We start from the raw sequence: 56,013 nt of genomic DNA, 5'->3' as shown, positions 1-56,013 counted from the left end.
GAGGTCGCGATCGACGGTACGACGATCTTCGGAACGCTGTCCCCGTCATCGGCCTGGGCGACCCATAGTGAGGAGTCCGGGACCCACAGGTCGGGCCGGTTGTCGCTGCCCTTGGCGACGTCCTGGGCGACCTTCGCCGAGGGAGCCGCGGTGATGGTGAACTGCAGACACGGAGTACCGTCCTGACCGCCCTTGCTCGCCAGCGACTTGGCCGCTGCTTCGAGCGAGGACTGCATCTCGGGCGTGGTGCTCAACTGGATCTGCGTCGGGTCGTCACACGACTTGCTGCCGCCGAGGAAACCGTCGGCTCCCGACTCGGATCCGAAGGAGCGAACCACAAACACGGCGCCCAACGACAGCACCAGTAGCCCGACCGCGGTGATGTACACCGAACGGCGGTTGTTGTTACTTCGCGTCACCGCAGAGGAATGTTTTCCCATCGCGGCAGGTCCCTCCCTCCCAGAGGCTGACTGCGCGCGCAGATTACCCGCTTTCGGCTGGTCACGGCGAAGGTCGCGACGGTTCTTGACACACCGTGGGCTGGACGCCGGTCGTCCGGGGAGTACCGCTCTTTCACAGGAACGCTGTAAAACTCACGGACGGTAGCGTCTCGGCTCCGGACTGGTGAGATCTCGGTGTGATCCAAATCACATCAAGACTTTTGGTCAAACGACCGTTCCATGGACCAGCCACGTGAAACGGTCGAAGGTTTCCCTCCACGGCAGGTCCTGGCAAGGCTGTCTTTCACTGCCTCCGGCTCAGAGGCCGAGGTCCCGCCGGAGCTTGGCGACGTGCCCGGTGGCCTTCACGTTGTACTGCGCCAGCGCGATCTTGCCCTCGGGGTCCACGACGAAGGTGGACCGGATCACGCCGGTGACCTTCTTGCCGTACATCGTCTTCTCGCCGAACGCGCCGTACGCGGTCAGGACATCCTTGTCCGGGTCGCTCAGCAGCGGGAACGTGACGCCGTCCCGCTCGCGGAACTTGGCCAGCTTGGCCGGCTTGTCCGGGGAGATCCCGAGGACGGCGTACCCGGCGGCCTGCAGCGAGTCGAGCGAGTCGCGGAAGTCGCAGGCCTGCTTGGTGCAGCCCGGCGTCATCGCGGCCGGGTAGAAGTAGACGATCACGTTCTTCCCGCGCAGATCCTTCAGCGCCACCTCGTTGCCGTCGGCATCGGGAAGGGTGAAGTCGGGTGCGGTGTCGCCGGCCGACAGACGTTCGGACATCAGGCCCTCCACGGGGGATCGGATCAACTGCCCGCAATGGTACGTGCGGCGCCCCCGCTAGCCTGAGCGCATGCGGGCCATGACAGTCACGCCGGGGAAAGCCGACTCGGCCAGGGTAGGAGCAATAGGGGAGCCGCCCGCCGGTGATGGAGCGGTCCTCGTGGAGGGGCTGTTCACTGGCATCTGCGGGACCGACATCGAACTGGTGTCCGGAGCGTTCGGCAGCGGCAGGCCGAGCTCCGACCACCTCGTCATCGGCCACGAGTCGCTGGGGCGAGTGCTGGAGGCACCGGAGGGCTCCGGCTTCAACGCGGGAGACCTGGTCGCCGGTGTGGTCCGCAGGCCCGACCCGGAGCCCTGTCCGGCCTGTGCGCGCGGCGAGTGGGACTTCTGCCGCAACGGGTTGTACACCGAGCGCGGCATCAAAGAGATGGACGGGTACGGCGCTGAGCGATGGCGCGTGGACCCGTACTTCGCCGTACCCGTCCCCAGTGAGCTCGGGCACCTCGGCGTACTCGTGGAGCCGGCCAGCATCCTCACCAAGGCCTGGGAGCAGGTGGACCAGGTCGGCGCGCGGTCGTGGTTCGGGCCGAAGCATGTGCTCGTCACCGGCGCCGGACCGATCGGGTTGCTGGCCGCACTGATCGCAACGCAACGCGGATACGACGTACATGTCCTGGACCGGGTCGTGGACGGGCCGAAACCGGAGCTGGTGCGGGCACTCGGTGGGACGTATCTGACCGACCTGAACGACCTGACCGTCGTACCCGACGTGGTGATCGAGGCGACCGGGGCAGGGCGGGTCGTGTTCGACTGCGCGAAGCTGCTCGGGTGGGCCGGGGTCATGTGCCTCACCGGGATCGCGCCCGGTCCGGCATCGATCGACGTACAACTCGATGCGCTGATCCGGCAGTTGGTGGTTCGCAACGCGGTGCTGGTGGGGTCGGTGAATGCGGCCAAGCGCCACTACGCGGACGCCGTGGACGTGCTGGTCGCGGCCGACCGGTCCTGGCTCGAGCGGCTGATCACGCGGACCGTGCCGCTGTCGGACTGGCCGTCGGCGCTGGTCCGTGAGCCGGACGACATCAAGGTGGTCGTGGACTTGCGGCGATGACCTGCGAGGATGGGACTACGCAGGGCAGCCCCGGCCATCCCGGGGCAGGCCCGGACGAAAGAAGGGAGCGCCGACAAGTGTCGGACACGAAGGCTGGGACCGCGAAGGCTCGGACCGCCGAGCAGATCGAGGCGGATATCGCCGCCACCCGGGCGCGCTTGGCCTCGACCGTGGACGAGCTGGTCGACCGCGCGAACCCGAAGAATGTCGCCCTGCGGCAGGTCGAGCAGGCCAAGGCCCAGGTGTTCGACGAGAGCGGCCGGCTGCGCACCCAGAAGATCGTCGCGGTCGGCGGCGCCGCGGTCGGCGTGCTCGCCGTCCTGCTGCTGATCCGCCGGCTGGTGGGTCGCCGGTGACTTCTCGCAAGCGGCTCTCCGACGACAAGCTGCCGATCCGGATGCTGCACGACCGGGTGCTGGTCTCGCTCGAGGCCGAAGGTGAGCGCAAGTCGTCGGCCGGCATCCTGATCCCGGCCACCGCACAGATGGGCCGCCGGCTCGCCTGGGCGAAGGTGGTCGCGATCGGTGCCAACGTTCGCACCGTCGAGGTCGACGACCGGGTCCTGTTCGACCCGGAGGACCGGGCCGAGGTCGAGGTCCGCGGCGACGACTACATCCTGCTCCGCGAGCGTGACCTGCACGCCGTCGCGGCCGGCCGCCTCGAGGACGGCCAGACCGGCCTTTACCTCTAGTCCAGCTGGTAGAGCCGCCGGGCGTTGTCCCGGCCCCACAGCGCGGCAACCCGTACGGCGTCCTCGGCGGACCAGTCGCCTTGGTCGACGAAGCCGCCGAGCACCGACGCCACCGCACGTCGCCACAGCGTGGCTCCGAGGAAGTGCAGCTCGGCCGGACCCCACGCGTCGGAGGAATAGAGCAGCTTGGCGTACGGCGCCAGCTCCAGACCCTCCGCGAGTACGGCGGCCGCGCGGGCTCCGACGTACATGGTGGTGAGGCCGAGGTCGAAGCTCACGTGTGGGAAGGCGTGTGCGAGGTAGCCCGCCTCGCGGTGGAACGGATAGCAGTGCAGCAGCACGACCTGTGTCCCCAGTGGCTCGACCAGGCGGAGCCACTCGGTCAGGAGCAGCGGAGTGGTCTTGTGCAGGTTCAGGTCCGGGTCTCCGAAGCCGACGTGCAGTTGGAGCGGCAGACCGCGGCGTGCGCCGGTCCAGAGCAGCCAGCGGAGGAGCACCGGGTCGCTGACTCGCGCCGGCCCATCGGCGTACCAGCGCTCCAAAGCGGTGGCGACTTCTGCAGCAGCGGGCTCGGCTGGATCAAAGTCGAAGCCATGGCGGTAGGCCACGATGCTCTTCAGCCCAACCGCATCGGCAGTCCGCTCTTCCAGCCGTCGCGCCAGCGCATCCGGTACGGCGGCCACGGTGGACTCGTGTGCGGCAACGTACTCGAGCTCTGACTCCAGCCGGACCACCTCGTGCGCGCGGGCCCCACTCAGCTTGGCCAGCTCGTCCACACCGGTCACAGCGTCGCCGAGGTAGCCGGTGTCGACCAGGTAGTCGCTAACGCCGGCTGCGCTGAGGAAGAGCCGGCTCAGTGAGGCCTCGTCGTGCTGCGTGCGTGCGGCCAGATAGTCGTCGGCCGACGCGTGCTGCTCGAGTCCGAGCAGAGGAGCGCAGTGCTTACGGATCGCGAAGCCCAGTTGGGAATCGAACGTCGAAATCCACGGCGGGACCGGACGGTCCGACTCGGTGATCAGCTGCTCGAAACCGGCCCGGTCGAGCGGACCCTTCGCCACGCCGTGCACGTGGTGGTCCACCAACGGCAGGCTCGCCAGGTGGTCAGCGAGCAGCATGGCCGGCCAACCGGAACCGCGACGGAACCGTGCCCTCGCCCAGCACCAGATCGCGGACGAACGCGCCGATCAGCGGCACGAACTTGAAGCCCTGACCGCAGAACCCGACCGCGACCGTGATGGGACCGGCCCGGTCGATGACGAAGTTGTCCGACGGTGTGTTGTCGTACAGACAGCTGATCGCCGTCGACTTCCCCGCATCCAGACCCGGGAACCAGTCCTCGACGTACCGCAGCAGCTCGGCATCCCGCACCGGCTCCACCGCGAAGTCACGGGTGTCCGGATCGACTACTGGGCCGGTGGCGTGCAATCCGACCTTCACACCAGAGTCCGGCTCGTACAGCCCGTAGCTGAAAGGACCGGAGTGCACGAAGCTCGGCCACTCCAGGTTGTCCGACACCGGTGCGAAGAAACGCGGTTGCTCCTGCGTCACAGTGAACGCCGGCAACGGCACCAGCCCGTTCAGCAGCTTCGGAGCCCACGAGCCAGCCGTCACCACCACCTGTCGCGCCCGCACCGCACCACCCGGTACGTCGAGCTCCACCAGCTCGTCGTGGACCCGCAACGCCCGCACCGGCGACTGCACTCGGAACTCAGCGCCCAGCCGTGTCGCCACCGACTGCAGTGCCTTGACGGTGCGATCGGCGTACAATCGTCCCGAACCGGGCTGATACAGCACCGGTGTCTCGAACCGGAACCCTGACCAGCGCTCCGCCGCCGCTGCCGGCGTGAGCACCTCGCCGGTTGCCGCATGCAACGATCGGAACGCCTCGACCGTCGCGTCGTCCACACCATGGTCGATCCCACCGGTCACCTCGAAGAGCGTCTCGCCCGAGTCCGCCTCCAGTTCGCGCCACAGCGGCCGCGCCTGCTGGGTGAGCCGTGCGACCTCCGCGTTGTCGGCGGCCGGCCGGAAGAGGCGCGTCCCACCGTGTGATCCACCGCGGTCGTGCCCGAGCGTGTACTGCTCCAGTACGACGACCTCACGCCCGGCCGCCGCCAAAGCACGAGCCGCGGCCGACCCCATCGCGCCGGCGCCCACCACAGCCACGTCGTACGTCATCGCTCACCCCTTCGCGCGCCCCTCGCTGTCGTACCGGGCGTGCATCAAGCTTTCCACCACCTGGTGGTCAGTGCGCGCCGACCGTGCTGACCCACTGCATGTTCGGGTTCGCCAGCAGCTTGCGCCGGCTCTGGGTCAGCCTGGTCGCGCCGGCGGCGAGGAAGAAGGCGGCCAGGATCCCGGCGACGATCCACAGAAAGATGTTCATGTCCTACTCTCGGTCACCGGTTGATGCGTCAACCCAAAGGTAGACGGGTTGACCAGATCCTCGCCAAGGTCGACCCCGGCAGGCCCTGCTGATTTCTCGCTGATTTCTCACGGAGTTCTCGCGGTGTGAGCGCCCGGCGTCGGTGCGGCCGGCGGGCGAGGGAGAATGTCGGGGTGATCTTCGAGACCTCCAGCCGGTTGCCCGACTTCCCATGGGACAAGCTCGCCCCCTACAAGCAGAAGGCGGCCGAGCATCCCGACGGCATCGTCGATCTGTCCATCGGCAGTCCGGTGGACCCGGTGCCGGACCTGGTGAAGAAGGCCCTGGCCGACGCGGCCGACGCCCCGTCGTACCCGACCACCCTCGGTACGGCGTCCGCCCGGCAGGCGGCCGTGGACTGGATGGCGCGGCGTCTCGACGTCACCGGAGTGGACCCGCAGACCGGCGTACTGCCGGTGATCGGCACCAAGGAGCTGATCATGCTGCTGCCGACGCTGCTCGGCATCGGCGCCGGCGACACGGTCCTCATCCCGGACCTGGCGTACCCGACGTACGAGGCCGGTGCCGCGCTGGCTCGCGCTCACAGCGTGCCCGTTGCGGACCCGACGACGTACGACGGCCGAGTCCGGGTGGCCTACCTGAACTCCCCGCGCAACCCGTCAGGTGAGATCACCTCTGCCGACGATCTGCGTCGTGCGGTCGAGTGGGCGCGGGCGAACGATGTACTGCTGGTCAGCGACGAGTGCTACACCGAGTTCGGCTGGGACGAGCGGCCGGTGTCCGTGCTGCATCCGGACGTGTGCGGCCCCAGCTTCGACAACCTGCTCGCGGTGCACTCGCTGTCCAAGCGGTCCAACCTCGCTGGGTACCGGGGTGGGTTTGTTGCCGGTGACACCACGGTTGTTGCCGAGCTGCTCGCCGTACGCAAGCACGCCGGACTGATGGTGCCGTCGCCGATCCAGGCCGCCATGGCAGCCGCCTTCGCGGACGACGTACATGTGGAGGAGCAGCGGGCTCGCTACCTGCGCCGCCGCTCGGTCCTCCGCGAGGCGCTGACCGACGCCGGCTGGGACATCACCCTCTCCAACGGCGGTCTGTACTTGTGGGCCTCGCATCCGTCGTATGACGCCTATGGCTCGGTGGGGGCGCTGGCCGACCTCGGCATCCTCGTCGCCCCCGGAGCCTTCTACGGGACCGCCGGCGCCCGCCACATCCGCGTTGCCCTCACCGGCACCGACGAACGCATCGATGCAGCGGTGAAACGACTGCAGGAGTGACAGAACTTCCCCGGTGGGTGTGACGTCTTCTTGTGTGACTGCCTCTTATGTGGGTAGGTGAACCCAAGGAGGGGGAGACATGCATATGAGGTCGCGTTCCATCGGGGTGGTTGCGGTACTGCTGCTGGGGGTTGTGGTGCCGGTCGGCTCCGCGCAGGCGGCTGATGATCCGTCTGTGACGCCGGGAGTCGCCGAGGCGACGACTCCGGCTGCCGAGCCCACCACTCCGGCCGTCGAGCCGACCACTCCGGCTGTCGAGCCGACCGCGACACCGCCTGCTGAGGTTGTGACGCCGTCGCCTCCTCCGGTTGAGGAGCCAACGCCCACACCAACACCAACGCCAACACCAACTGCGGCGTGGTCCATCACGCTGAACCAGCCGGCTGCCTCCTGGGAGGACAAGCCGACGGTGTTCACCGGGAAGATCAGCCAGCCGATCACCGGCTCGTACATCACGCTGTGGCAGCGCGTCCCGGGCGCGTGGGTGCTGCGCGGGTCGACCCGCACCACCGCCGGTGGCGTCTACAAGTTCACCTACACCGCGGCGTACACCGGGACCTGGGCGTTCCGGACCATGATCGGGGTGAAGGACACGACGGCGCTCGCGATCTCGGCGTACCGGACCGTCCCGATCCAGGACCGCAAGATCGTGATCAACACCCCGGCGGCCTGGTACGCGACCCTGACCGGTGTGTCGGTCACCGGCCGGATGACGCCGGCCGAGCCGGGCAAGGAGCTCGCGCTGCAGGACTACCTCGGCAGCGGCAAGTGGCGCCTGCTGAGCATCGCCAAGATGGATGCGGCGGGCAACTTCCGGCTCCGGGTCCCGGACGACGTCCCGTCCACCCGAACCGTGCGCGTGCTGACCCGCTACGTCAGCCAGCCCGCGATGGAGTACTCCGGCCTCGCCAAGATCGTGATCAAGGCCGCACTGAACCCCAAGGTGTACGCCGTCTCGGCCACAATGGTGCCGAATACGTACCGGGCCGGGTGCCCCGTCAAGCCGTCGTCACTGCGGTTGCTCCAGCTGAACTACTGGGGCTTCGACGGGAAGGTGCACCGTGGTGAGCTGATCCTGCGAGACGCCGCGGTGTCGAAGATGATCACGGTGTGGACCTCGACGTTCGCATCCAAGTTCCCGATCCGGCAGATGCGGCGGGTGGACGTGTTCGGGGGCAGTGACGTCAAGTCGATGGCGGCCGACAACACCTCCGCGTTCAACTGCCGCCGGGTCACGGGTGATCCGTATTCGCTCTCGCCGCACTCCTATGGCTGGGCGATCGACATCAACACCGTGGAGAACCCGTACCTGGCCGCGAACGGGGTCTGGTACCCGTCGAACGGGCTCGCGTACCGTAACCGCTCGGTGTCGCGTCCCGGCATGCTCTTCGCGAGCAGTGTCGCGACCAAGGCTCTGGTTGCCCAGGGCTACTTCTGGGGCGCCGGCTGGGCCAAGCCCGACTACCAGCACTTCGAGCCGAAGTGAAGACTGCCGTAGTTGCTGGGCTGTCGGCGCTGTTGCTGGCGGGCTGCAGCTCTGGGTCACCTCAGGCTGCTCCTACCGCAGCCACTCCGATTCCGAGCACTGTAGGCGGGACGGTGCCAGTGCCCACCAACACGTTGAGCACTGTGAAGCCGACCGACGCCGCGGTGCCGCCTGAGCTTCCAGAGCAAGCAACCGCACCACCGCCGGCCACTGCCGGACCGCTGAGTGCCCGCAACCTCCCGGCGCCCGAGAAGCTCGGCGCCGGCTGGAAGACGTACGCCGATCCGGGCGGCGCCGAGGCGGGATTCCTGGGCAACAACACCTGGACCCGCAAACGCGACCCCCACCAGGCCGCCTTCGAAGCCCTACCCTCCGGTTGCTCCGGCGCGCCGGTGACCGGCTCTCTCCCAGTCCCGCAGTACGCCCTGGCCGGCACCTACCGCACCGCCGACGCCCTGCCCGCCACGGCCCTGCTGCTCCGCTTCGCCAACTCCACCAACGCCAAGACCTACTACGACGGCTACCACGCCCGCATGACCGCCTGCGGCACCGGCGGCGACCTCTCCGTCAAGCAGCTCTGGTCCGACAACACCGCCACCGCCGCGACCCGCACCTACGCCGGCGCCGAGTCCTACGTAGACATCTCCACCCTCCAAGGCGCCACCGTCGCCCTCCTGGCTACCACCTCCCCCCACCCCGAATCCCAATCCCCCTGGGCCCAATCCGTCATCCCCACCCTCAAAGCCACCATCGACACTCCATAACGAGCCCCGGCTTACACCACCTCTGGCTCCGGACGCGCCGTGCTCTGTCAACTCGAGCTAGAAGCTGTATTACCTTTCAGTATTGTTTGTCCTACACTCCGGTTATGGGTGACTTCGACCGGTATGCCCGCCTGACCGCGGACCTCGACGCGCCGTACGCGGTGATCGACCTCGCTGCCTTCCGCCGCAACGCTGACGATCTGGTCCGCCGTGCCGCCGGTACGCCGATCCGCGTCGCGTCCAAGTCAGTCCGCTGCCGCGCCCTGATCGCCGCCGCACTCGAGCGCCCCGGCTTCCACGGTGTGATGAGCTACGCCCTCCCGGAAGCCCTCTGGCTCGCCCACAACGGCGTCGACGACATCCTCCTCGGCTACCCGACCACCCACCGCACCGCCCTGCGCGCTCTCGCCGAGGACCCCGAGGCGGCCGCCCGCATCACACTCATGATCGACTCACCCGACCACCTGGCGTTCATCAAGTCGGTCACCGCCGGCGGCGCGCGCATCCAGGTCTGCCTCGACGTCGACGCGTCCCTCCGCGTCTTCGGCCAGCACCTCGGCGTACGCCGCTCACCCCTCCGAACCCCCGTGGACGTCGCCGGACTCGCCCGCACAGTCGCCGCCGACGACGCGTTCGAACTGGCCGGCGTGATGTTCTACGAGGCCCAGATCGCCGGCCTCGCCGACACCTCACCCGCCGTCCGCTGGGTGAAGCGCCGCTCCGCCGCCGAACTCGCCGACCGCCGCGGCGCGGTCGTCGACGCGGTCAAGCAGTACGCGCCGCTCCGGCTCGTCAACGGCGGCGGCACCGGCAGCCTCGAGGTCAGCAGCGCCGACCCGGTAGTCACCGAAGTCACCGCCGGCTCGGGCCTCTACGGCCCCACCCTGTTCGACAAGTACGACGTCTTCCAGCCGGAACACGCAGTCGCCTACGCACTGGACGTCGTACGGCGTCCTGCCCCACGGATCGCCACACTCTTCGGCGGTGGCTACGTCGCCTCCGGCCCAGCCAAGAAGTCACGCCTGCCATCGCCGGCCTGGCCGTCCGGATTGAAGCTATTGGGCACAGAAGGTGCCGGAGAAGTGCAGACTCCGGTCCTTGGGAGTTCCGCCGATGCACTGCATCTTGGAGACAGAGTTTGGATGCGCTATGCAAAGGCGGGCGAAATGCTGGAGAGATTCGATGTCATACACGCGATCGACGGCGACGAGCTGACCGACCTCACCACCTACCGAGGCGAGGGGAAGAACTTCGGATGAGCACCTGGCGGAACTGGGCCGGCACCGAGTCGGCCACGGGTGTCGAGATCCTCCGCCCGTCATCGACCGACGAGCTCGCCGCAGCGGTGAAGTCCGCCGCCGAGCAAGGCAAGAAGCTCAAGGCCGTCGGCGCCGGGCATTCGTTCACCGGCTGCTCCGTGCCCGAGCAGGTGATGATCCGGATGGACGGCCTGTCCTCGATCATCCATGCAGACAAGGATTCCGGGCGCGTCACCGTCGGGGCCGGCACCGGCCTGCGCAAACTCAACTCCGGCCTGGCCGCCTTCGACCTCGCGATGGCGAACCTCGGCGACATCGACAAGCAAACCATCTCCGGCGCGATCTCTACCGGCACCCACGGCACGGGCGCCCGGCTCGGCGGCCTTGCGACACAGGTCGTAGCCCTCGACCTGGTCACCGCCGACGGTTCAGTCCTGCACTGTTCAGCCGAGGAGAACCCGGACGTCTTCGCCGCAGCCCGCGTCTCGGTCGGCGCCCTCGGCGTGATCAGCGCCCTCACCCTCCAGTGCGTGCCGGCCTTCCTCCTTCACGCCCAGGAGATGCCGCTCCCGCTGGGCGATGTCCTCGACGGTTTCGATGAACTTGCCGACAGCAACGATCACTTCGAGTTCTACTGGTTCCCGCACACCGACATCGCGCTGACCAAGCGCAACAACCGCGTCGGGCCCGGCGTCGGCCCGTCCCCGGTCGGCCGTGTCCGCGGCTGGGTCGACGACGAACTCCTGTCCAACAAGGTCTTCGAGCTGACCAACCGACTGGCGGTCCGACGAGCCAGCCTGGTTCCCCGGATCAACCGCATCGCGTCCCGCGCCCTCTCGGCCCGCGAGTACGTCGACGCGTCGTACAAGGTCTTTTGTTCCGAACGCAACGTGGTCTTCCGTGAATCCGAGTACGCCGTACCCCGGGAGAACGTGGTCGACGTCATCCGCCGCCTCCGCGACTGGATCGACACGTCAGGCGCCCGCATCCCGTTCCCGATCGAGGTTCGCGTTGCCGCCCCCGACGACATCTGGCTCTCCACGGCGTACGGCCGCGACACCGCCTACATCGCCATCCACCAGTACCACCGTCTGCCCCACGACCCGTACTTCCAAGCCTTCGAACGCATCGTCTCCGATTACAACGCTCGTCCCCACTGGGGCAAACTCCACACCCTCACCGCCGAGGATCTCCGCACCCGCTACCCCCACTTCGACGACTACTTAGCCGTCCGCACCCGCCTGGACCCCCACCACATCTTCGAAAACCCCTACACCCGCCAAGTCTTCGGCTAACCAACCGCCGGTCCCACCTCGGCCGCTTCCTGTTCGGGCAGGCATGTTCACGAGGTGGTGCGGCGGGAGCTAGCCTGCGGACATGAACTCTGTGGAGGGGCTCGAGCCTGTAGTCGAGGACTGGCAGAAGGCGTTGGCTGTGGTCGCGCATCCGGACGACCTGGAGTTCGGGTCGGCGGCGGCGATCGCGCGGTGGACCGGGCAGGGGAAGGAGATCGGGTACTGCCTGCTGACGTCCGGCGAAGCGGGCATCGACGGCATCGCGCCCGCCGAATGCGGTCCGCTGCGAGAAGCTGAGCAGATCGAGTCCGCGCGGATCGTCGGCGTCTCGATGGTCGAGTTCCTCGGTCAGCCGGACGGCACCATCGAGTACGGCGTCGCGCTCCGCCGCGTCATCACGGACGTGATCCGCCGGCACCAGCCCGAGATCGTGATCACCAACAACTTCCGCGGGACCTGGGACGGCGACGTACTCCTCAACCAGGCCGACCACATCAACACCGGCCACGCCACCCTCGACGCGGTCCGCGACGCCGCCAACCGCTGGATCTTCCCCGAAGCCGGCGACCGCTGGGCCGGCGTACGCCAGGTCTGGGCCGCCGGCTCCCCACAGTCTCGCCACGCCGCGGACACCACCGACACCTTCGACATCGGCGTCAAGTCTCTCAAAGCCCACAAGGCCTACATCGACGGCCTCAACTGGCCGCACTTCGACCCCGAAGAATTCCTGGAAGGCACCTCCCGCCCCGCCGGCACCCGCCTAGGCACCAAGTACGCCACCCGTTTCGAGGTCTTCACCCCTTAACCGACGCGCTCATACGTGGCCCACGCTTGATCGGGATATTCGTGGACGCCCCGTCAATCGCGGGGGAGTTCGAGTGATGCCTGCAGGTGTGGAGGTGCGGGCTTCGGGCGCCGAGGTTCGCGGTCGCCGGAGGTGTCCGGGCCAGGCGGGTTGTTCGGGCCGACCCAGGAGCGGACCAAGTCGCGGCCGCCCTTGCGGGTCATGCGGAGAAGGTCGATCTGCTGGACCTGGCTGGCAGGGATGCCGAGCTGGGCAAGGCTGCGGTTCGCCATTTCACACGCGGTGTCGTGCTTCCGCGGCGAGAGCTTCTGCTGCAAAACGACAGCAATCGTGCCGTCGGGCAGATCCTCGATCCGCTGGAACCGCATGCCCTTGTCCAGAGCCCACGACTTGAAGGCGAGCTCGAGATAGTCGGAGTCGGACAGCCGTCGATCAGTCTGAGCGCGAGCAACCACTTCATATAGGGCCATACCCCGATCATCCGCCTCCACCCACCCGTTTTCCAGAAACCCATAAGCCGGCCCATCCACGCAGGTGCTTCCACTCGGCAGTGCACCTGGCTCGCGGGCATCCGTCCCGGGTCGGCATCGGCTTCCTGCCCTCCGACACACCAACTGCGGTAGGGAGGGCTCCCGGGTGGCCGCTGGTGGCCGGGCTGGCCGATCCGCTGCGGGATGCCGCGGGCTGGCCCTCCGTCGTACTCCGGCTGTAGGTGAGGGCTCTGTGGGCGGTACAGACCCGCCCGCCGCCCGCTCGTGTCCACCGCCTGCACGTGGAAGGGCTTGGCGAGGGTGGCGCGGCCCTGCGCCGTGCGCCGTGGGCGCCGTTCGCCGATTGTGGTGTGGTTGTGGCCGGGAGGCCGGCGGATGTCGATGCGCCCGTCCGGCCGGCATCGTGGTCTTCCGGAGGCGCTTCGCGGGCTATCCGCGGCGTGGTCTGGGGCTTAGCCGTGGGTCGTCGGTGGGTGGCTAGTGGCGCGCCAAGAAACGTCGAGGTCGTTACCGCGCTTGCCTTCCGCCCGGTCAATTTCAGGGGCGAACCTCGCAACTGCACCCTTCTACCCACCGCATCCCGGGGGTGAAGGGACCAGATCAGGGGTGAACCCCGCACCTGGCCGCCGGGTTCGGCTTCGGGATGGTGGTCGCTCCGGGTTACCTCCTCAACCTTGCTTGACGCGGCACTAGTGGAGGGCGTTGATGGCGGTGGCTACCTGGGTGGGGCTGGAGATGAGGGTTAGGTGGTTGGCGTTGGGGATGAGGGTGGAGGTGGGGGCGCCTATGCGAGTGGCGGTTTCGGTGGGGTTGCCGCCGTCGGTGTCGAGGGCGCCGAAGACTACTGATTTGGGGATCGGGAGATCGCGGAGGTGGGTCAGGCGGTCGGCGGAGACTGCGGGGATGCCGTGGGCTGTCATTTGCCAGATCGCTTTTTCGGCGCCGGGCTGGCGGAAGGGGCGGGTCCACTGGTCGACATCCGGTGCAGGGCAGTCGGGGGCGCAGGCGCTGTTGTAGATCTTGCGGATCAGCGAGTCGGAGCCCAGGACCAGGCGAAGCAGAGTCGTGCGGTACGGCGGAACGATCACGCGCCGCAGCCCAGGACCGCCGCCGGGGAGGGGCAGACCGTCGCCGTCGAGGAACATGATTCCGCCGACGCGAGTCGGTGCCTCCAGCGTGGCCTCAGCGACGACGCCGGCGCCGAGCGAGTGGCCAACGAGGATCGGCCGCGGCTGCCCGGGGCCGCCGAGGTGCATCGCGTCCAGGAAGCCCAGGAGCTGACTGGCGAGATGCTCGATGGTGTACGGCGCTTTGCGCTGGCTGTAGCCGTATCCGGTGATGTCGTACGCGTAGACGGGGTGGTTGGTCGCCAGCAGCGGTACGAGCCGGGACCAGGTGTCGACTGACTCGGCCGCGCCGTGGACGAGCACCACCGGCGTTCCCGTCATACCCCAAGTGTCGTAGCGGGTGTTGACGTCACCTGCCTCGACGAACTTGAGTCCGGATGGGGGTGCGACGGTTCCGCCGGTGAAGGCGTTGTAGCCGAGCGATGCTGCCGTGACGATCAGCCAGAAGCCGAGGATGGCCAGCAACACCCGGCGCAGGAACCGTTTCACGGGCCAAGTCTGACCGCCGCCTCAAGCGTGGCGTGTGTGGGTACGGCGATGGCCCGAGGCGGACTGCTCAGCGATCTCGTCGGGGAGCACTCGGGCTGTTGACGGGCTACAGAGGCAGGAGGCGCTGGGATTCGGCGAGGACGGCGGGGGAGGCCAGGGACTGCCAGCGGGGGATTTGCTCTTGGAGGAACGGGCGGAGCTTCGGGGCCAGGGCCGGCGCGTGGTCGAGGACGTCGAGTTCGTTGACGATGGTGAGATCGACGAAGTCGCGGAGGTCGGCGGTGCTGAGCTCCTCCGACGTACCCGTGAAGCGGTCGGTGACGGTGTGGTGTTCGGCGAGGTCGCGCCAGGTGGTCTCGCGCTCGCAGGAGCCGTAGCGGTAGACGATCAGCTCCGCCTCAGGGCCGATGACGGACTCCAGGACCGGGCGCTCGGTCTGCCAGTCGAACAGGTGTGTGGGGAAACCATCGGTTCCGTACGCTGCGTGGGCGAGGCCGGCCAGGACGAGGGTGTCGGATGCGCCCAAGGTGGTGAGGCGCTTGGCGACCCGATGGAGATGCACGTAGACGCTTCCGCCCGCGTGGTCGAGTTCGTCGGCGCCGCGCACCATCAGCAGCGAACCCAAGTCCTCGAAAGTGCTCATCTGACCCCTTCTCGACGCGGAGCGGTCAGGGCCCTGCGGACCGGCCCAGGCACCTACCGTAAGCCAATCCACCACCCCCGCCCACACCTGCGGCGTGCCGTTTCCGTCACACCTAGTTCACTTCCCGTTCCCTCCACAGTGTGCTCGCAGGCGGTGGTAAGCCGTCCCCGCAACCGCTCCCACCCGAAGACTCCGGCCTCACCGACGCGATTCCGCCCGAGGCCCGCGAGTTGCTCGACCAGCGCATGGAGGTTAGCCGAGACACTTCGGAGCCGGAGCGCACGCAGGTGCTCGACACCACCTCCGACGCGGGCCTCGGGTTGGTCGCGGCCCCCCGCCAGCGCTCGGCGGTTCCTCGAGACCCCCTGGCCAGCGACTGCAGATGCCGGGGCTGCAGCTCGCGAGAGCGTGCCGGGCCGAGGCGGTGAGGTTGTTCGCGACCGTGCTGGCCGAGGCGGTTGGGTTGCTGCAGGCCGTGCTGGCCGAGGCGGTTGGGTTCCTGGAGGCCGTACTGAGCCGAGGCAGTGGGTTGCTGCAGGCCGTGCCGGGCCAGGAGCTGCAGGCCCTCGAGACCGTCTCAGACGCGGGGCTGCGGGCTGGGCGCGGCGGTTGTTCGAGACGGCCGGCCCGGGAGGTGGTAGGCGCCGGGAGCTGCGGGTGCTCGTGACCGTGCCGGGTCCAGGCGGTTGGGGTTGTTCGGGATCGTGCCGGGCCGAGGCGGTGGGGTTGCTGGAGACCGTGTAGGGCCAGGAGCTGCAGGTGCTCGAGACCGTCTCGGACGCGGGCAGTGGGTTGGTTGAGGCGCTCGGGCAGGGCGCTGCGGCTGTTCGAGACTGTCGGACCGGAGGGATGGGGAGCCCGGGGCTGCGGGTGATCGTGACCGTGCCCGGACGAGGCCGTTGGGTTGCTGGAGACCGTGCTGGACCGGGGGGCTGCTCGGGCGTGCTGGGCCGGGGCAGTGGGAATGGTTCAGACGCTCCCGGGCGCGGGAGATGCAGGTGGTTGAGAAGTTGCTGGCGGTGGGGTGCGGGTTGGCAGGGTGGGGTGCGGGGGTGGGGTCAGGAGTTTGCCGGAGAGAGGCCCGGAGTGGGCCCTGAAAGCGGTGGCCGGGTGTTCCGGTGGGGTGGGTGGGGGCGGGACGATTTGGGCATGAGCAACACTGCAGCTCGTTGGACGTTGGTGGCGGTCCTCGCAACTACGACGCTTCTTGCTGCCACGGTTACCGGTCGGCTGGCTGCCGGTTCTGAGACGTCACCGGATGGCAGTACGGTCAGCCGGGTGTCGGGGCGCTGAGTGTTGCCTTGGGCAACGATGGGCTGGGCCGGTGGTCGTCCAGGGAAGGTGGACGGCCACCGGCCAAGCCGCTGGGAATCCCGCGCGTCCGAGCGGATCGGACCCGGGCGAGCGGGTTGATCCAGACGAGCGGGTCGCTGGTCGGGCCCCGTGCGGTGTTTGGGGTGCGCGGGGTGGTTGGGGTCGCCTGATCGGCTCAGGGCGCGAGTGGTCGGGATGCGCCGGTGGGGCGGGGCAGGCGGGGCCGGTGGGTGGGGTGCGCACCGCGGTTGGGGTGCGCGAGGGGCTGGCCGGCGGGCTAGTCGAGGTCGGCTAGGGCTTTGCGGGCGGCTTCTAGTTCGGCCTCTAGGGCGGCGACCTTGGCGGCTTGCTGGGCGCGGGCTTCTTCGATGACCTCGTCGATAGGAGTGGAGAGGTCTTCGTGGAGTTCCTTGGCGGCGCGGGAGACGGCGGCGGCTGCGACGGCGAGGTTGCGGGCGAGGAAGGTGGTGCCCTGCTTGAGCTCGGCGTGCCATTCGCCGTCGGCGGTGCCGGTGACGGTGAGGGTCAGCTCCAGAGTCTTGGTCTTCTTGCCGGCCGCCTTCTTGGCGGGAGCCTTCTTGGGCTTCTCCTCGACGGGAGCGGCAGAGGAAGCGTCGGGCGCTGTGCTCTCCGGGGAAGGGACCAAGGCTTCGGGAGTGTCGGCGTCGGTGGACGGCGCTTCTGCTGCCAGAGTGTCTACAGTCATCGTTGCGGCGATCTCCTTCTGAACATCGCCCGCTGTGAGCGGGCCGGCGCTGAGAGTTTATTAGAACACACGTTCGACTCTCGAGCAAACCCAGCCGCGCAAACCCTGTCACGCAAACCCAGTCGCACACGCTCAGGCGCGCACGCCGACCAGCTTCACCAGGAAGCGGTCGATCTGATCCCGCAACGGCGGAAGGTCGGCCTCCGGCTCGTTGATGCGGATCGAGACCGCGCCGTGCACAGCGGCGCGGAGGTCGAACGCGACCGTGGCGGCGTCGCCGGCCGGCGCGAGGCCGGCGTCCATGCAGCGCTGGACGGCCGCGGTCGCGCGGGTGGCGAGCTCCGCCTTGAAGGCCAGGTGCATCCGCCGGTTCAGCGTGCTCTCGTGCAGCACCTTGTAGAGGCCGGCGTACTCGCTCGTCCAGGTGCTGAGGAACAGCAACCGCGCTCGTAGCTGCTCCACCGGATCGTCGCCGCCGCTCGCCTCGGCCTGGTCGAGGTCGCGGATCAGGTCGGCGGTGCACTGCTCGAGCGCGGCGAAGACGAGCTCGTCCCGGTCGGCGAAGTGGATGTACACCGAGGTCGCCGCGATCCCCACCTCGCGGGCAACGGCGCGCAGTGAGAGCGCCTCGTCGTCGCCGAGCTCGTTCAGCATCCGCACGGCGGCGTCGATGATGTCGCGCCGCAGCAGGTCCCCTTGTCCCCGGCGATTCCGGCTCCGGGCTGCAGGTGTGGTCGCGTCCATGAATCCCATTGTATTGCAACACACGTTGCCCTACAGTCGTAGCACTACACCTGTTCACTTAAGGAACGGATGCATGGACCACACCCTCGAACGCAACCAGCAGACCGTCCTCGATTTCTACGAGATCGGCCTCAACCAGAAGGACTTCGACAAGGCGGCCGATCTCATCGGCAGCCGATATGTGCAGCACAACCCCCGGATCGCCGACTGCGAGTACGTCGTCGCCCACATGTACGGCGTCCACGTGCCAGGCCAGCCGGGTACGGCGATCGTCGACCGGCTCGACGCGGACGGGAAGATCGTCGAGCACTGGGACGTGATGCAGCCCGTCCCGGACACCGCCGCCAACCAGAACGGGATGTTCTAGTGACCACCACAGAGGTGCCGGTTGACGTACGGCGGTGGTGGGCACTAGCCGCCGTCGCGACCGCTCAGCTGATGATCGGCATCGACCTGACGATTATGAACATCGCCCTGCCGTCCGTGCAGCGGTCGCTCCAGATGTCCGACCCCACGCGTCAGTGGGTGATCACGCTCTTCGCCCTCGCGTACGGCGGTCTGCTGCTGGTCGGCGGGCGGATGACCGACCTCATCGGCCGCAGACGCGCACTCCTCATCGGACTGACCGGCTTCGCCGCTGCGTCGGCGCTGGGTGGTGCGGCGACCGGTCCGGCGATGCTGCTCACCGGTCGTGCCCTGCAAGGTGCGGCAGGCGCATTGCTGACCCCCGCGGTGCTGGCGACGCTCGCGGCGTCCTTCCCGCTGCCGGCCGAGCGCGGTAAGGCATTCGGCATCTACGGCACCGCGATGGGGAGTGCCTCGGGTCTTGGTGTGCTGGTGGGTGGAGTACTCACCGCCTACCTCGACTGGCGCTGGTGCATGTTCGTCAACCTGCCGGTCGCCGTACTGGCCGGCGCCGGAGCCGTCTACGCCGTACGCCCCGTGCCGCGGGTGCCAGGTGTGCGGATCGATGTCGTGGGCGCCGTTCTGGCGACGGTCGGCCTCATGGCTCTCACCTACGGGTTCGCGAGAGCAGAGCCGGATGGTTGGGGTGCGCTCACAACGCTGGGGTCAGTCATAGCTGGAGTCGTCTTGCTCGTTGCATTCATTAGCACCCAGACGCGGGTGAGAACGCCGCTCCTGCCGCTGAGAGTCGTCTTGGATCGCCGACGCGGCGGGTCGTATCTGGCGGTCTTCAGCCTGGCCATCGGCATGTTCGCCGCCCTGTTCTTCCTGACCTTCTATCTGCAGAACATCCGGTACTACTCACCGGTGCGAGCCGGCGTGAGCTTCCTGCCGCTGACCGTCGGTCTCATGGCAGGAGTGCGCGCGGTGAGCCCACTACTGGCCAAAGCGCCAGTGCGCTCGCTCATCTGCCCAGGACTGCTGACGATCGCAGCAGGACTAGCGCTGCTGGGCCTTCTGCGAGCAGACAGCAACTACTGGTTCCACGTCCTGCCGGTGTTCTTGCTGGTCGGTCTGGGGACCGGATGGGTGCTGGTCACAGCGAACAGCACCGCCACCCTCGGCGCCGGCCCCGATAGTGCGGTGGCCGGCGCCATGGTAATGACGTCACAGCAGGTTGGTGCATCACTCGGTACGGCGCTGCTCAGCACAGTCGCCGGGACCGTAGCCGCGCACTCCGGGGCCGTCCACGGATTCAACGTGGCCAGCCTCGGTGCGGCTGGATTCCTGTGCGTCGCAGCGCTCGCGGTCTACTGGGTGCTTTCGGAGCGGTCGCCGGACCACTCCAGGTGGAAGGTGCCTTCGCGATCGGTACGCCGGTAGGTGTGCGCACCGAACAGGTCGCGCAGACCCTGGATCAGCGCTGCCGGCAACCGCTCCGCCCGCAGTCCGTCGTAGTACGACAGAGAGGCTGAGAAGCCTGGTGCCGGTACGCCGACCGCCGCCGCGGTCGCGACCACCCGGCGCCAGGCCTCCTGCCCGTTGGCGACTGCTTCCTTGAAGTAGTCGTCGACGAGCAGCGAGGGCAGATCCGGGTTCCGGTCGTACGCCTCCTTGATGCGGTCCAGGAAGCGGGCCCGGATGATGCAGCCGCCGCGCCAGATGGTGGCCATCGCACCCAGGTCGATGTTCCAGTCGTACTGCTCACTGGCGGCCCGGATCGCGTCGAAGCCCTGGGCATACGCGACCAGCTTCGACGAGTACAGCGCGTGCCGTACGTCGTCGACGAACGCGTCCCGGTCCACATCCACCTTCGGCGTGGCCGGCCCCGGCAGTACGCCGGCCGCAGCGGATCGCCGTACGACGTCACCCGACAGGGACCGGGCGAAGACGGCCTCGGCCATGCCGCTGACCGGGATGCCGAGGTCGAGTGCGGACTGGACGGTCCACCGCCCGGTGCCCTTCTGCTCGGCCTGGTCCAGTACGACGTCCACGAACGGGCCGCCGGTCGTCGGGTCGACCTGGCTGAGCACCTCGGCGGTGATCTCGATCAGGAACGACTCCAGGTCGCCACTGTTCCACTCCAGGAACACGTCCGCCAGCTCGGTCGGGGACAGCCCCAGCACGTGCCGGAGCAGGTCGTAGGCCTCCGCGATCAACTGCATGTCGGCGTACTCGATGCCGTTGTGCAGCATCTTCACGAAGTGGCCGGCGCCGTCCGGACCGACGTGCACGCAGCAGGGCTCGCCGTTCACGTGCGCGGAGATCTTGGTCAGCATCGGCTCGAGCGCCGCGTACGACTCGGGTGATCCGCCCGGCATGATGCTCGGGCCGTTCAGCGCGCCCTCCTCGCCGCCGGACACACCGCTGCCGACGAAGTGCAGGCCCTTCTCGCGCAGTGCGGTCTCCCGGCGCCGGGTGTCGAGGAAGTGCGCGTTGCCGGCGTCGACGACGATGTCGCCCTCGTCGAGCAGGGGGACCAGCTCGTCGATGACCGCGTCGGTCGGCTCGCCTGCCTTGACCATGATGATGATCTTCCGCGGCTGCTCGAGCGACTCGACCAGCGCCGGCAGGTCGGTGGCGGGGACGAACTCGCCCTCATGGCCGAACTCCTCGATCAGGGCGTCCGTCCGGCTCTGCGACCGGTTGTGGACGGCGACACGGAACCCGTTCCGGGCCAGGTTCCGGGCCAGGTTGCGGCCCATCACCGCGAGGCCGGTGACGGCGATCTGGGCGTTGGCAGAACTCATCGAATCTCCCGCAGTCTCAAGTTGTGTGCCGGGACCCAGTCTGGCCCTCCGCGCAACGGTCCGGATCAGCGGGCTCGGCCTGCGGACAGGAAGTCGGCCCGAGGGCGAGCATCAGAGCGCCTGCGTGACCGCCTAGGCTCGACGGTGTGACCACGCTCAGTTTGGATCCTCGTCGTACGGCGCTCGTCCTGATCGACCTGATGCCGCGGATCGTGGCGCTGGAGACGGCGCCGCTGAGTGGGCCGGAGGTGCTGGAGCGGTGCGTCGCGCTGGCGAAGGCGACGCGATCGGTCGGTGGGCTGGTGGTGAACGTCCGGGTCGAGCGACCGGGCGTCGGCCGCCAGCCCGACGGGAGCGGGTTCGCACCAGAGCTCGCCCCGCAGCCGGGCGACGTGGAGATCGTCAAGGGGACGGTCGGCGCGTTCGGGCGGACCGGTCTCGACGAGGAGCTCAGGCGACGGGACATCGGGACCGTGGCGCTGGCCGGGATCGCGACGAACTTCGGTGTGGAGTCCACCGGGCGCGGCGCGGACGACCTCGGCTACGAGACCGTGTACATCACCGACGCGATGACCGGTCTGGATCAGGACGCCCACGACTTCGCGTTGTCCTACGTCTTCCCGCGCTTCGGCAGCCTCTGCAGCGGGACGGAGTACATCGCCGCGCTAAGCGCCACGGGCGACGCTACTCGCTGACAACATCTGCGACGATAAAATCTCCGGGGCCGTGTCGATCCGCGGGCCGCTCGTTCGACCTGGGGATGCGAGGGCCGAGAGGCGGCTCCGTGGGATGAGGAGAACGCGATGGCGCAGTACATGCTGATCATGCGGGGCACCGATGAGTCGAACGCGGCCATGATGGCCAACATCGACGAGATGATGACCGCGACCCGCGTGTTCATCGAGGACATGGCCAAGGCCGGCGTGTACGTCGGGGCCGAAGGGCTGGACGATCCCAGCAAGGGCGTCGTGGTGCACTTCGGCGGCGAGGCCCCGGTGGTTACGGACGGGCCGTACGGGGAGACCAAGGAACTGTTCGGGGGCTTCTTCCTGCTCGATGTCGCCTCGAAGCAGGAGGCGGTCGAGTGGGCCAAGCGGGTTCCGGCGGCCCCCGGGTCCAAGATCGAGATCCGGCGGGTGCCCGGGGAGGACGAGGTTCCGGAGCAGAGCGGGGAGTTCGTCAAGGAAGGCGCCTCGCGCGAGAGCAGCGGCCAGAGCTGATGGACACGGCCGACGTCGAGGCCGTCTGGCGGATCGAGTCGGCGCGGATCGTTGCCGCGCTGACCCGGTTCACCGGCGATTTCGGACTGGCCGAGGACGCGGCCCAGGAGGCGGTGGCCGAGGCACTGGTGTCGTGGCCACTCGCTGCTCCGGCCAGTCCGTCCGGCTGGCTGATGGCCACGGCCCGGCGGCGGGCGATCGACGCGATCCGCCGCCGGGCCGCGCTCAAGGACCGGTACGCCCTGCTGGCGGCCGACTTGGCGGTCGACTCGGCGGTTGAGGAAGAAATCGATCCCGACAGGATCGATGACGACGTCCTGGCGCTGATGTTCGTCAGCTGCCACCCAGTGCTCTCCCGCGAGGCCCGGGTGGCGCTGACCCTGCGGGTGGTCGCCGGCCTGTCCAGCGAGGAGATCGCCCGCGCGTTCCTCGTCCCCGTGCCGACCGTGCAGGCCCGCATCACCCGGGCGAAGAAGACGATCGCGGCGGCCGGGGTGCCGTTCGAGCTGCCACCGGCCGCCGAGCGCCGGGAGCGGCTGGGCGGTGTGCTCAGCGTCATCTACGTGATCTTCACCGAGGGGTCGACGGCCACGTCGGGCGAGGGGCTGCTGCGTCCCGACGTCGCGTACGAGGCGATCCGGCTGGCCCGCACACTGGCCGCGCTGCAGCCGGACGAGCCGGAGGTGCACGGCCTGCTCGCGTTGTGCGAGCTGACGGCCGCGCGCTTCCCGGCCCGGACCGGCCCGGACGGCTCGCCGGTCCTGCTCGAGGACCAGGACCGGCGGCGGTGGAACATCTCGGCGATCCGCCGCGGGCTGGCCGCGCTGGCCAAGGCATCGACTCGCGGCCTCGGCCCCTACGGCCTGCAGGCCGCGATCGCCGCGACCCACGCGTCGGCGCCCTCGGTCGAGGCAACCGACTGGGACCGGATCGTGGTGCTCTACGAGGCACTCGGCCGGGTCGCGCCTTCGCCGGTGGTCGAGCTCAACCGTGCCGTCGCCGTGGCCATGGCCTCAGGCCCGGCGCAAGCGCTGGCCATCGTGGACGAACTGATCGCATCGGACCGGCTCCCCGGTTCGCATCTGGTCCCGACCGTACGCGGTGAGCTGCTGACCCGGCTCGGACGGCGACCGGAAGCGCGCGCCGAGCTGGAGCTGGCGGCCCGGCTGTGCGCCAACCAGCGCGAACGCTCAGTCCTGCTGCGCAAGGCAGCCACGCTGAGCTGACAGCCTCGAGGTCTAGACGAACAGGCCCGCGTTCTCCCGGACCCACTCCTGCAGCGTCCGCGGCGCGTGCCCGGAGACCCTCGCGACGGTGTCGTTGACCGACGTCTCGTCGATGGTGCCGTCGCCGAAGAAGCCTTCGATCGCGCTCGCGTACGGCGGCGGCATCGACGCGAACAGCGCGTCGTGCGTCTCCGAAGGGCTCATCGGGTACGCCGTCAGCCGACGGCCGATGCCTTGGCCGAGGATCTCCACCTGCTCGACCGGCGTGAGCCCGACAGGCCCGGTGAGTCGCAGGACCGAACCGTCCTCCGCACCCTGCAACGCGCGGACCGCGACGTCCGCGATGTCGCGTGGATGGATCGTGGCGACCGGCACCTCGGGGAATTGAACCCGGATGACGTCACCCGCGTGCAGTTGGTCGAGCCACCGCAGCGTGTTGGACATGAAGGAGTTCGGCCGCAGGAATGTCCACTCCAGCCCAGACGCCTTCACGGCCTCCTCGGCCGCGTGGTGATAGGCGGCGACCGCGTTCGACAGATCGGCGCCGTCGAGGGAACTGCTCGACAACAGCACGACCTTCCGGACACCGGCTCGCACCGCGTTGGCCAGCAGTTCTTCGACCCGGTCGTAACCACTGAGCAGGAAGATTCCCGTGACGCCGTCGAGCCGCCCCACCGGCGTTGCGGGTCGCTCCGGTAACCAGGATCGTCATCTCGCCCCTCCTCGGATCAGCGCGGAAAGCGTCCCATATTCCAGGTGCGCTGAACCGGATCCGTCGCTGATCCGTAGAGCAGGCAACGGAAGGGGAATCAGGATGACCAGCACCGGCATCGCGTGGGTCGCCCCCGCGAACGAGGACCAGTTGAGGGCGTGGGACACCGCGGAAGGAGTCTTCTGGGCGGACCAGGCGGACCTGTTCGAGCACAGCCTGCAACGCTACGACGACTGGCTGCTGCGGGCGGCCGGGATCCGCGACGGTGATCATGTGCTCGATGTGGGCTGCGGCACCGGGAGTACGACCCGCGCCGCGGCCTGGCTGGCCGGATCGGGTACGGCGCTCGGCGTCGACCTCTCGTCTCCGATGCTCATGACCGCCGCCCGCCGGGCCCGGGACACGGGTGTAGGGAACGCGACGTACCTGCAGGCCGATGCCCAGGTGCACACCTTCGAGCCGACGTCGTACGACGTGCTGCTGAGCCGCACCGGGTGCACGTTCTTCGCGGATCCGCACGCGGCCTTCACCAACCTGGCGCGGGCGATGCGGCCGGGCGGGCAGGTCGCCCTCCTGGTGTGGCAGGCGCCCAGTCAGAACCCGTGGTTCACCGAGCTCACCACCGCCCTCGCGGCCGGCCGGGTCGCCCCGACGCCGTCCCCTGGCGCACCGAGCCCGTTCGCCTTCGCCGACCCGGCGCGAGTGGCTGACATCTTGACGGCAGCAGGCTTCGACGTCCCGGAATGCGAGCCCGTGAAGGAGTCCATGTACTGGGGTCCGGACGTCCGTACCGCTGAAGCCTTCGTTCTCGGCGTCCTCGGCTGGATGCTCTCCGATGCGGACGCCGACACCCGCACCCGGGCCATCACCAACCTGCGGAGGACCCTCGTCAAGCACTTCACGCCAGGAGGTGTCAGCTTCCCGTCGGCCGCCTGGTTGGTCACCAGCCGCAAGCCCGCATCTCCATCCGCTTAGTGACGTCTGATTCGGTGCCAGGTGCGGGCACCTGACTTGAGCACTACGTCAGCAGTCAGATCGACGGTTCCCAGCGGGTCGTCCGCGCGGATGCCGTTGACGGTGACGGCGCCCTGGCGGATGAGGCGGCGGAGCACGGACTTGCTGTCAGTAGGCCGGGCTGCGAGCAGCAGGTCCAAGGTGGTCGCGATGGTGTCGGTGACGACGATCTCCGGGATGTCCTCCGGTTGGGTGCGGTCGGAGAACGTTCGCTGGAACGCGTCCAGCTCGGCCTTCGCCGTACCCGCGCCGTGGTAGCGCGTCACCACCGCGGCGGCCAGCCGAAGCTTGGCGTCGCGGGCCTGCGGACCGCCGTGCGCGGCGGCGGCCTCGAGCGCGGCCACCGTCTCCAGCGGCAGCTCGGTGTAGACGCGGGCGTACGGCTCGACCAGCGAGTCCGGGATGCTCATCAGCTTGCCGAACTTGTCCCGTGGGCTGTCGGTCAGGCCGATGTAGTTGTTCAGCGACTTCGACTGTTTGGCGCGACCGTCGATGCCGGGCGTGATCGTCGTCGTGATCACCACCTGCGGCGGGGCGCCGAGTCGCTGCTGGAAATGCCGCCCGAGCTGTTCGTTGAACAACTGGTCCGAGCCCACGATGGTGAGATCGCTGCGCATCGCGAAGCTGTCGTATCCCTGCAACACCGGGTAGATCAGCTCGTGGACGGCGATCTCCCGCCCGGCGGCGACCCGGTCCCGGAACATGTCCCGGCTCATCAGCTGTGCGTGCGTGACCTGGGCGAACAGACTCAACAGCTCCGCCACCCGCATCGCGTCGTACCACTCGGAGTTCCGGCGTACCTCGAACACTGCGGGATCCGTTCGCAGCACGAGCGACACCTGCTCGAGGAACGACAGCGCGTTCGCCTCGATCTCCTCCGGCGTCAGCACCGGCCGGGTCTCCGAGCGGCCGGTCGGGTCGCCGACCCGCGTGGTCAGGTCGCCGAGCAGGAACACGACCTGATGGCCGAGGTCCTGCAGTTGCCGCATCATCCACAGGTTGACCGCGTGGCCGAGATGGAGATCGGGCGCGGTGCAGTCGACGCCGTACTTGATCCGCAGCGGCCGCCCGGACGCCAGCCGTTCGCTCAGGTCGGCCTCGCCGACGATGGAGTCGGTGGTACGACGTAACCGGTCCAGCACTGTGCTCATGGGAGTTCCTCTCGAGACGAGGCACCCTCGAACCGACAGCGCCTCCGGCAACAAAAAAGAGACAGGAACTGGTTCCTGTCTCGGAGGCTCTGGGTGGAGCGAGTTGTGGGGACTACCGAATGCCGGCCCCTCCCAGAGCCGGTCGATAGGTCACGCATCGCTTGATCACGGCGTCAGGCTAGCAGCCGTGAGCAGGAGCAGGAATCGGGTTAATTCCACGCGCTGCCGGAAGAGCTCCGTCAGCTCTGGTGTCATCGGCTCGGCCAGGCGCCCGATCGGCAATGACAGGAAGGCGCTGCGCAGGAGCAGCGAGCCGTCCAGGCCGGCGCGTACGTCGTTCGGCGTGATGGATCCGAATCCTTCGGCGACGAGTCCCTCGTGGTAACGGTCGATGACGAGCTCCCGCAGTACGGCGAACTCGTCGATGCCGAGCGCACCCTGATGGGCCCGCCCGATCAGGAGCTGACCGAGATCGTCGCCTGCGGCAACCATTCCGCCGGGGGACCAGTCGATCGCGACGAAGCCGTCCTTCTGTAGCAGCAGGTTTTGGGGGCACGCGTCGCCATGGCTCAGCACCTGCGGTCGCGCGGCGAGGTCGTCCAGGAGGTGGGGGATGCGCGCCGCCAGGTCGGTCAGTCCACGGCGTACGTCGTCGGCCTCGGCGAGCAGGGGACGCGTCCAGGCTGCCTTGTCCAGCAGCGGTGGGAGTACGAGCGGGCGGACCAGCCCATCGACCATCGCCCGCGTCAGGCGTCCCGGCGTACGGTCGACCGGTGCCGGGAGGGCGTCGTTCCTGGTCAGCCGGGCGTTGAGCCGGCCGAGGAGTTCCGCTGCGTGACCGTAGCGCTCGGGATCCCAGGGCGCGTCGGTCGTCTTGACGTCTTCGAGGATCAGTACGACGTGATCCGGGTCCGGCTCGTGGACGTCGTACAGGGCGGGCAGCCGCAGGCCGGAGGGCAGTGAGTCGGCCAAGCCGTCGAGGTAGACGTCGGCCTCGTAGCGCCAGAGGGCGGTGCCGAGCGCGAGGGCGCGGAAGTCGTCGGAGAGCAGGGGGAGCATCGGCCAGTCACAGTACGAGCGGAGCACCTTCACGAAGCGTCCGCCACCGCGGTAGAGACCCGCGGTGGTCGGCGAGCTCACGTCGTACGGCACCCGCTCGAGGCTGCTGAAATCCATGCCACCGTTCTACGGGCGGTAGCGCCCTGCTCACATCGGTAGGAATTGCCTATTCCGACTACTCTCCTGGGTGTGACGCAGGAGCGGGTTGTGCTGCTGGACGAGGGTGGCCGGGCGATCGGGACCGAGGCGAAGGCGACGGTTCATCACGCGGCGACGCCGTTGCATCTGGCGTTCTCCAGTTACGTGGTCGACGCGGACGGGCGGGTGTTGCTGACCCAACGGGCGATGGACAAGCCGACCTGGCCGGGGGTGTGGACCAACAGTTGCTGTGGGCACCCACTTCCGGGCGAGCCGGTCCCGGACGCGGTACGACGGCGGCTCGCGGACGAGCTCGGGATCGTCACGGACGCGATCGAGCTGGTGCTGCCCGAGTTCCGCTACCGCGCCGAGATGCCGACCGGCGTGGTCGAGAACGAACTGTGCCCCGTCTACCGCGTCTGGTGGACCGGCGACCCCACCCCCGATCCCGCGGAGGTCGCGTCCTACCGCTGGGCCGACTGGCCGACCGTGCGCGCCGTCCCCGACCTTTCTCCGTGGTGCCTCCTCCAACTGGACGAACTGGACCGCCTAGGTCCAACGCCCACCACCTGGCCCCTCGCAGACGCCACTCTCCTCCCACCCGCTGCCCGCCTATAGCTCCTGTTCCAGCAGGTCGGCGTGCAGGGCTACGGCTGTTGTGCTTGCCTGGCCGGCGGCTCCGATCGCGAAGAGGGCTGGCGCGGCTGTCGTGCCGACCGCGTACACACCGGGGACAGCGGTGCGGCCGCTGCCGTCGACCGAGACCGCGCCGTCCACGATCTCGCAGCCGAGCTGCTCGGCGAGGTCGCTCTGCTGGTGCTGGCGGACGACTACGAACAGGGCGCGGGGGAGTAGTGCCTCGCCAGTGGTCAGCAGCACGCGGACCTGGTCGTCTCCGGGGTGCACGGCCTCGACTCGCTCGGTGCGGACTTGCACACCGGCCTTGCCGAGCTTGGTCAGCTGCTCGTCGGTCAGCTCGTCGCCGTCGGTGCACAAGGCCACGTCGCTGCTCCATCGGCTGAGCAGAAGCGCACGGGCGACGGATCGGTCCGGCAGACCCCGCATCCCGAGCTGTACAAGGGGTTGGTCGCGTACCTCCCACCCGTGACAGTGCGGACACGCCACCACCAACCGCCCCCAGGAGTCCGCGACACCAGGCACATCCGGCAACTCGTCTCGCAACCCGGTCGCAAGCACAACCGCCCGTACCCGGTCCGAGCCGACCGCAAATCCGTCACCATCCACAGACACCTCGTCGACCCGGGTGCCCCGGACCTCGACGTCGTACTGCTCGAGTTGGTGGTGGCCGGTTGCGAGGAGGTGGGCGGGGGACGGGTTCTCGGCGCCGAGGTAGTTGTGGACGTGGTCGGCGGTGCGGTTGCGGGGGTTGCCGTCGTCGAAAAGCAGGACTCGTCGCCGCGCCCGGCCCAGCGTCAGGGCGGCCTGGAGGCCGGCCACGCTGCCACCGATGACTGCTACGTCGTAGGTCTTCATGTGATCATCATACGAGAAGAATCAGCTCAGATATTGAGACACAAAATGCGATGCGGACCGGCCTCGGCTGAGGCACTCTGGAGGGATGGGTGGGATGGAGATCCGGGCGGTCGAGACCGACGCGGACTACGAGGCGTGGCGTCAGGTGCGGATCGCGGTGCTGCCGCACGAGCGGTGTCCGAGTGTCGCCGAGTTGCGGGAGTTGGAGACTCCGCACCGGCTGCTGCTCCTGGCTGAGCGGGACGGCACAGTCGTCGCCAACGGATTGTCGGATCGGTCCAACGAGGCCGGTCGTGGGTTCGTGGCGCCGCGAGTGCGTCCGGAAGCGCGGCGACAGGGCGTCGGCACGCAGATGCTGAGCGCGCTGGCCGACCACGCCACAGCCCAGGGCTACACGGTCGTAGGCGCCGGCGTGGAGGACGAAGGATCGCTGGCGTTCGGGCAGCGGTTCGGATTCGAGGAGACCGGTCGGCAGGTCGAGCAGGTCCGCCCGATCGGCGACGAATCCTGGCCGGACCCGCCAACGGCGTACGAGATCGTGGCCGTCGCCGAGCGGCCGGAGCTGTGGGCCACGGCGTACGAGCACGTGGCGCTGCCGACGTTGCCGGACATGGATACGCCGACGCCGGTCGAGGTCTCGGCGGAGGAGTGGGCGACCGAGTGGATCAACGACCCGGCAGCGATGTTCCTCGCGATCGCCGGCGATGACGTGATCGGTGTTGCCGGTCTGCTGCTCGACACCGATCGGCCGGAGCGGGCCGAGGTTGCCTACACCGCCGTACGGCGGGAGTGGCGCGGGAAGGCGGTTGCCTCAACCCTCAAGCGGACCAGCATGGCGTGGGCGGCCGAGCATGGCATCACCGAGGTGTACACCTGGACCCAGCAGGGCAACGAGAACATGCGCCGGCTCAACGAGCACCTAGGCTTCACCTACGGCGCCGTGAGCATCAACCTGCGGGCGCCGCTACCGCTGAAGCTCGCGGAGGAGGTCGGGGCCTGACCACGGACGCCGGTCGGTCTCGGCCGCGCGGATCAGCTCGACGAGCTTGCTGTTCACGGGCGCCGGCCGGCCGAGGGAGTCGGCGAGGCGGACGACTTCGCCGTTGAGGTAGTCGATCTCGGTCGGGCGGCCGGCCTCGAGGTCCTCCCACATCGACGTGCGGGCGAGCGGGTCGATCGCCAGCATCTTCGCGGCGACGCGGCGGAACAGGAAGTCGGGCAGGCGGAGAATCGCGGGGAAGCGGTGCATCGGGACCGGCAGGAGCTTGGCCGGTTCGATGCCTTCGGCGTCCAGCAATCCCAGCGTCTCGGCCTGGGCTGCAGCCAGGCAGCGGCGGTAGGCACGCTGCGACAGCTCGTCTCGCAGCGGCAGGTTCGACAGCGCGTTGATCGGGTTGTTCAGGTTCAGCAAGAGTTTCGCCCACTGCACCGGCAGGATGTCGTCGTGCTGCTGGAGCGGCAGCCCAGCTCGCGCGAACGCATCCAGGTACGGCGCCAGTCCCGGATGACGCTGGATGTCGAGAGCACCCTCCGTGCCCTGGTGAAACACGCCGCCCCCACGATTCAGCACGTTGAACGGGACCATCCCCGTTACCACGACCTGATCCGTCAATCGCTCCCGCAGCACCTCCCCGTTGCGTACGCCGTTCTGGAAGCTGACCACCAGCGCACCCGGCTTGAGTACGCCGGCCAACTGGCCGGCCGCCTCCTCGGTCGCACCGGATTTCACCGTCACAAGCACGAGATCTGCCTCCGCAGCCGCGGCCGGTGATGTCTCGTACCTGACGGTGTCGACCCGCAGATCCGCACCGAGGTAATCGGTCAGCCGCAGCCCGTGCTCGGCCAGTACGTCGGCCATCCGCTGCCGCCCGACGAACGTCACCGGAGCCCCGGTCGCCGCGAGTCGCCCGCCGACATAGCACCCGATCCCACCCGCGCCGTACACGACGATCACGGCAACCTCCTATTCTTAGGCACGCCTCGCCGTCGGAACGCTAGTCTGAAGGCGTGGCGGAGGGGAATCTCCCCGTGCGGTTGTCCAGTTTTGTCGGCCGGGAGAGTGAGCTGGCCGAGCTGGTGGAGCTGGTCGGGACGCATCGGCTGGTGACACTGACCGGGCCGGGGGGTGGGGGCAAGACGAGGCTGGCGATCACGCTGGCCGATCGGATGCGGCCCCGGTACGCCGGGGTGCGCTGGCTCGGGCTGGCCACGACCGGCGCCGCCGACGGCGGCAGCGCCGTGCTCGCCGCGCTGGCCGACGTCCTTGAGTTGCCGGAGGCAACGGTTGACGCGGTGACCGGGCGGCTGTCCAGCGGCCCGTCGCTGCTGGTGGTGGACAACTGCGAGCACCTGCTCGATCCGGTGGCGCCGCTGATCGGTGAGCTGCTGCGGACCTGCCCGAAGCTCTCCGTACTCGCGACCAGCCAGGAGGCACTGGGGATCGCCGGCGAGGTCGTGTTCGCCGTACCGCCGCTCGCCGAGGCCGCGACCAGGTTGTTCGTGGACCGTGCGCAGGCGGCGTCGTACGCGTTCGAGCGGACCGAGGCGAACGCCCAGGACATCGCCGAGATCTGCGCCCGGCTGGACGGCGTACCGCTGGCGATCGAGCTCGCCGCCGCGTGGATCCCGACGTTGTCTCCGGCTCAGATCGCAGCCCGGCTGGACGACAGCCTGGCGGTGCTGACGCGCGGCGATCGGGAGGCGATGCCGAGGCATCGCACTTTGCGCGACGCCCTGGACTGGAGCTGGGGTCTGCTGGACCCGCCGGAGCAGCAGTTGCTGGCCCAGCTATCCGTCTTTCCCGAGGGCTTCAGCGTCGACGCTGTGGAGTCGGTCGCCGTACTGCGGGATCACGACGTGCTGCAGTCCCTGTCGAAGCTGGTGAATCGATCGCTGGTGATGGTGGAGCAGGGCGACGAGGTGCAGTACCGGTTGCTCCAGATCGTCCGGCAGTACGCGGCGTACCGGCTGGGTGCGGACAGCGGTCCTGCGCAGCGGTTGGCCGCGTATGTGATGGACCTGGTCGAGCGTGCGGCCGATCGGCTGGAGGGCGAGGAACAACAGGACTGGCTGGAGCTCCTGCTCACTGAGCGTCCGAACATCAGGGCCGTGCTGACCTGGCAGGTCGAACGCAACGAGGCCGAGCTGGCCACCCGGATCGTGGTTGGGATGTGGTGGGCGTCGTACCTGCTCGGGTGGTACCGGGACGCGCGGGAGTGGCTGGAGCGCGTGCTCGCGATGCCCGGACCGGTCCCGGCTGAGCTGCGGGCGGATGCAGAGATCGCGCTCGGCACGATGGCTCACCTGCAAGGGGATGCGGAGTCAGCCACTACTCATCTGCAGGCTGGATTCACGGCGCAGAAAGCCGCTGGAGATCCGACGGCCGAGGCGCGTGAGCTGCACTGGCTCGGCGGAGCGGCGATGCGGCGTGGCGAGTACGGCGAGTCGCGCCGGCTCGGTGAGCGGTGTATCGAGCTGTGGCGGGAGTTGGGAGCCGAGTCGAATCTGTCCCGTGCGATCGACTACCTGGGCATGCGTGAGCTGCTCGCCGGCGAGCTGGACTACGCGGAAGAACTGCTGCGCGAGGCACGTGCCCGCTACGAACAGGACGGTGCGGGTGAAGGTGTCGGCTGGACGACCGCGCTGTTGGGTGCGGTGCAGCACTACCGGGGCGACTCCGCGGCCGCGGCCATCCTGTTGACCGAGGCCCGCCAGATGGCCGAGCGCACGCGCCAGACCGTCACGCTGGCGTGGGCTCTGCACCTACTGGGCCTGGAGGCGCTCCGGTCCGGTCACCTGAGCGAGTCGGAAGACCTCCTCACTCAGAGCCTCCGGCTCCACAACAACTCCGGCAACCGCTGGCGAGTAGCCAGCCTCCTGGAGTCCCTGGCGGTCACAGCTGTAGCTGAAGAGCACTTCAGTCGAGCGGTCCGGTTGCTGAGCCACGCGGCCGCGATCCGCACCAAGCTGGGTACGCCGGTGCCCGCAGTGGAGGCGGCAGACGTGCAAGGCGGTCTGGACGCAGCCCGCGCCGCACTGTCGCCAGAAGCCTTCCGTACGGCGTGGACCGAAGGCGAGGTGTTCAGCCTCGAGAAACTAGCTGGAGTTGAGTCGACCGCTCGGCCCGCCCTCCCACTCACGATTGCCGAGACTCGGGTCGAGGTGCTTCAGGTGCGGGCGCTGGGCGCGTCGGAGGTGCGGCGGAACGACACGGTGCTGGATCCGGCGGCATGGGGGTACGCGAAGCCGCGGGAGTTGTTCTTCTACCTGCTGGGCGCCGGGCCGGTGACCAAGGATCAGATCGGCGCCGAGTTGTGGCCGGACGCGTCCGCGGGGACGTTGCGCAACAGCTTCCACACCTGCCTGCACCAGGTACGCCGTACGCTCGGCCGCTCGGACTGGATCACGTACCGCGGCGGCCGCTACGAGTTCAACCGGACCCTCGAGCATTCGTACGACGTCGCCGACCTGGAGGGCGCTGCCACCGCCGGGGACCTGGCCCGGGTGATCGCCCTGTATCGCGGTGACTACCTGATCGACGTCGCCGGCGCGGCCTGGATCGACGACCGTCGAGAGACCCTCAGGCAAACGTTCGAGCGAGCGCTACTCACCCTCGCGGACGCCCGGGCGACGGAGGGGCGCGTGGAGGAGAGCATCGATCTCTACCAGAAAGCCGTGAACCACGACCCGCTGCTCGAATCCGCCCATCGCGCGCTCATCTCCCTGCACCTGATCCAGGGCGATCGCGCGGCCGCCGTCCGCCAGTACAACCAGCTGACCGAACTCCTCGCGACCGAGCTCCAAACCACTCCGAGCCCGCAAACCACAGCACTCCTGAGCTGATCCCCTAGCACTTCCCACAGCGCCTGACCGCACAGTGTGCTGGGGGGATTTGTAGCTATCTCGGGGGTTGTCTGATGGGTTTGCTCGAGCGGGAATGGGCAGTTCGTGCTGTCGTGACGGCAGTGGACGCGGACCGAGGGTCTGTCGTCCTGCTGACCGGTGAAGCGGGGATCGGGAAGACGAGTGTGGTCCGTGAAGTGACCGGCCGGCTCGGGCCGGCCACGCGGGTGCTGCGGGGTGCGTGCGACGACATGCTCGCGCCGCCACCACTCCAACCGGTGCGCGACGCCGTACGCGGGACCGATGGGCCGCTGGCGCGGGCGCTGGCCGGCGGCCGGGATCTGTACGAGCCGGTGATCCAGGAGTTCACCGGCTCGACGCCGGCAGTGCTGGTGATGGAAGACGTGCACTGGGCCGACGACGCCACGCTCGACCTGCTCAGGTACCTGGCACGACGCGTGGACCGACTCCGGCTCGTCCTGGTTCTCACCTACCGTGACGACGAGATCGACGCCCGGCATCCGCTTCGGGTCCTGCTCGGCGCACTGACCGACGTCACCGTGCATCGAGTCGCCCTGAAGCCGCTCTCCGAAGACGCGACGCGATCGATGGCCTCCGAGGCCGGCCGTGATGCCGACGAGCTGTACCGCCTCACCAACGGGAACCCGTTCTATCTGACCGAGGCACTCGCGGGCCCGGCGGACGCCGTACCGGCGACGGTCGTGGACGCGACGCTGGCCCGGTTGCGCACGCTGGACCAGGAGAGCATCGGGGCCGTCGAGCTGCTCTCGGTGATTCGGCGACCGCTCGGGCTCAGGTACGCCGACTACCTCGTGGACGGCCGGGTCGACGCGCTGACCCGGGCCGAGCGCCGAGGCATCCTGGAGGCCCGGGGAGGTGCCGTCGCGTTCCGGCACGAACTCGCGCGCCGGGCGATCGAGCAGGCACTCCCGGTGATCCGGCGGCGCGCACTGAACGCACGCATCGTGGAGGCGATCCTGGCCTCCGACTTCGAGGGGCTGCTCTACCCGCTGGTGCACCACGCGGTCGGCGCCGGCGACGTCGGCACGATCGTCACGTACGCGCCGCGGGCCGCCCGCGACGCGACCGCCGCCGGCTCCCACCGCCAGGCCCTCGCCCACTACGAAGCGGTCGTCCCGTACGTCGACCGGCTGCCGACCGCCGAGCAGGCCGAGGTGCTCGCCGGGTACGCCTGGGAGCTGCACATCGCGCACCGCTTCCCGGAGGCGGTGGCTCGCTGTGCCGAGGCCGTCGATCTCTTCGAGCACCTGGGCGATGTCGTGCCGTTGACCGAGACGCTGTTGCAGCAGTCGCGGCACTGCTACCTGGCCGGCGAGACCGACGCGGCGCTGGCCGCCGTGGACCGGGCCTTTGAGGTTGCCCAGGGCAACGATCAGGTCTGGCCGACGGCCGTCGCGTACCGCGGGATGATGCTGGTGCTCACCGGATCGCCGCGTGACGCCGTACCGCAGCTGTCCCAGGCCCAGGCGCTCGCGATCGAGGCCGGGCGGACGGATCTGGCTGCGTTGTGTCTGAACTACCTCGGCCTTGCGGCGTGCGATCTCGACCGGCCGGGCGGTTTGGACAACCTGCGGACCAGCATCGACGCGGCACGGACGACCGGTGACTACGAGGCGGTCGCCCGTGGCTACACCAACCTGGTCGAGATGCTGTACCGCGCCCGCCGGTGGGACGAGCTGGACGAGACCATCGCCGCCGGGCTCGAGTTCACCCGCGAGCGCGGCTTCGGGTCGCACACCTACAACCTGGAGACGCACCGGGCGCTGCTGATGATGCGCCGCGGCGACCTGGCCGGCGCCGAAGAGCACCTGCGCTGGTTGATCGACACCGTCGACGAGCCAGGCATGCTGTCGGTGCTCAGCGCGTCGAGTCTCGGCCGGGTCCTCGCCCGGCGCGGCGATGCCGAGGCACGGACCCTGCTCACGGACGCGTGGCAGCGCGCGCGGGCGCAGCGATCCGTCCTCGGTCTCGCGTACGCCGCGACGGCGTACGCCGAATGGGCCTGGCTGAACGCCCGTCCGGAGATCGCGGACCGGATCCGTGACGATCTCGGCGGGCACACCCTGGACGAGCCGGCGTTCCGCGAGCTGGCCAGGTACCTGGCGCTCGCCGACGCCGGTGGAGCCGGTGGGTGCGTCGAGGATCGTGACCTGGAGTCCTGGGAGGACACGCCGTACGAGCGTGCCCTGGTGCTGGCGCTGTCGGCCGGCCGCGAGGCGACCCTCGAAGGCCTGCAGATCCTGCTCGAGCTCGGTGCGGGGCCGGCGGCGAGCCTGCTGCGCCGCCGGCTGAAGGAACTGGGGGTACGGCGGATCCCGCGCGGCGCGCAGACCCGGTCGCGGAAGAACCCGGCCGGCCTGACCGGACGGCAACTGGATGTTCTGATGCTGCTGATGGATGGCTTGACCAACGCGGAGATCGCCGAGAAGTTGGTGGTCTCGGTGCGTACCGTCGACCACCACGTCTCGGCGATCCTGTCCCGGCTGAACGCCCGGACCCGCCGTCAGGCGGCTGCCATTGCTCGCGAGCTGGACCTTCAGCTGACCGGGTGATTGCCGCGGATCGTGCCGGCCGGGTCCACCGCCTGCTTGATCGCGACCAGCCGGTCGTGGATACCGGCCGGGTAGAGCGCCGCGTTGGGTTCGCCGACGGAGAAGTTCGGCAGCGCCCGGCCGGTGATCCACGGTGCCATCGTCGTTTGGACCCGCTCGATCGCGGCGCCGACCACCGGCCCCAGCGCCGGGTCGGGGACGAACCCACCGAACAGCAGCAGATATGGCTCGTCGATCACGCCGGCCGCACCCTGGGACTCGTCCGGACGGGCGAGCGCACCGCCCAGGTGCCGCACCTCGAAGGCGAACAACGGCGACTGCGGCGCCGCAACCTTCAGCAGCGCATCGATCGCCGCGTCCTCGAAGCCCGACAGCAGGACGGTCTTCAGCAGCGCCGGCATCGGGTCCTCCGGCTCCTGCGCGATCGAGCCCAGCTCACCCAACGGGATCGGCGCGACCGTGTCCGAGACCGGCTCGGCGACGACCCGCAAAGGCGCGAGCAGCTTGGCCGCGTCGTCCGCCGACCCGAGGAACGTGCAGTCCACGACCGCGAACGACTGCCCGCGCACCTGCTCCGGCACGAACGGTACGTCGGGGAAGTGCAGCACCCAGGCCCACAGCGACAGCTCGTCCGGCGCGTACGCCGTGATCTCGGCGAAGGCCCGCAGGACGGGACGGGCGTGCTCGATCGGCCACATCATCCGGCCGCCCTGGATCTCGGCGGCCGGCATGAGCTCGAGCTCCATCGAGATGACGATCGCGAAGTCGCCACCGCCGCCGCGCAGCGCCCAGAACAGGTCCGGATCCGACTCCCGGGTGACGTGCATCAGTTCGCCGCTCGCCGTGACGACACGGAAGGAGCGCACATGGTTGGCCGCCAGGCCGTACTTCCGGCCGAACCAGCTCAGCCCACCGCCGAGGGTGTAGCCCACCACAGTCGTGCCCCCGCTGCTCCCGGGCAGACTCGTCGTACCTGTGTCGGTCAGGGCGTGGTTGAGGTCGTGCCAGCGCACGCCGGCGCCGACGTGCACGACGCCGGCGGCCAGGTCGATCTCGATCCCGGTGAGTGCACCGGTGCGGAGCAAGATCGTGCCGTTGACCGCCGGCGTCGCGCCATGCCCGAGGGGCTGGGCCGACACCGTCAGGCCGTGATCGCGCGCGTACCGGACCGCGGCGACGATGTCGTCCGCGTCAGCCGCCTGCACCACGGCAACGGGTTGCTGGTCCGCCAGCAGGTGCCACGCACCCCGTGCGGAGTCCCAGCCCGGGTCGCCTGGCAGGACGACCGGGCCCTTGATCAGTTCATGTAATCCATTCATGCCTCCGTTTGTACGGCGACCCACACTTGCCACTCATCGGCAAGAACTACCTATCTCTAATGCAACCGCACCCGCGGATCCAGGACGGCGTACGCGATGTCGACCAGGATGTTCGCGACCACGACCGCCGCCGAGGCGAACAGCACGATCCCGATGATCACCGGCAGGTCCTGCTGATTGATCGCGACCACGGCGGTCTGGCCGAGGCCGGGCAGGCTGAACACGGTCTCGATGACCACCACGCCGCCGATCAGCTGGCCCAGGTCGATACCGAACTGGGTCACCACCGGCGTCAGCGCGCTGCGCAGGCCGTGCCGGACGATCACCCGGCTCTCCCGGATGCCCTTCGACCGCGCCGTCCTGATGTAGTCCTCGCCGAGCACGTCCAGCATCGAACCGCGGGTCAGCCGGGTATAGGTTGCCGCCAGCAACAAAGCCAGCGCGATCCAGGGCAGGAACAGATGCTGGAACCACGGACCGACCCCGCTGGTCAGCGGCGAGTAGCCGCCCGCCGGGAACCAGTGATAGCCGGCCAGCGTGAGCCGGAAGTACAGGAAGTACAGCAGCAGCAGGCCGAGCAGGAACGACGGGAACGAGTAGAAGGTCAACGCGAACAACGTCAACCCACGGTCGGCCACCGACCGCGGATGAATTGCCGAGATCACACCGTTGAAGATCCCCAGCGTCAGCCACAGTACGGCGGCCCCGAGCGCCAGCGACACCGTGATCGGCAGCGCCTGCCCGATGATCGTCGTCACCGGCACCTGGTGGTAGTAGTCGTACCCGAGGTTGCCCCGGACCGCGTTCTCGATGAAGTGCAGGTACTGCTTCCAGACCGGCAGGTCGAGCCCGAGCCGGTGCTTGATCAGGGCAATCGTCTCCGGCGTCGCCTGCCGGCCCGCCAGGGTCTGCGCGACGTTGCTCGGAGCAACGAAGAACAGACCGAACACCGCCACGGTGATCAGCCACAGCACCAGCAGGCCGTGACCGAGCCGGCGGATCAGAAAAAGAGCCATCGCGATCTCCCAGCGCTCTCGAGCCAGTAGCTGCCCCAGCCGAACCACACCATGACTAGCTCCGATCCGCTCGTGGGTCGAACGCGTCCCGGACCCCGTCGCCGAAGAGGTTGAACGCGAGCGTCGTGATCAGCAGCGCCAGACCGGGGAAGAAGATGAACCACCACGCGGTCGTGTAGTAGTTCTGCGACGCGCTGATCATCCCGCCCCAGTCGGCCGTCGGCGGCGGCAGCCCGAGCCCGAGGAACGACAACGTCGCCTGGGTCACGATCACCACCGGGATCAGCAGTGTGGTGTAGACGATCACCGGCGCCAGCACGTTCGGCAGCACGTCGACGAACATGATCCGCCCGTCGCCCGCCCCCAGCGAGCGCGCCGCCTCGACGAACTCCCGCTCGCGCAGCGACAGCACCTGCCCGCGCACGATGCGGGCCACCGACGCCCAGCTGAAGAACCCGATCACCAGCACGGTCACGGTCAGACTCGGCCCGGTGACCGACACCAGCGCGATCGCCACCAGCAGGAACGGCACGGACAGGACGACGTCGATCAGCCGCGCCAGGACCGTGTCGGTGATCCCCCCGAGGAACCCCGCCGCGAGCCCCAGCACGACTCCGATCGCCACGGTGATGGCGGTCGCGATGACACCCACGAGCAGCGACACGCGAGCGCCGTACGCGATCCGCACCAGGATGTCCCGGCCGAGGTCGTCGGTGCCCAGCCAGAAGGTGCCGTTCGGGCCGCGCGGCAGGCCGTCCGGTGTCAGCCCGATGTCGCGGTACTGCTCATTCGGTGGATGCCCGGTGATCGCCGCGAAGACCGGCGCGAAGATCGCCATCAGCACGATCAGCACGATGACGACCAAGGAGATCATCGCCACCTTGTCCCGCCGCAGCCGCCGCAGGGCCAGGATGAACGGACTCCGGCCCTCGATGGCCTTCGGCTCGTCGATGACATCAACCAGGTTGATCGCGGTCGTCATGATGCCTTCAGATCGGGAACGGCGGTGGACAGGTCCTCGCCCAGCGTCAACGGGTAGAAGCACGCGGTCCGGTGTTCCGCGGCGTCATCGAGTACGGCGATCAGCGGCGGCTCGCCCTTGGCACAGTCGGACCGCGCCTTCGGGCACCGCGTGTGGAACCTGCACCCCTCCGGCGGGTTCGTCGCGGACGGGATGTCGCCGCCGAGGATGATCTGCTCACGGCTGTCGGCCGTGTCCGGGTCCGCCACCGGCAGCGCCGACAGCAACGCCCGGGTGTAGGGATGCCGGGTCTGGCCGAACAACTCGCTGGTCGGCGCGAGCTCGACGATCTTGCCCAGGTACATCACCGCGATCCGGTCACTCACGTGCCGGACCACGGACAGGTCGTGCGAGATGAACACGTAGGTCAGATCGAACTCCTGCTGCAGATCCGCCAGCAGGTTGATGATCTGGGCCTGGATCGACACGTCCAGCGCCGACACCGGCTCGTCACAGATGACCAGCTTCGGCCGCAACGCCAAGGCCCTCGCCACGCCGATCCGTTGCCGTTGGCCACCGGAGAACTCGGCCGGGAACCGGTTGTAGTGCTCGGGGTTCAGCCCGACCAGCTCCATCAGTTCCTGGACCTTCTTCTTCCGCTCCGCCCCGGACGCGATGTTGTGGATCGCGAACGGGTCGCCGATGATCGAGCCGACCCGGCGGCGCGGGTTCAGCGAGCCGTACGGGTCCTGGAAGATCACCTGGACCTCGCGCCGGAGCGGACGCATCGCCCGGCGCGACAGCCTGCTGATCTCGTTGCCCTCGAACCACACCGACCCCGACGTCACGTCGTACAGGTGGGCCATGCAGCGGGCCAGCGTCGACTTGCCGCAACCGGTCTCGCCGACCAGGCCGAGCGTCTCGCCCTTCCTCACCTCCAGGGAGACCCCGTCGACCGCCCGGACCACCTCCCGGGAGTGCGTGGGGAACTCCTTGCGGACGTCCTCCACTTTCAGTAGTACGTTACTCATCCACGTCCTCGCTTCGCTCCGGGCGCGGATGAGGCTCCGAGCGTGCTGTGCTGTTTGATGAATTCGCTTCGCTCATTCATGAAGCCATCGCCTCGTTCTGCTCGTGCGGAAGCCAGCAGGCCGACTGGTGCCGGGGATCGCGGGCGACGTCCAGCAACGGCGGCGCCTCAGTGCGGCACTTGTCGAACACGTGCGGGCAGCGGGTGGCGAACGGGCACCCGGCCGGCAGGCTGATCAGGCTCGGCGGCGTCCCCGGGATCGGCGTCAGCCGGTCGCCGCTGCGCGCCGGCAGCGAGGCCAGCAGCCCTTGCGTATAAGGGTGATGGTTGCGATAGAAGATGTCGCGGCGCGGCGCCCGTTCCATCACCGCGCCCGCGTACATCACCACCACCTCGTCGGCCATCTCGGCCACCACCCCCAGGTCGTGGGTGATCAGGACGATCGCCGTACCGAACTGCTCCTGCAGCCGGCGCATCACGTTCAGCACCTGCGCCTGCACGGTCACGTCCAGCGCCGTGGTCGGCTCGTCCGCGATCAGCAGCGCCGGGTCGAGTGCCATCGCCATCGCGATCATCACCCGCTGCCGCATCCCGCCGGAGAACTGGTGCGGGTAGTCGTCGATCCGTTCCGCCGCCCGCGGGATGCCGACCAGGGTGAGCAACTCGGCGGCCCGCTTCCGGGCCGCCTGCTTGCTGATCACCTTGTCGTGGGCGCGGATCATCTCGACGATCTGCCAGCCGATCCGGTACTGCGGGTGCAGGCTGGACAGCGGATCCTGGAAGATCATCCCGATCTGGGCCCCACGCAACCGCCGCAGGGTCGCCTGGTCGGCGGTGATCAGGTCCGTTCCGTCGAAGAACGCCGTACCGGACACGGTCGCGCCGCGGGTCAGCCCGACGATGGTCTGGGTGGAGACGCTCTTGCCAGAGCCGGACTCGCCGACGATCGCCAGGGTCTGACCGGCCTCCACGTCGAACGACAGGCCCCGGACGGCACGGACGGTGCCGTCCGGGGTGTCGAAGGAGACCCGGAGGTCTCGTACTTCAAGGAGGGTCATGGGGCCTCCCGGCCTGGACTGAGGAGTGGAGGGAGCGAAGCGACTGGAGCGACGAGGGAAGGACGGGAGCCAAGGCCCCATGACCACGCCGTGCCGGAGGCGCGGCCATGAGGCACGGTTCAGCCGCCCTGCTTGTCCTTGTCGAGCCAGACGTTCGTCGGATCGAACATCTGCAACGACGGCACGTAGATCGCGTTGTGCGCCTGCGCCGCGTGGTAGTTGGCGTTCTTCGGGTTGGTGAGCGGGAAGAACGGCGCGTCGGCCATCACCTGTGCGTCGGCCTGGGCCCACAGGTTCGCCGCCTGGTCCTCGGTCTTCGCCTTCGCGGCCTGGTCGATCAGCGAGTTCGTCGCAGGGCTGTTGTACAGCCCGAAGTTGCTCCCGATCGGCGGGAACGACGGCTCTCCGGAGAACAGCGGGTTGAAGAACGACAGGGCCGCGTTGCCGTACCAGTCAGCACCCCAGCCGGCCAGGGACAGGTCCCAGACGCCGCGCTGCGCGACGGTCGGCACCTGCAGGTACTTCACGTAGAAGTCCGCGTTCGGCGACGGTACGCCGACCACCGTGACGCCGGCCTTGGACAGATCCTGCTGAACCGTCTGGAAGGCCTTGCTGCTGCCCTCGGACGCGTTCCGGTACAGGAACTTGAGCGTCAGGTGCGGGAAGCCGGCCTCGGTCAGCATCTGCTTGGCCTTGTCCGGGTTGTACGGATACGGGTCGATCTGCTTCGAGCCGACGATGTTGCTCGGCAGCACGTGGGTCAACGGCGGGTTGATCGTCGGTCCGCCGAGGACCTGCAGGATGTGGTCGCGGTTGATCGCGTAGCTGAGCGCCTGCCGCACCTTGACGTTCGTCAGCGCCTTGTTGTTGTTCGGCGACGCGGTGTTGTAGACGACGTACGGGTTGCTGGACGCGGTCATGCCGAGGTTCAGGTTCGGGTCCTTCTTGGCGATCAGGGCCGGCAGCTGCGACGGTGGCGGCTGGACGTCGAACTCGAGGTCGGCGGTCGGCGTACCGGTCTGCAGCTGCTGCTGGACCGAGTCCTGGCTGATCGTCTCGTTCACCAGGATCTTGTCGACGTACGCCTTGCGGACCGGGTCGGTGGACGCGTTCCAGGCCGGGTTGCGCGAGTACGCGATCGACTTGGTCGGCACCCACTGGTCGACCTTGTACGGGCCGTCGGACGGGAAGTTGTTGCCCAGTTCGGTGCTGGCCGGCAGGTACTTGAGCGCCTCGACCGGGGCCGGTGAGAAGGCCGGCAGGGTCAGCATGTCGACGAAGTACGTGGCCGGCTGGGTGAGGTGGAACTCGACTGTGGTCGGGTCCTTGGCCACCACCCCGGGCAGCGGCGTCTTGTCGATGTACGCCTGGATCGCGGCCGGGGTCTTCGCCACCTTGGCGAAACCGTCCGCGAACGTCTTGTACCCGACGATCAGGTTGGCGAAGTCGGGGATGCCGCCGAACGGCTGGACCGGGTTCGCGGTCCGCTTCACGCCGCGGACCATGTCCTCGGCGGACACCTGGCGGGCGGGCGTGGTGTTCCATTGGGCGCCGGGCCGGATCTTGATCGTGTAGGTCTTGCCGTCGGCGCTGACCCCGCCGTTGGCGGCGGTCGGGATGTCGGTGGCCAGATCCGCCACCGGTTTGGTGTTGTCGCTGCCGGGATCCGCCGGGTAGGTGAACAGCTGCCTGCTCCACATCCGCAGGTTCAGGTAGCCGGCCGAGTAGTAGCTGATATTCGGATCCATGTAGTCGACATCGCCGGCCCCGAGCATGTTCAGGGTGCCGCCGGATACCGGCGTGGCCGCGGTGCCTCCGGATCCGGACACCGATCCGCCGCCATTGCTGCAAGCGGCGAGCGCGAGGCTCGCCACGGCGGCAAGGGATACTGCCGCCAGCCGTCTTCTGGCCATTGGTCCTCCTCCGGGACTCGATAGCGCCGAAGTTAGGACGCGGGGGGCCCGCCGCTGACCGCGGTTACAGAAGCGTCAAGAGGTTGTCAACCGCCGGCCGCACGAACATGACGGATTCATGACAGCCGTAACCGCTGCCCGAGCCGGTGGTGAGCGACACTGGGTGCGTGGCACACAGCCTGTTGTTGGTCGACGACGAGCCGCGCATCCGGCGGGTGCTGCGGCTTGCCTTGGAGGACGAGGGGTACCAGGTCGCCGAGGCGGCCAACGGGTACGACGCTCTGGCCGCCCTGCGCCGGGAACCACCGGACGTGGTGCTGCTGGACCTGATGCTGCCGGACCGGGACGGATTCACGGTCTGCCGCGAGATCCGCCGTACCAGCGACGTGCCGGTCATCATGGTGACCGCGCGGACCGACAGCCACGACGTGGTCGCCGGGCTGGAGGCGGGCGCGGACGACTACGTGACCAAGCCGCTGGTGGCCAAGGAGCTGTCGGCCCGGATCCGGGCGCTGCTGCGGCGGGTCGAGCCGGCCAACGCGCGGCAGTCGGACCTGCTGATGGTCGGTGACCTGCGGATCGACGTCCCGGGCGCCGAGGTGACCCGCGACGGCGCCGTCCTGCCGCTGACCCGGACCGAGTTCAAGCTGCTCGCCGAGCTGGCCGGCGCCGAGGGCAAGGTGCTCAGCCGGGAGCAGTTGCTGTCGAAGGTGTGGGGCTACGGCTACTTCGGCGACAGCCGGATCGTCGACGTCCACGTCCGCCGCCTCCGGCTGAAGATCGAGCACGACCCGGCCAGCCCGAAGCACCTCGTCACCGCCCGCGGTCTGGGCTACCGATTGGTGAGCTGACCTTGCTGGGACGGTTCTCTCTGCGCGGCCGCGTCATGCTGGCGTACGGCCTGCTCGCGCTCGGACTCTCCTCGGCGCTGGCGCTCGTCACCTGGAGCGTCGTCTCGGACTACCTGACCCAGCAGCGTGAGTCGTCCGCGATCGTGGAGACCGCCGACAACGCGGCCGCCTTGCACTACGGGCTGTTCGGCGCACCCCAGCCCTGCCACCCGGCCCGCGAACGCGCCGAGTGCGGCAGCCCGACGCCGAACCCGAACGTCAGTGTGATTGATCTGCTGAACACGCTGCCGTCCACGGACTCCGCGGCCTCGATGCTGTTCTTCAACGACCAGTGGTACTCGCTGACCGGGAAGCCGGAAGATCTCCCGTCCGACCTGATCGCGAACGTCCGGGCCGGCAGCACCCAGCACCGCCGGATCAGCGTGAACGGGCAACAGGTGCTGGCCGTCGGCGTACCGATGACGCGGCCGGGGGAGGCGTTCTTCGAGTGGCATCCGCTGGACAATCTGGACCACACGCTGCGGACGCTGAAGATCACGCTGGTGGCGGCGGCGCTCGTGACCGCGATGATCGGCCTGGCCGTCGGCCGGCTTGCGAGCACGCTGGCGCTGCGGCCGCTGGCCGAGCTGACCCGGGTGGCGGACGCGGTGGCGCGCGGGAAGCTGGACGCGCGGCTGCAGGCCGAGAACGACCGGGATCTCGGCGGGCTGGCCCGCTCGTTCAACCAGACCGCGGCCGATCTGGAACGGCGGGTGGCAGTCGATGCGCGGTTCGCCGGGGACGTCAGCCACGAGTTGCGTACGCCGCTGATGACGATGCTGAACTCGATGCAGCTGATCCAGAACCATCGCGCCGAACTGCCCGCGGCGGTGCGGGAACCGGTCGAGTTGCTCGGGTACGACCTGGATCGCTTCCGGCGGCTGGTGATCGACCTGCTGGAGATCTCCCGCGACGACGGCGGTGATCAGGGCAGCCGGGAGATCGTCCGGATCGCCGACCTGGTCCGGGCCGCCGCCGACGCCACCGCCGGTCGTGAGGTCACCACGGTCGAGCCCGAGGCCGAGGGGCTCACACTGCAGGCCGACAAGCGCCGGCTCGAGCGCGTGATCGCCAACCTGGTCGAGAACGCCGAGGACCACGCGGGTGGCTGCAAGGGCGTCGGCGTGGAGGCCGGCGGTCTCGGCGTCATCATCACCGTCGACGACGCCGGTCCCGGGATCGCGGTCGAGGATCGCACCCGGATCTTCGAACGCTTCGGCCGCGGCGAGACCTCCGGCCGCGGCCGCGGCGTAGGCCTGGGCCTGGCCATCGTCGCCCGCCATGTCCAATGGCACGCCGGCACCATCCGGGTCGGCGACCGCCCCGGCGGCGGCGCCCGCTTCACCGTCGAGCTCCCCGCGAAAATCAGCTGACGGTTCTTGAGCCTCCGGTTACCGTTGACGCATGGCTACTTGCCTCTGTGTCTAGCTGCGGACTCGCTTCCTCACCTGAAGTGCGTCCACTAGCTATCACGGAGAGTAACCATGATCACCGTTCGCGGTGTAGATATTCGTGTCGGCGCCCACCTGCTGCTGTCCGACCTCTCGTTCCACGTCAGCCCGGGCGACCGTGTCGGGCTCGTCGGCCGTAACGGTGCCGGCAAGACCACCCTGATGAAGACCCTGGCCGGCGAAGAGCGCCCGGCCGCGGGTGCCATCACCGTCTCGGGCTCCGTCGGCTACCTGCCACAGGACCCGCGCGCCGCCGATCCGGCCGTCACCGTCACCGCCCGCATCCTGTCCGCGCGCGGCCTCGATGTCGCCGTACGCAAGCTCCGTCAGGCGGAGGCCGCGATGAGCACCGCCACCGGCGATGCGCAGGACAAGGCGATGGCGGAGTACGCGAGGGCCGAGGCGCAGTTCCAGGCCGGCGGTGGGTACGCGGCCGAGGCGGAGGCGGCCCGGTTGGCGGCCGGTGTCGGTCTGCCCAACCGCGCGCTCGAGCAGCCCGTCGGCGAGCTGTCGGGCGGCCAGCGTCGCCGGGTCGAGCTGGCCCGGATCTTGTTCGCGCAGCACGACACGCTGCTGCTCGACGAGCCGACCAACCACCTCGACGCCGACTCGGTGCTGTGGCTGCGGGCCTTCCTGCTCGGGTACCCCGGCGGCCTGATCGTGATCAGCCACGACCGCGAGTTGCTCAAGGCAACGGTCAACCGGGTCTTCCACCTCGACCCCCAGCGGACCACGATCGACATCCACAACACCGGCTGGACGAAGTACCTCGAACAGCTGGAGACCGACGAGCGCCGCCGGACCCGGGAGCGTCATACGGCCGAGCGGAAGGCGGCGGTCCTGCACGCCCAGGCGGCGAAGATGCAGGCCGGCGCCAACACGGCCGTCGCCGCCAAGAACATGGCGCGGCGGGCGGACAAGATGCTCTCCGATCTCGAGCCGGCACGCCGGGCCGCGCGGGTGGCCCGGATCCGCCTGCCCGAGCCGGCGCCGTCCGGGAAGACCCCGCTGTCCGCCGTCGGACTCAAGAAGGCGTACGGCGGACTCCAGGTGCTGAACGGGGTCGACCTGGCCGTCGACCGGGGCAGCCGGGTCGTCATCCTCGGGCTGAACGGCGCGGGCAAGACCACCCTGCTCCGGCTGCTCGCCGGTCGCGAGGAACCGGATGCCGGCGAGGTCGTCGCCGGTCACGGGCTGCGGCTCGGGTACTTCGCCCAGGAGCACGACACGCTGGATCTGGCCGGCACCGTCCGGCAGAACCTGGCGTCCGTCGCGCCCGGTCTGACCGACGGCGAGGTCCGGAACGTGCTCGGGTCGTTCCTGTTCAGCGGTGACGACGCGGACAAGCCGGCCCACGTGCTGTCCGGTGGGGAGAAGACCCGCCTGGCGCTGGCTGGACTGGTGCATTCCGGCGCCAACGTGCTGCTCCTGGACGAGCCGACCAACAACCTGGACCCGGCCTCCCGCGGCGAGGTCCTCGGCGCGGTCGGCAGCTACCCGGGCGCGATCGTCATGGTCACCCACGACGAAGGTGCCATCGAGGCGCTCCGCCCCGACCGGGTGCTGATCCTCCCGGACGCCACCGAGGACCTCTGGTCCGACGACTACCTGGAGCTGGTCTCGCTGGCGTGATCCCGGGCCTCAACCCACGGGTTGAGGTCCGGGTTCCACCCGGATGCGAACTCCGGGCTGACGTTCCCGCCGCCGTTTCCGGGGAGTGTTGTCACCAACAACGAAACTCCTCGGAAAGGACAACCAGAGATGTCGACGCAACTCCTCGTGGGGATCTTGGTGGGGCTGTGGGTGCTGGTGCGCGTCGTCGGCCGGCAGATCACCGGATCGCTGGTCACCCAGCGGCAGTTGGTGCTGATGCCGGCGATCCTGCTGGTCCTCGGCGTGCTCTCGCTCTCGTCGACGATCCACGGTGCCTCCGTCGGAGAGCTCGCGTTCCTCGGGCTGGACTGCGTCGTACTGATCGGACTCGGGTTCGCCCGCGGCGTCAGCATCCGGCTGGAGCGCCGCGACGACGGCCTGTTCCAGCAGGGGACCGGCGCCACACTCGCACTCTGGCTGCTGACCATCGCGCTCCGCGTCGGCGCCGCGTTCGGGTCGGCCGCGATCTGGCCGGACGGGACGCTGGGCCGCGCGGCCCTGGCACTGACCATCGGGCTCACGATCGCCGCCCAGAACGCGATGATCTACCGCCGGGCACTGAGCCTGGACATCCCGTTCGCCGTCGAGCGGGCATGATGACGGTATGAGCCGGACGACCTGGGACCTGGTGAAGGGATCGCCGGTCCCGGGTCTGCTGCTGCGCACCCTGCCGGGCCTCCTGGTGATCTTCTCGGTGCTGACCGTTTCCAGCCACCGGCATCGCCTCCCGGTGCCGGTGGTCGTGGTCCTCGGCACAGTGGTTGTCCTGAGCAACGTGTTCCTGCTCTCGCCTCGGTACGGCGAACCCCTGGCGCGGCGGACGTCGATCGCGTTGCTGGTCTTCGTCATTGCCGGATCGCTCCTCTGGTACGCGCTCCCGGAGAGCGCCCTGATCGTGCTGCCGTTCTGGGCCGCGAGGGTCGCGGTGCGCTATCACCAGGCCGGTCGGGCCGAGATGGTCGTCGTGGCACTGGGCGTGCTCGGCGCGAGCGTGCCGGTCTACCTCAGCACGCGCTCCCTGCCCGGGGCCTTCGGAACTGCGTTGGGTGTCACCGCGCTGGTCCTCGCGTCGATCAACCGCCAGCGGCGTGAGGAGCAACTCGAAGGGATGGAGGTCTCGCTCGCCCGGAAGCAGGCCGCCATCGAGGAACACAGTCGCGCTGCCGCGCTGGCCGAGCGAGCCCGGATCGCTCGCGACGTCCACGACGTACTCGCGCACTCCTTGGCCGGACTGTCGTTGAGTCTGCAAGGGGCGCGGCTGATGCTGGTTCGGGACGGTGCTTCGCCTGAGGCGATCGAGCAGGTGACGCGGGCGCAGGGACTGGCGGCCGAAGGGCTGTCCGAGGCTCGGCGAGCGGTTGCGGCATTACGTGAGGATGCCGTTCCCGACGTACGAGCGTTGGGCGATCTGGTCACGGCGTACCGGCTGGAGAGTGGGGCGACGGCGGACTTCGAGGTGGAGGGTGAGGTGCGGATGCTCCCGGCGGAGGTGATGAGGACGCTGTATCGCACGCTGCAGGAGGCGCTGGCGAACACCCGCAAGCACGCGCCCGGCGCTCCGGTCGACGTGAGGCTGTCGTACGCGGACGAGGTCCGTCTGACGATCGAGGACCGCCCGGGACGGCGTCCGAGCCGGCCGGCACCCGGAGGCTATGGTCTCCTCGGAATGCGAGAACGAGCCGACCTGATCGGCGGCTCACTGGACGCCGGTCCAACCTCCAACGGCTGGCGCGTGGAACTGAGGATCCCGGTATGAGTGCGGTGCGGGTGGTGGTTGCGGACGATCAGAGGGTCGTGCGGGACGGGCTGGTGACGTTGCTGAAGTTGTTGCCGGGGATCGATGTGGTTGCGGCCGCGTCGGACGGGGACGAGGCCGTGCGGTTGGTAGCCGAGCACAACCCGGATGTGCTGCTGGTGGATCTGCGGATGCCGAAGTGCGACGGCGTGGAGGCGACGCGCCGGGTCCGTACGGATCACCCCGGCACGGAGGTCGTCGTACTCACGACCTACAGCGACGACGACTCGGTCCTGTCCGCGCTGCGGGCCGGCGCGCGCGGCTTCCTGACGAAGGACGCCGACGCCGAGTCCATCGGCCGCGCCCTGCAAGCCGCGGCGGCCGGTCAGTCGATCGTCGACGCCGAGGTCCAGCGCCGGCTGATCGAAGGTGCCGCCGCCCCCAAACCCGCCGACCCCGCGGACACCGGCCTCACCCCACGCGAGATCGAGGTACTGCGCCTCATCGCCGACGGCCTGTCCAACACCGAGATCGCCCGCCGCCTGGTAGTCAGCGAAGCCACGGTCAAGACCCACATCAACCACCTCTTCGCCAAAGCCAACCTCCGCGACCGAGCCCAAGCCGTCGCCTACGCCTACCGCCTCGGCCTCACCTGAGCGGCGGCACACATCTGGAGGACATCCAGTCGCTCCCGCGCGCGACCGTCGCGTTCGGCGGCGGGATGCACTACTTTGGACGTATGAAGAGTTCTGCAGATGTGCAGGTCGACGCGTGCTCGGTCCGGCTGGTGGATCCGGAGCGGGTGGCGAGCGTCAACGCCAGGATGCCTGGCGCGGACGACATCGTCGACACGGCCGACGTGTTCGGCCTGCTCGGCGACCCGCGGCGGCTGAAGCTGCTGGTCGCGCTGCTCGACGGTGAGCTGTGCGTCTGCGATCTCGCCGCGGTCACCGGGCTGAGCGAGTCTGCGACCTCGCACGCGCTCCGGCTGCTGCGTGCGCACCGCGTCGTCGCCGTACGCCGGGACGGCCGGATGGCGTACTACCGCCTGGACGACGCCCACGTCCGCATGCTCGTAGACCTCGCCGTCGCCCACACCGAACACACCGACGCCATCCACCCGGAGAGGTCGGAGTCGTAATGGGCGAGGGACACGGTCACGGGCACGGTGTGAGCTCCGAGGCGGATCGGAAGCTGCTGAGCGGTGCGCTCGCCCTGATCGTCGGCTTCATGGCCGCGGAGATCATCGTCGGCATCGCGGCCGGATCGCTGGCCCTGATCACCGACGCCGCGCACATGCTCACCGACGCGATCGCGATCCTGCTCGCCCTGATCGCGATCCGGCTCGCCGCCCGCCCACCGGCCGGCGGCTACACCTACGGCTTCAAGCGCGTCGAGATCCTGTCCGCGCAGGCCAACGGCATCACGCTCCTGCTGCTCGCGGCGTACTTCGTCTTCGAGGCGATCAGCCGGATGATCCACCCACCCGACGTGAGGGGTGGGCTGGTCCTGATCACCGGTCTGGCCGGCATCGTGGTCAACCTGCTCGCCACCTGGCTGATCAGCAAGGCCAATCGCTCGAGTCTCAACGTCGAGGGCGCGTTCCAGCACATCCTGAACGACCTCTTCGCGTTCATCGCGACCGCGATCGCGGGTCTCGTCGTACTCCTCACCGGCTTCGCCCGGGCCGACGCGATCGCCGCGCTGGTGGTCGCCGCGCTGATGCTCAAGGCCGGTATCTCGCTGGTCCGCGACTCCGGACGGATCTTCCTCGAGGCGGCGCCGACCGGGATCGACCCGCAGGCGCTCGGCGCCGAGCTGTGCGCGGTCGAGGGCGTGGTCGAGGTGCACGACCTGCACGTCTGGGAGATCACCTCCGGCGAGTCGGCCGCGTCCGCGCACATCCTGGTCGCCGAGGGGCTCGACTGCCATCAGATCCGGATCAAGATCGAGGCGCTACTCGCGGACCGGCATCAGCTGACGCACTCCACGCTCCAGGTCGACCATGCCACCGGCGACGACCCCGCGGCCCACTGCAGCGACGCCCACGGCACCGTGCACCGCTCGATCACAGCCGCTGCACGAGCACCTGACCCGGCCAGTCCGAATCATTGACCCGAGGTACGGCGAACTCCACGTCCCGGGTGAATCCTTGTTTCTCGTAGTAGCGGACCAACGCACCGTCGCCACCCGCGAAGCAGTCCACCCGGAGCAACCCGACTCCCGCCGCACGAGCCAGCTCGCGGGCGTGATCGAGCAGCTCGCCGCCGAGGTTGTGGCCCGCGGATCCGCGCTCGGTGACCAGCAACCGTACGTACAGCTCCGGTTCGGTTGCCGCGGGCACGTACGGCATCGCGTCCCCGACCGCGAGCGCACCCACAACCCGGCCGTCGGCTTCGGCCACCCACAGTCCGTCGTCAGCGAATGAGGTGATCTGCTCGACCCGTCGCGGGTTGGTCGAGTGCGGCTCGGTGCCCCACTGATCGGTCTGCCCGCGCGCGACCAGCCACTCGGTCGCCCCGTCGAGCAGTGCCAGCACCGCCGGTACGTCTTCCCGCCCCGCGCGGCGGATGTTGATCTGCACGTCCCCAGAATAGTTTGGCGGGGTGTCGAAACCCGTCCGCCAGTCTCTACCTAGGGGTGTAGAGAGGAGCTCACCGTGAGCAGCAAGACCGGAAAGCTGGACAAGACGTTCACCGCACCACTGCTGAAGAGCGACGCCAAGGGCGGCTGGACCTACGTGAAGATGCCGGACTCGGCCGAGTACTTCGGCACCCGGGGCCTGGTGAAGGTCCGCGGCACCATGGACGGACACCCGTTCGAGAGCTCCTTCATGGCCCTCGGCGACGGCACCCACAAACTCCCGGTGAAGGGCGACCTCCGCGACCTGATCGGCAAGGAGCCCGGCGACGAGATCACCGTCCACCTGGAAGAACGCCTCGGCTGAGCCCACCCGGTGAACGTTTGAGACCGCGGTCACAGCGGGTCATGTCCTGAGTAAGGACTGTGTGAAGAATCAGTCCTGACGGCCCGCACGGTTGGGGATCATCCGGCGCCGGACCGTAAGTTCGGTTGCGGGTGGTCCGTCGACGTCAGGAGTGAACGAAGTGCAACGGGGCTCACGGGGTATGCCGTCGGCATGCCCGCGATCAGCGGAGCCGGTCTCGCCGTGACGACGCTGAACAAGATTCTCGGCATCGCCGGAGCAGCACTGCTGCTCGCCGGGGTACTGCTCGGCTTCCGGTCGGTCTCGGCCGGTGGCACCGACTGTGGTTCGGCGTTCCAGCCGGCTGCGGGGATCACGCCGATGGCGTGCGACAACGCGCTGAACAGCGCCGGCACCCTGGTCACGATCGTGATCAGCGCAGGCGTGCTCTGCCTGGTCGCCGCCGTCACCGTCAAGGTGGTCCGGGACAAGGTCAGCGCCTGAATTCAGGTGCGGGACGGCCGCGGCTGCGAGACGCTGCCGCAGTGACGATCGAACAGTTCCGGCTGGATGTGCCGGAGACGGACCTGAAGGACCTGCACGAGCGGCTCGACCGCGTCCGCTGGCCGGCCGAACTCCCCGGGTCCGGCTGGTCCCGTGGCGTGCCGCTGGCGTACCTCCAGGACCTGGTCGAGTACTGGCGTACCGGCTACGACTGGCGGGCGGCCGAGGCGCGGCTGAACGAGTGGCCGCAGTTCACCACCACGATCGACGGCGCGAACGTGCACTTCGCCCACATCCGCTCACCCGAGCCGGACGCGACCCCGCTGATCGTCACCCACGGGTGGCCGGGCTCGTTCGTCGAGTTCAGCGAGATCGTCGGTCCACTGACAGACCCCCGCGCGTACGGCGCCGACCCGGCCAACGCGTTCCACCTGGTCCTCCCGAGCATCCCCGGCTTCGGGCTGTCCGGACCGACCCGGGAGCCCGGCTGGGAGTTCCTGCGGGTCGCCAACGCGTGGTCCGTCCTGATGGCGCGACTCGGCTACGACCGGTACGGCGCTCAGGGCGGCGACTGGGGTGGCGGCATCTCCCGTGAGCTCGGGCGGATCGACGCCGAGCACGTGATCGGCGTACACCTCAATCTCATCCCCAACTCCGGCGCCACGTCCGAGCCGACGCCGGCGGAGCTCGAGCCGCTCGACCAGGCCGAGCGGGACCGCACCTGGGCCTCCTGGCGGCGGTTCCAGGAGTGGTCGAAGGACAAGCAGGGGTACGCCGATCTGCAGTCGACCCGGCCGCAGACCCTGGCGTACGCCCTCACCGACTCACCGGTCGGGCAGCTGGCCTGGATCGCGGAGAAGTTCGCGACCTGGTCCGATCCCGCGTCCGCGATCGACCGCGACCATCTCCTCACCAACGTGATGCTCTTCTGGCTCACGCGCACCGGGGGATCGTCCGGCGCGATCTACTACGAGCGCGCGCACGCGTCGTACTGGGGACAGCCGGCCGAGCCGTCGACGACGCCGACCGCCCTGCTGGACCTGGCCCACGACAACTTCATCCCGCTCCGGCACAAGGTCGACCGGACCGACAACATCGTCCGCTGGACCAGCCACCCGGACGGCGGCCACTTCGCCGCGCTCGAACAACCGGACGTGCTCGTCACCGACATCCGTGCGTTCTTCGCGACCCTGCGGGCCACGGAGTCCTGAGCCCGGTGGTGCGCCGGCCTGCGCCTGGTCCTGGCCGACGCACCTGTCCGGAAGCTCTCCCAGTACCCGTTGGGGCGATGCCTATGCGCCGAACTATCGTGGCGCTGTGAAGGAGCGAAGCGAGTTCACCATCAAACACAGCGTGGTTCGTGCCTCATCCGCGCCCGGAGCGAAGCGAGGACGTGGATGAGCTTCACCGGGTTTCCGGCGGCGGCGCTGGACTTCTACGACGACCTCGAGATGGACAACACCAAGAGCTTCTGGACGGCGCACAAGCACGTCTACGAGGAGTCGGTGAAGGCCCCGATGGCCGCATTGCTCGCGGAACTCGAACCGGACTTCGGTCCGGCGAAGCTGTTCCGGCCGTACCGTGACGTCCGGTTCGCGAAGGACAAGACGCCGTACAAGACGCATCAGGGCGCGTTCATCGACGTCGCTCCGGCGACCGGCTGGTACGTCCAGCTCGGGGCGCCCGGCGTCCGGGTCGCGGCCGGGTTCTACGAGGCGAACTCGGAGCGGCTGGCCCGGGTCCGGACCGCGATCGACGACGACCGGCGCGGCAGGCAACTGGAGAAGCTGCTGGCCAAGCTCACCGCGGCCGGCTGGACGGTCGGCGGGGACCGGCTGAAGACGAGCCCCCGCGGGTACGACGCGGAGCACCCGAGGATCGACCTGCTCCGGCACAAGTCCCTGACGGTCAGCAAGTCCTACGGCTTCGAGCCCGTCATCCACAAGCCGGAGCTGGCCGGCCAGATCCGCGCGGACTGGAAGGCCACCCGGCCACTCATCACCTGGCTGACCGACAACACCTGACCGCCGGCGGGACGCCCGGGATCAGCGGTCGAAGTCGCGGCGGATCCCGGCGAGGATGTCTCGCGTCTTGTTCGGCGGCGGGGCCGCGACGCAGAGGGCCTCCATCGTGGCCGTGTACTGGTCGAGGTCCTCGAGCTTGTCCAGGTACAGCGCGCTGGTCAGGTGCTCGATGTAGACGATGTCCGGCAGGTCCTGCTCCGGGAACCGCAGGATGCTGTAGGCGCCACCAGTCGCCGCGTGGCCGCCGGAGTCGAACTTCATCACCTGCAGCGTGATGTTCGGCAGGTGGGTCGCCTCGATCAGCGAGTCCAGTTGCATGATCATCGCCTTCACGCCGCCGATCGGCCGGCGCAGCACCGACTCGTCGACGACGGCCCAGAGGCGGACCGGATTCGGCCGGGTCAGGACTTCCTGCCGGTTCACCCGGAGGGCGACCCGCCGCTCGACCTCCTCGGCCGGGATCAGCCCACGACCGAGCTGGACGACCGCGCGCACGTAGTCCGTGGTCTGCAGCAGACCGGGGACGAACTGGAGCTCATAGGTACGGATCAGCGCGGCCGCTGCCTCGAGCCCGAGATAGGAGTGGAACCAGCTCGGCAGCACGTCGCCGAAGCGGTGCCACCAGCCGGGGTTGTTCGCCTCACGGGCGAGGGCGAGCAGCCGCTCGCGCTCTTCGCCGTCATCCAGGCCGTACAGCGTCAGCAGGTCGCCGACGTCTCGTTCCTTGAAGCCGACGCGGCCCAGCTCCATCCGGCTGACCTTGGATTCCGATGATCGGATCTCCCACCCTGCGTCGGATCGGCTGATCCCAGCCGCGTCCCGCATCCGCCGTAGGTGCGCTCCGAGAATGATGCGAAGCGCGGTCGGTCCGCTCTGCGCGCCCGACTCGGTCACACCCACCTCCCACAGCCCCCACCGGTCTGATCAGCGGCAACATCGCCCGCAGTACACATCATCGCACGCTCAGGAGCGAATCTGCCGAAGTTCTTACATATCAGCAGCGAATCCGGACCGACAATCACGCGCCGTAACAGTAGCCGATGCGCAACGCCGCAGTTTGTCCGGACATAATAGCCCGTTTCGAGCTGAGGCGAACACCGTTCGACGGCCC

Annotated in this window: 56 protein-coding genes (1 of these 56 cut by a window edge); 32 read left to right on the top strand and 24 right to left on the bottom strand. The window is 68.9% G+C overall.

Going from position 1 to position 56,013, the window contains the following annotated elements; translation table 11 throughout:
* Positions 1-419 carry the 5' portion of a substrate-binding and VWA domain-containing protein gene (locus ACXC9Q_RS39525; protein ID WP_457061968.1) on the bottom strand. The gene continues 1,222 nt to the left of window position 1, outside the view, so only the first 419 of its 1,641 coding nucleotides appear in the window; it begins with the start codon at positions 417-419; the stop codon falls past the left edge of the window.
* 339 nt (positions 420-758) lie between these two features.
* Positions 759-1,226 (bottom strand): thioredoxin-dependent thiol peroxidase, encoded by a 468-nt coding sequence (gene bcp / locus ACXC9Q_RS39520; RefSeq protein ID WP_328523348.1) that lies wholly within the window; start codon positions 1,224-1,226, stop codon positions 759-761.
* 70 nt (positions 1,227-1,296) lie between these two features.
* Here bcp and ACXC9Q_RS39515 point away from each other — a divergent pair, with 70 nt between their 5' ends.
* The 3 genes from ACXC9Q_RS39515 (at position 1,297) to ACXC9Q_RS39505 (ending at position 3,031) form a co-directional block, all read left to right on the top strand.
* On the top strand, positions 1,297-2,340 hold the full coding sequence (locus tag ACXC9Q_RS39515; protein ID WP_457061967.1) for a glucose 1-dehydrogenase: 1,044 nt from the start codon (positions 1,297-1,299) through the stop codon (positions 2,338-2,340).
* Between the two features lie 77 nt (positions 2,341-2,417).
* A complete protein-coding gene (locus tag ACXC9Q_RS39510; protein WP_457061965.1) occupies positions 2,418-2,696 on the top strand; it encodes a DUF3618 domain-containing protein in 279 nt (92 codons plus the stop codon).
* On the top strand, positions 2,693-3,031 hold the full coding sequence (locus ACXC9Q_RS39505; RefSeq protein ID WP_442914097.1) for a GroES family chaperonin: 339 nt from the start codon (positions 2,693-2,695) through the stop codon (positions 3,029-3,031). The genes ACXC9Q_RS39510 and ACXC9Q_RS39505 overlap by 4 nt, the downstream gene beginning before the upstream one ends.
* Here the strand turns inward: ACXC9Q_RS39505 and ACXC9Q_RS39500 are convergent.
* The 3 genes from ACXC9Q_RS39500 to ACXC9Q_RS39490 form a co-directional block, all read right to left on the bottom strand.
* Positions 3,028-4,146, bottom strand: a complete 1,119-nt coding sequence (locus ACXC9Q_RS39500; RefSeq protein ID WP_457061964.1) for an amidohydrolase family protein — start codon at positions 4,144-4,146, stop codon at positions 3,028-3,030. The two genes, ACXC9Q_RS39505 and ACXC9Q_RS39500, sit on opposite strands and share 4 nt — an antisense overlap.
* Positions 4,133-5,209, bottom strand: coding sequence for an FAD-dependent oxidoreductase (locus tag ACXC9Q_RS39495; protein WP_457061963.1), 1,077 nt, complete (start codon positions 5,207-5,209; stop codon positions 4,133-4,135). The genes ACXC9Q_RS39500 and ACXC9Q_RS39495 overlap by 14 nt, the downstream gene beginning before the upstream one ends.
* Before the next feature lie 67 nt (positions 5,210-5,276).
* On the bottom strand, positions 5,277-5,417 hold the full coding sequence (locus tag ACXC9Q_RS39490; protein ID WP_457061962.1) for a hypothetical protein: 141 nt from the start codon (positions 5,415-5,417) through the stop codon (positions 5,277-5,279).
* A 176-nt stretch (positions 5,418-5,593) separates the two neighbouring features.
* Here ACXC9Q_RS39490 and dapC point away from each other — a divergent pair, with 176 nt between their 5' ends.
* The 6 genes from dapC to ACXC9Q_RS39460 all read left to right on the top strand — a co-directional run bounded on the left by dapC (position 5,594) and on the right by ACXC9Q_RS39460 (position 12,303).
* Positions 5,594-6,694, top strand: a complete 1,101-nt coding sequence (gene dapC / locus ACXC9Q_RS39485; protein WP_457061991.1) for a succinyldiaminopimelate transaminase — start codon at positions 5,594-5,596, stop codon at positions 6,692-6,694.
* 85 nt (positions 6,695-6,779) lie between these two features.
* Complete coding sequence (locus ACXC9Q_RS39480; RefSeq protein WP_457061960.1) at positions 6,780-8,180, top strand: M15 family metallopeptidase; 1,401 nt, start codon at positions 6,780-6,782, stop codon at positions 8,178-8,180.
* A gap of 143 nt (positions 8,181-8,323) precedes the next feature.
* Positions 8,324-8,944, top strand: a complete 621-nt coding sequence (locus ACXC9Q_RS39475) for a hypothetical protein (RefSeq protein WP_457061959.1) — start codon at positions 8,324-8,326, stop codon at positions 8,942-8,944.
* A gap of 104 nt (positions 8,945-9,048) precedes the next feature.
* On the top strand, positions 9,049-10,203 hold the full coding sequence (locus ACXC9Q_RS39470; RefSeq protein ID WP_457061958.1) for an amino acid deaminase/aldolase: 1,155 nt from the start codon (positions 9,049-9,051) through the stop codon (positions 10,201-10,203).
* Positions 10,200-11,498, top strand: a complete 1,299-nt coding sequence (locus ACXC9Q_RS39465; protein ID WP_457061957.1) for a D-arabinono-1,4-lactone oxidase — start codon at positions 10,200-10,202, stop codon at positions 11,496-11,498. The genes ACXC9Q_RS39470 and ACXC9Q_RS39465 overlap by 4 nt, the downstream gene beginning before the upstream one ends.
* A gap of 82 nt (positions 11,499-11,580) precedes the next feature.
* A complete protein-coding gene (locus tag ACXC9Q_RS39460) occupies positions 11,581-12,303 on the top strand; it encodes a PIG-L deacetylase family protein (protein ID WP_457061955.1) in 723 nt (240 codons plus the stop codon).
* A gap of 53 nt (positions 12,304-12,356) precedes the next feature.
* Here ACXC9Q_RS39460 and ACXC9Q_RS39455 read toward each other — a convergent pair whose 3' ends face one another.
* The 3 genes from ACXC9Q_RS39455 to ACXC9Q_RS39445 all read right to left on the bottom strand — a co-directional run bounded on the left by ACXC9Q_RS39455 (position 12,357) and on the right by ACXC9Q_RS39445 (position 15,053).
* A complete protein-coding gene (locus ACXC9Q_RS39455) occupies positions 12,357-12,773 on the bottom strand; it encodes a hypothetical protein (protein WP_457061953.1) in 417 nt (138 codons plus the stop codon).
* A gap of 710 nt (positions 12,774-13,483) precedes the next feature.
* The gene (locus ACXC9Q_RS39450) at positions 13,484-14,410 is read right to left on the bottom strand and encodes an alpha/beta fold hydrolase (protein ID WP_457061951.1); all 927 of its coding nucleotides are present in this window, start codon (positions 14,408-14,410) and stop codon (positions 13,484-13,486) included.
* A gap of 106 nt (positions 14,411-14,516) precedes the next feature.
* The gene (locus tag ACXC9Q_RS39445) at positions 14,517-15,053 is read right to left on the bottom strand and encodes a DUF6817 domain-containing protein (protein ID WP_457061950.1); all 537 of its coding nucleotides are present in this window, start codon (positions 15,051-15,053) and stop codon (positions 14,517-14,519) included.
* 382 nt (positions 15,054-15,435) lie between these two features.
* Between ACXC9Q_RS39445 and ACXC9Q_RS39440 the strand changes: the two genes are divergently transcribed.
* Positions 15,436-15,720, top strand: a complete 285-nt coding sequence (locus ACXC9Q_RS39440) for a hypothetical protein (protein WP_457061949.1) — start codon at positions 15,436-15,438, stop codon at positions 15,718-15,720.
* Positions 15,721-16,644: 924 nt separating this feature from the next.
* Here ACXC9Q_RS39440 and ACXC9Q_RS39435 read toward each other — a convergent pair.
* Both ACXC9Q_RS39435 and ACXC9Q_RS39430 read right to left on the bottom strand, forming a co-directional pair.
* Positions 16,645-17,073: a DUF6319 family protein gene (locus tag ACXC9Q_RS39435; protein ID WP_457061947.1), complete on the bottom strand. Its 429-nt coding sequence runs from the start codon at positions 17,071-17,073 to the stop codon at positions 16,645-16,647.
* A gap of 132 nt (positions 17,074-17,205) precedes the next feature.
* Entirely contained in the window at positions 17,206-17,817 is a 612-nt protein-coding gene (locus ACXC9Q_RS39430) for a TetR/AcrR family transcriptional regulator (protein WP_457061945.1), read from the bottom strand.
* A gap of 73 nt (positions 17,818-17,890) precedes the next feature.
* Between ACXC9Q_RS39430 and ACXC9Q_RS39425 the strand changes: the two genes are divergently transcribed.
* Positions 17,891-18,184, top strand: coding sequence for a nuclear transport factor 2 family protein (locus ACXC9Q_RS39425; protein ID WP_457061943.1), 294 nt, complete (start codon positions 17,891-17,893; stop codon positions 18,182-18,184).
* Positions 18,184-19,605: an MFS transporter gene (locus tag ACXC9Q_RS39420; RefSeq protein ID WP_457061941.1), complete on the top strand. Its 1,422-nt coding sequence runs from the start codon at positions 18,184-18,186 to the stop codon at positions 19,603-19,605. The genes ACXC9Q_RS39425 and ACXC9Q_RS39420 overlap by 1 nt, the downstream gene beginning before the upstream one ends.
* Here the strand turns inward: ACXC9Q_RS39420 and gndA are convergent.
* A complete protein-coding gene (gndA, locus tag ACXC9Q_RS39415) occupies positions 19,533-20,972 on the bottom strand; it encodes an NADP-dependent phosphogluconate dehydrogenase (RefSeq protein WP_457061940.1) in 1,440 nt (479 codons plus the stop codon). The two genes, ACXC9Q_RS39420 and gndA, sit on opposite strands and share 73 nt — an antisense overlap.
* Positions 20,973-21,118: 146 nt before the next feature.
* On the opposite strand from gndA, the gene ACXC9Q_RS39410 reads away from it, so the two are divergent.
* The 3 genes from ACXC9Q_RS39410 (at position 21,119) to ACXC9Q_RS39400 (ending at position 23,418) form a co-directional block, all read left to right on the top strand.
* Positions 21,119-21,667, top strand: coding sequence for an isochorismatase family protein (locus ACXC9Q_RS39410; RefSeq protein WP_457061938.1), 549 nt, complete (start codon positions 21,119-21,121; stop codon positions 21,665-21,667).
* 108 nt (positions 21,668-21,775) lie between these two features.
* Positions 21,776-22,192, top strand: coding sequence for a YciI family protein (locus tag ACXC9Q_RS39405; RefSeq protein ID WP_457061936.1), 417 nt, complete (start codon positions 21,776-21,778; stop codon positions 22,190-22,192).
* Positions 22,192-23,418, top strand: coding sequence for an RNA polymerase sigma factor (locus ACXC9Q_RS39400; RefSeq protein ID WP_457061934.1), 1,227 nt, complete (start codon positions 22,192-22,194; stop codon positions 23,416-23,418). The genes ACXC9Q_RS39405 and ACXC9Q_RS39400 overlap by 1 nt, the downstream gene beginning before the upstream one ends.
* A gap of 12 nt (positions 23,419-23,430) precedes the next feature.
* On the opposite strand, the gene ACXC9Q_RS39395 is transcribed toward ACXC9Q_RS39400, so the two are convergent.
* The gene (locus ACXC9Q_RS39395; protein ID WP_457061933.1) at positions 23,431-24,093 is read right to left on the bottom strand and encodes an NAD(P)H-binding protein; all 663 of its coding nucleotides are present in this window, start codon (positions 24,091-24,093) and stop codon (positions 23,431-23,433) included.
* A 139-nt stretch (positions 24,094-24,232) separates the two neighbouring features.
* Between ACXC9Q_RS39395 and ACXC9Q_RS39390 the strand changes: the two genes are divergently transcribed.
* Entirely contained in the window at positions 24,233-25,105 is an 873-nt protein-coding gene (locus ACXC9Q_RS39390) for a class I SAM-dependent methyltransferase (protein WP_457061931.1), read from the top strand.
* Here the strand turns inward: ACXC9Q_RS39390 and tyrS are convergent.
* Positions 25,102-26,295, bottom strand: coding sequence for a tyrosine--tRNA ligase (tyrS, locus tag ACXC9Q_RS39385; RefSeq protein WP_457061929.1), 1,194 nt, complete (start codon positions 26,293-26,295; stop codon positions 25,102-25,104). The two genes, ACXC9Q_RS39390 and tyrS, sit on opposite strands and share 4 nt — an antisense overlap.
* A 165-nt stretch (positions 26,296-26,460) precedes the next feature.
* Positions 26,461-27,471 (bottom strand): phosphotransferase, encoded by a 1,011-nt coding sequence (locus ACXC9Q_RS39380; RefSeq protein WP_457061927.1) that lies wholly within the window; start codon positions 27,469-27,471, stop codon positions 26,461-26,463.
* 72 nt (positions 27,472-27,543) lie between these two features.
* On the opposite strand from ACXC9Q_RS39380, the gene idi reads away from it, so the two are divergent.
* Positions 27,544-28,110, top strand: coding sequence for an isopentenyl-diphosphate Delta-isomerase (idi, locus tag ACXC9Q_RS39375; RefSeq protein ID WP_457061925.1), 567 nt, complete (start codon positions 27,544-27,546; stop codon positions 28,108-28,110).
* On the opposite strand, the gene ACXC9Q_RS39370 is transcribed toward idi, so the two are convergent.
* Positions 28,105-28,986, bottom strand: coding sequence for an NAD(P)/FAD-dependent oxidoreductase (locus ACXC9Q_RS39370; protein ID WP_457061924.1), 882 nt, complete (start codon positions 28,984-28,986; stop codon positions 28,105-28,107). The genes idi and ACXC9Q_RS39370 overlap by 6 nt on opposite strands.
* Before the next feature lie 85 nt (positions 28,987-29,071).
* Here ACXC9Q_RS39370 and ACXC9Q_RS39365 point away from each other — a divergent pair, with 85 nt between their 5' ends.
* Positions 29,072-29,986, top strand: a complete 915-nt coding sequence (locus tag ACXC9Q_RS39365; RefSeq protein WP_457061923.1) for a GNAT family N-acetyltransferase — start codon at positions 29,072-29,074, stop codon at positions 29,984-29,986.
* On the opposite strand, the gene ACXC9Q_RS39360 is transcribed toward ACXC9Q_RS39365, so the two are convergent.
* Positions 29,951-30,940, bottom strand: a complete 990-nt coding sequence (locus tag ACXC9Q_RS39360; RefSeq protein ID WP_457061921.1) for a 2-dehydropantoate 2-reductase — start codon at positions 30,938-30,940, stop codon at positions 29,951-29,953. The two genes, ACXC9Q_RS39365 and ACXC9Q_RS39360, sit on opposite strands and share 36 nt — an antisense overlap.
* Positions 30,941-30,993: 53 nt before the next feature.
* On the opposite strand from ACXC9Q_RS39360, the gene ACXC9Q_RS39355 reads away from it, so the two are divergent.
* Together ACXC9Q_RS39355 and ACXC9Q_RS39350 are read left to right on the top strand one after the other, a co-directional pair.
* Positions 30,994-33,828, top strand: coding sequence for a BTAD domain-containing putative transcriptional regulator (locus tag ACXC9Q_RS39355; RefSeq protein ID WP_457061919.1), 2,835 nt, complete (start codon positions 30,994-30,996; stop codon positions 33,826-33,828).
* A gap of 74 nt (positions 33,829-33,902) precedes the next feature.
* Complete coding sequence (locus ACXC9Q_RS39350; protein WP_457061917.1) at positions 33,903-36,422, top strand: ATP-binding protein; 2,520 nt, start codon at positions 33,903-33,905, stop codon at positions 36,420-36,422.
* Here ACXC9Q_RS39350 and ACXC9Q_RS39345 read toward each other — a convergent pair.
* The 6 genes from ACXC9Q_RS39345 to ACXC9Q_RS39320 form a co-directional block, all read right to left on the bottom strand.
* A complete protein-coding gene (locus tag ACXC9Q_RS39345) occupies positions 36,407-37,741 on the bottom strand; it encodes an FAD-binding oxidoreductase (RefSeq protein WP_457061916.1) in 1,335 nt (444 codons plus the stop codon). The genes ACXC9Q_RS39350 and ACXC9Q_RS39345 overlap by 16 nt on opposite strands.
* 56 nt (positions 37,742-37,797) lie before the next feature.
* Positions 37,798-38,757: an ABC transporter permease gene (locus ACXC9Q_RS39340; RefSeq protein WP_328523312.1), complete on the bottom strand. Its 960-nt coding sequence runs from the start codon at positions 38,755-38,757 to the stop codon at positions 37,798-37,800.
* 55 nt (positions 38,758-38,812) lie between these two features.
* Entirely contained in the window at positions 38,813-39,739 is a 927-nt protein-coding gene (locus ACXC9Q_RS39335) for an ABC transporter permease (protein WP_457061914.1), read from the bottom strand.
* Positions 39,736-40,749 (bottom strand): ABC transporter ATP-binding protein, encoded by a 1,014-nt coding sequence (locus tag ACXC9Q_RS39330; RefSeq protein WP_457061913.1) that lies wholly within the window; start codon positions 40,747-40,749, stop codon positions 39,736-39,738. Before ACXC9Q_RS39330 ends, ACXC9Q_RS39335 begins: the two co-directional genes overlap by 4 nt.
* A gap of 76 nt (positions 40,750-40,825) precedes the next feature.
* Positions 40,826-41,806: an ABC transporter ATP-binding protein gene (locus ACXC9Q_RS39325; protein WP_457061911.1), complete on the bottom strand. Its 981-nt coding sequence runs from the start codon at positions 41,804-41,806 to the stop codon at positions 40,826-40,828.
* A 119-nt stretch (positions 41,807-41,925) separates the two neighbouring features.
* Positions 41,926-43,719, bottom strand: a complete 1,794-nt coding sequence (locus tag ACXC9Q_RS39320; RefSeq protein WP_457061910.1) for an ABC transporter substrate-binding protein — start codon at positions 43,717-43,719, stop codon at positions 41,926-41,928.
* Between the two features lie 167 nt (positions 43,720-43,886).
* On the opposite strand from ACXC9Q_RS39320, the gene ACXC9Q_RS39315 reads away from it, so the two are divergent.
* From ACXC9Q_RS39315 to ACXC9Q_RS39280, 8 genes are all read left to right on the top strand, one after another.
* A complete protein-coding gene (locus ACXC9Q_RS39315) occupies positions 43,887-44,570 on the top strand; it encodes a response regulator (RefSeq protein WP_457061908.1) in 684 nt (227 codons plus the stop codon).
* A 2-nt stretch (positions 44,571-44,572) separates the two neighbouring features.
* Positions 44,573-45,982: an ATP-binding protein gene (locus ACXC9Q_RS39310; protein WP_457061906.1), complete on the top strand. Its 1,410-nt coding sequence runs from the start codon at positions 44,573-44,575 to the stop codon at positions 45,980-45,982.
* 111 nt (positions 45,983-46,093) lie between these two features.
* Complete coding sequence (locus ACXC9Q_RS39305; protein ID WP_457061905.1) at positions 46,094-47,692, top strand: ABC-F family ATP-binding cassette domain-containing protein; 1,599 nt, start codon at positions 46,094-46,096, stop codon at positions 47,690-47,692.
* 129 nt (positions 47,693-47,821) lie between these two features.
* Complete coding sequence (locus ACXC9Q_RS39300) at positions 47,822-48,310, top strand: hypothetical protein (RefSeq protein ID WP_457061904.1); 489 nt, start codon at positions 47,822-47,824, stop codon at positions 48,308-48,310.
* A 7-nt stretch (positions 48,311-48,317) separates the two neighbouring features.
* A complete protein-coding gene (locus tag ACXC9Q_RS39295; protein WP_457061903.1) occupies positions 48,318-49,469 on the top strand; it encodes a sensor histidine kinase in 1,152 nt (383 codons plus the stop codon).
* Entirely contained in the window at positions 49,466-50,104 is a 639-nt protein-coding gene (locus tag ACXC9Q_RS39290) for a response regulator (protein ID WP_457061902.1), read from the top strand. Before ACXC9Q_RS39295 ends, ACXC9Q_RS39290 begins: the two co-directional genes overlap by 4 nt.
* A gap of 83 nt (positions 50,105-50,187) precedes the next feature.
* A complete protein-coding gene (locus ACXC9Q_RS39285; protein WP_329474590.1) occupies positions 50,188-50,589 on the top strand; it encodes an ArsR/SmtB family transcription factor in 402 nt (133 codons plus the stop codon).
* Entirely contained in the window at positions 50,589-51,563 is a 975-nt protein-coding gene (locus ACXC9Q_RS39280) for a cation diffusion facilitator family transporter (RefSeq protein ID WP_457061900.1), read from the top strand. Before ACXC9Q_RS39285 ends, ACXC9Q_RS39280 begins: the two co-directional genes overlap by 1 nt.
* On the opposite strand, the gene ACXC9Q_RS39275 is transcribed toward ACXC9Q_RS39280, so the two are convergent.
* Positions 51,517-52,032 carry an N-acetyltransferase family protein gene (locus ACXC9Q_RS39275; protein WP_457061898.1) on the bottom strand — a complete coding sequence of 172 codons (516 nt, stop codon included), beginning with the start codon at positions 52,030-52,032 and terminating at the stop codon, positions 51,517-51,519. The two genes, ACXC9Q_RS39280 and ACXC9Q_RS39275, sit on opposite strands and share 47 nt — an antisense overlap.
* A gap of 75 nt (positions 52,033-52,107) precedes the next feature.
* Here ACXC9Q_RS39275 and ACXC9Q_RS39270 point away from each other — a divergent pair, with 75 nt between their 5' ends.
* From ACXC9Q_RS39270 to ACXC9Q_RS39255, 4 genes are all read left to right on the top strand, one after another.
* Positions 52,108-52,395, top strand: coding sequence for a DUF1905 domain-containing protein (locus ACXC9Q_RS39270; protein WP_329474593.1), 288 nt, complete (start codon positions 52,108-52,110; stop codon positions 52,393-52,395).
* Positions 52,396-52,587: 192 nt separating this feature from the next.
* Positions 52,588-52,878 carry a hypothetical protein gene (locus tag ACXC9Q_RS39265; RefSeq protein ID WP_457061896.1) on the top strand — a complete coding sequence of 97 codons (291 nt, stop codon included), beginning with the start codon at positions 52,588-52,590 and terminating at the stop codon, positions 52,876-52,878.
* Between the two features lie 41 nt (positions 52,879-52,919).
* Positions 52,920-54,089, top strand: a complete 1,170-nt coding sequence (locus ACXC9Q_RS39260; RefSeq protein ID WP_457061894.1) for an epoxide hydrolase family protein — start codon at positions 52,920-52,922, stop codon at positions 54,087-54,089.
* Positions 54,090-54,275: 186 nt separating this feature from the next.
* Positions 54,276-54,902 (top strand): DUF2461 domain-containing protein, encoded by a 627-nt coding sequence (locus tag ACXC9Q_RS39255; RefSeq protein ID WP_405071742.1) that lies wholly within the window; start codon positions 54,276-54,278, stop codon positions 54,900-54,902.
* Between the two features lie 21 nt (positions 54,903-54,923).
* Here ACXC9Q_RS39255 and ACXC9Q_RS39250 read toward each other — a convergent pair whose 3' ends face one another.
* Positions 54,924-55,796, bottom strand: a complete 873-nt coding sequence (locus ACXC9Q_RS39250) for a helix-turn-helix domain-containing protein (protein WP_457061892.1) — start codon at positions 55,794-55,796, stop codon at positions 54,924-54,926.
* Between the last annotated feature and the right edge of the window lie 217 nt (positions 55,797-56,013).

Source organism: Kribbella sp. CWNU-51, from assembly GCF_054073265.1.
This window is presented reverse-complemented; position numbering and strand designations above follow the sequence as displayed.

Coding starts and splice junctions, on each gene's coding strand:
- bcp (WP_328523348.1), bottom strand. CDS start 1,226: ATGTCCGAACGTCTGTCGGCCGGCGACACCGCACCCGACTTCACCCTT.
- ACXC9Q_RS39515 (WP_457061967.1), top strand. CDS start 1,297: ATGCGGGCCATGACAGTCACGCCGGGGAAAGCCGACTCGGCCAGGGTA.
- ACXC9Q_RS39500 (WP_457061964.1), bottom strand. CDS start 4,146: ATGCTGCTCGCTGACCACCTGGCGAGCCTGCCGTTGGTGGACCACCAC.
- ACXC9Q_RS39495 (WP_457061963.1), bottom strand. CDS start 5,209: ATGACGTACGACGTGGCTGTGGTGGGCGCCGGCGCGATGGGGTCGGCC.
- ACXC9Q_RS39490 (WP_457061962.1), bottom strand. CDS start 5,417: ATGAACATCTTTCTGTGGATCGTCGCCGGGATCCTGGCCGCCTTCTTC.
- ACXC9Q_RS39480 (WP_457061960.1), top strand. CDS start 6,780: ATGAGGTCGCGTTCCATCGGGGTGGTTGCGGTACTGCTGCTGGGGGTT.
- ACXC9Q_RS39470 (WP_457061958.1), top strand. CDS start 9,049: ATGGGTGACTTCGACCGGTATGCCCGCCTGACCGCGGACCTCGACGCG.
- ACXC9Q_RS39465 (WP_457061957.1), top strand. CDS start 10,200: ATGAGCACCTGGCGGAACTGGGCCGGCACCGAGTCGGCCACGGGTGTC.
- ACXC9Q_RS39460 (WP_457061955.1), top strand. CDS start 11,581: ATGAACTCTGTGGAGGGGCTCGAGCCTGTAGTCGAGGACTGGCAGAAG.
- ACXC9Q_RS39455 (WP_457061953.1), bottom strand. CDS start 12,773: ATGGCCCTATATGAAGTGGTTGCTCGCGCTCAGACTGATCGACGGCTG.
- ACXC9Q_RS39445 (WP_457061950.1), bottom strand. CDS start 15,053: ATGAGCACTTTCGAGGACTTGGGTTCGCTGCTGATGGTGCGCGGCGCC.
- ACXC9Q_RS39440 (WP_457061949.1), top strand. CDS start 15,436: ATGCCGGGGCTGCAGCTCGCGAGAGCGTGCCGGGCCGAGGCGGTGAGG.
- ACXC9Q_RS39435 (WP_457061947.1), bottom strand. CDS start 17,073: ATGACTGTAGACACTCTGGCAGCAGAAGCGCCGTCCACCGACGCCGAC.
- ACXC9Q_RS39430 (WP_457061945.1), bottom strand. CDS start 17,817: ATGGACGCGACCACACCTGCAGCCCGGAGCCGGAATCGCCGGGGACAA.
- ACXC9Q_RS39425 (WP_457061943.1), top strand. CDS start 17,891: ATGGACCACACCCTCGAACGCAACCAGCAGACCGTCCTCGATTTCTAC.
- gndA (WP_457061940.1), bottom strand. CDS start 20,972: ATGAGTTCTGCCAACGCCCAGATCGCCGTCACCGGCCTCGCGGTGATG.
- ACXC9Q_RS39405 (WP_457061936.1), top strand. CDS start 21,776: ATGGCGCAGTACATGCTGATCATGCGGGGCACCGATGAGTCGAACGCG.
- ACXC9Q_RS39400 (WP_457061934.1), top strand. CDS start 22,192: ATGGACACGGCCGACGTCGAGGCCGTCTGGCGGATCGAGTCGGCGCGG.
- ACXC9Q_RS39390 (WP_457061931.1), top strand. CDS start 24,233: ATGACCAGCACCGGCATCGCGTGGGTCGCCCCCGCGAACGAGGACCAG.
- tyrS (WP_457061929.1), bottom strand. CDS start 26,295: ATGAGCACAGTGCTGGACCGGTTACGTCGTACCACCGACTCCATCGTC.
- ACXC9Q_RS39380 (WP_457061927.1), bottom strand. CDS start 27,471: ATGGATTTCAGCAGCCTCGAGCGGGTGCCGTACGACGTGAGCTCGCCG.
- ACXC9Q_RS39370 (WP_457061924.1), bottom strand. CDS start 28,986: ATGAAGACCTACGACGTAGCAGTCATCGGTGGCAGCGTGGCCGGCCTC.
- ACXC9Q_RS39365 (WP_457061923.1), top strand. CDS start 29,072: ATGGGTGGGATGGAGATCCGGGCGGTCGAGACCGACGCGGACTACGAG.
- ACXC9Q_RS39350 (WP_457061917.1), top strand. CDS start 33,903: ATGGGTTTGCTCGAGCGGGAATGGGCAGTTCGTGCTGTCGTGACGGCA.
- ACXC9Q_RS39345 (WP_457061916.1), bottom strand. CDS start 37,741: ATGAATGGATTACATGAACTGATCAAGGGCCCGGTCGTCCTGCCAGGC.
- ACXC9Q_RS39340 (WP_328523312.1), bottom strand. CDS start 38,757: ATGGCTCTTTTTCTGATCCGCCGGCTCGGTCACGGCCTGCTGGTGCTG.
- ACXC9Q_RS39335 (WP_457061914.1), bottom strand. CDS start 39,739: ATGACGACCGCGATCAACCTGGTTGATGTCATCGACGAGCCGAAGGCC.
- ACXC9Q_RS39330 (WP_457061913.1), bottom strand. CDS start 40,749: ATGAGTAACGTACTACTGAAAGTGGAGGACGTCCGCAAGGAGTTCCCC.
- ACXC9Q_RS39325 (WP_457061911.1), bottom strand. CDS start 41,806: ATGACCCTCCTTGAAGTACGAGACCTCCGGGTCTCCTTCGACACCCCG.
- ACXC9Q_RS39320 (WP_457061910.1), bottom strand. CDS start 43,719: ATGGCCAGAAGACGGCTGGCGGCAGTATCCCTTGCCGCCGTGGCGAGC.
- ACXC9Q_RS39305 (WP_457061905.1), top strand. CDS start 46,094: ATGATCACCGTTCGCGGTGTAGATATTCGTGTCGGCGCCCACCTGCTG.
- ACXC9Q_RS39300 (WP_457061904.1), top strand. CDS start 47,822: ATGTCGACGCAACTCCTCGTGGGGATCTTGGTGGGGCTGTGGGTGCTG.
- ACXC9Q_RS39295 (WP_457061903.1), top strand. CDS start 48,318: ATGAGCCGGACGACCTGGGACCTGGTGAAGGGATCGCCGGTCCCGGGT.
- ACXC9Q_RS39290 (WP_457061902.1), top strand. CDS start 49,466: ATGAGTGCGGTGCGGGTGGTGGTTGCGGACGATCAGAGGGTCGTGCGG.
- ACXC9Q_RS39285 (WP_329474590.1), top strand. CDS start 50,188: ATGAAGAGTTCTGCAGATGTGCAGGTCGACGCGTGCTCGGTCCGGCTG.
- ACXC9Q_RS39280 (WP_457061900.1), top strand. CDS start 50,589: ATGGGCGAGGGACACGGTCACGGGCACGGTGTGAGCTCCGAGGCGGAT.
- ACXC9Q_RS39265 (WP_457061896.1), top strand. CDS start 52,588: ATGCCCGCGATCAGCGGAGCCGGTCTCGCCGTGACGACGCTGAACAAG.
- ACXC9Q_RS39255 (WP_405071742.1), top strand. CDS start 54,276: ATGAGCTTCACCGGGTTTCCGGCGGCGGCGCTGGACTTCTACGACGAC.